Here is a 57,671-nt window from a genome sequence, read left to right as displayed (position 1 = left end):
TAATTCTTTTAATTTTTGGTTGAGCACTTCTAATTGGGTCTTATCCCAAGGTGAATTTCGACGATATGCACTATAGTCGATTTCTTTTTGATGTTGTGTAATTGTTTTTTCAGTTTTTTGGATTTGCTGATACAGTTCGCGTGCTGAAACCCTCAAAGCTCCCTGTGAAAAAACGACCCATTGTTCTGCTAAATCGCTTGTAGCCACTCGAACTTGGGTGATAACATTATTTTTTTCACCCGCGATACGTTCGATATAAGAATCAGCTGTCTCGCCTTCTTCTGTAAAAATCACTTCCAACTGATATTTTTGATAGCTTTGTGTTACGCCCGGAACGAGTTGAGCATCAAATACGACAATTACTTCTAGTCCTTCATATTTTGCCATATTTGATAAACGCTGTAGTAAATCTTCTCGAGCCTCTTCTAGTCGATCTTGATTTTTTAATGTGGCAAGTTCAGGCCATGCCCCGATCATATTATAACCATCTACAATCAACAATTCATTTTTCATGTATGATCCACTCGTCGTTGATAGTATGCTTCATACATCAATAAACCTGCTGCAACCCCCGCATTTAAACTTTGAACATGACCTGTCATTGGAATGGTTAATAATTCATCCGTTTGTTTTTTCAAACCTTCACTCATTCCACGACCCTCGTTGCCAACAATCAGCGCGATAGACCCTTTTGCATTCCAAGAACGATAATCTGTACCTTTCATATCCGTACCAAAAATCCAGAATCCTTGTTCTTTTAATTGTTGAACAGCTTGTGATAAGTTGGTGACACGTGCAGTTGGAACATGCTCTACGGCTCCAGTCGATGTTTTGACTACAACAGGAGTAATTCCTACAGCACGATGTTTTGGAATAATAATGCCATCGACGCCACTTGCATCTGCAGTTCTCAAAATCGAACCAAAATTATGTGGATCTTCCAAACTATCTAAAATTAGATAAAATGGTTGCTCCGGTGAACGTTCGATCAGTTCATCTAAACTTAAATACTCGTAAGGTGTAATGGCTAAAATCATCCCTTGATGAACGCCATTTTGGCTCATTGTATCAAGCTTTTGTTTTGGAACCCATTTGACTGGAACGGCTTGTTCACGGCTTAATTCTTTTAATTCATCGATTTTATCGCCATGTGCATCTTCTAGTAAAAATAGTTTATTTCCTCGGCCTTGCTTTAATGCTTCGACTACAGCATGATGCCCAAAAACAAAGTTTTCTGCTAGCTCTTCTTCTGTGCGTTCGACTTCACGTGATGTTTTTTCGACTCGTTTTGCTTTAGAACTTCTCTTTTTATCAAAGTTCTCTCGCTTTTGTTGTCGTGGATTATTTCTTACCATCTAAATCGCCTACTTTCTCAATACACCATTGAATCAATTCTTCTAATCGCGCGTGTTGCTTTGTCAAATGTAAATACCCCATCAAGGCCTCAAAGCCAGTTGAAATACGATACGTTGTGATATCGGCATTTTTAGCGCTTGTATAACTTTTACTATTACGTCCTCGACGGTAAAAATCTTGTTCTTCTTGAGTCAATACTTCTTCTTCTAACATTTGATGTATCAACGCTGCTTGTGCTTTAGCTGAAACGTAATGTGTCGCTGCTTTGTGCAATTGGTTTGGTCGTGTCAAACCAATCGATACTAAGTGATCCCGAACATAAATTTCATAGATTGCATCGCCAACATATGCCAAAGCCAAACCATTTAACTGTTTATAATCTCTCATTTATTCTCTTCTCCAACGTGTTCCTTGTGCCGTATCTTCTAAAATAATTCCTTGTGCTTTCAACAAATCGCGTATTTCATCACTACGTGCAAAATTGCGATTTGTACGTGCTTCGTTTCGCTCTTGAATCAATTGTTCTACTGTTTCATCAACCAGTTCCGTTGTAAATTCAACACCAAAAATACTTAACCATTGTGTTAGTAAGGAGACTGCTTGTTCTAAAATATTTCTTGAAACTTCAGTCTGTTCAATATAACGATTCAGCCATTTACTTAATTCATAAATAACTGTTAATCCATTTGCTGTATTGAAATCATCATCCATTTCTGTAATAAATTGCTCACGCAACATATCAAGTTCTTGTTTTAAAATCATATCCGCTTCTAAGTGGTCATGCGCGTGTTCTAAACGAAAATTAGCACTCTCGATAGTCGTCTTCAACCGTTGAAGATTCGTTCCCGCTTCTTCAATCCCTTTTATAGAATAACGTAAAGGACGTCGATACTGTGTACTTGCTAAAAAGAAGCGTAAAACTTGAGGATCAATCTCTTGTATCAATTCATGAACAGTCACAAAATTTCCTAAAGATTTACTCATTTTTTCGTCTTCATTTCCCATTGTCACAAATCCGTTATGCATCCAATAATTTGCAAATACATGCCCGGTTTTTGCTTCACTTTGCGCAATCTCATTTTCATGATGTGGAAAAGCTAGATCTTGCCCTCCGCCATGGATATCGATTGTTTCGCCTAATTCTTTTGTTGCCATCACGGAACATTCGATATGCCATCCTGGACGTCCAGATCCCCAAGGAGTTTCCCAAGAGATTTCATTTGATTTCGCATGTTTCCATAAAGCAAAATCTAAAGGATCTTCCTTGATTTGCTGTTCCTCACCCGTTCTTTGACTTGCACCGATCTCAAGCTCATCAATAGATTGTCCGCTTAATTTACCATAGCGATCAAATCTGCGCGTTCGATAATATACGTCACCGTTGATTTCATAAGCATATCCTTTATCAAGCAACACCTCGATAAAGGCAACAATATCTTCAATATAATCCATCACTCGAGGATTTTTATCCGCAGGTTGTACATTCAATGCGTGTGTGTCTTCATTAAATGCATCGATAAAGCGTTGCGCTACTTCAGGTGCGGTCTCACCTAATTCATTTGCAACGCGAATAATTTTATCATCTACGTCAGTAAAATTCGAAACATAGTGAACGTCATATCCTCGGTAAGTAAAATAGCGTCGAATCGTATCAAAAGCTACCGTACTACGGCCGTTTCCGACATGAATGTAATTGTAAACTGTTGGCCCGCAAACATACATCTTTACTTTATTTTCTTCTAAGGGCTTAAATAATTCTTTTTGCCTAGTCATTGTATTATAAATTTTAATCATCTAACTTTTGCTCCTTTCAAACGAACGATTTTTGCTGGAACACCTACTGCAGTCGCTTCAGCTGGTATATCTTGTATCACGACTGCTCCAGCACCGATCTTAGCATATTCTCCGATCGTCACAGGTCCTAATACTTGTGTATTACATGAAATAACTGCTCCTCTTTTAACAGTAGGATGACGCTTTCCGCGATCTTTTCCCGTTCCACCTAGCGTTACACCATGAAATAAAACGACATCTTCTTCAATTTCTGCAGTTTCTCCAATAACGATTCCCATACCATGATCAATAAAGACTCCTGGAGCAATCGTAGCCCCGGGATGAATCTCAATACCAGTAAAATTACGCCAAATTTGAGAATGTATTCTAGCTAGTAAGAAAAAATGATGTTTATATAAAAAATGCGATACTCGATGCCAAAATAAAGCATGTACACCTGGATAAGTCAGTATCACTTCTAAGGTAGTCCTTGCCGCAGGATCATTTTTTTTAGCGGCTGCAACTGCACGTTTCATCCAACTCATTCGTTTTATTTAATCCTTCCTCTGATTCATTTTCTAAAAAAATCGCGTCTTTTTACATACACAATGCATGTAAAAAGACGCGACGGCGTGGTTCCACTTTTCTTTACAGATTTCTCTGCCTTGAAAGAATAACGGTCTTCATCCGTTCTTGACGTTAGCCAAAACCACTCCCAGGTGCATTTCCTTATCCTTTTGATTGTTTTCACCAGCCACAATCTCTCTTAAAAAAGGAAGTCGTACTTCGTCTGTTCATTGTGTTTGTTTATAAAACTTGATTTAAATGTGCTAAAGCTTTTTCTTTACCTAGTAATTCTACTGTATCTGGTAATTCAGGACCATGAGTTTGTCCTGAAACAGCTACGCGGATCGGCATAAAGAGGTTTTTCCCTTTAATACCAGTCTCTTTTTGTACTTCTTTAATTGCTGCTTTGACCTCTGCAGCTTCTACAATTTCCATCGCTGCTAATTTTTCTTTAAAAGCTGCCAAAACAGTTGGTACTGTTTCACCTACTAAGACTTCCTCAGCCGCTTCATCTAATGTTGGATGTTCTTCAAAGAATAAACTAGAAAGTTCTACGATTTCTTGTGCATAGCTCATTTGTGGTTGGTATAACGCGACAATTTTTTTGATCCAAGCTTGTTTTGTTTCGTCCAATTCACCTAAATCATGTGCTTTTACTAGATATGGTGTACACATTGCAGCCAGTACATCTAGATCCATAGCTTTCATATACGCATTGTTTACCCATTCTAGTTTTTTAGCATCAAAGGCTGCTGGTGATTTACTTAAACGCTCATGATCGAATAATTTAATCAATTCTTCTTGACTAAACAATTCATCTTCGCCCACTGGTGACCAACCTAGAAGTGCAATAAAGTTGAACATTGCTTCTGGTAAGTAACCTAATTCACGGTATTGTTCAATAAATTGTAAAATCGTTTCGTCACGCTTGCTTAATTTTTTCCCTGTTTCTGAATTGATGATCAATGTCATATGTCCAAATTCAGGAGGTGTCCAACCGAATGCTTCGTAAATCATCAATTGTTTTGGTGTATTAGCAATATGGTCATCTCCACGTAGTACGTGTGTGATTTTCATCAAATGATCGTCAACAGCTACCGCAAAGTTATATGTCGGCATGCCATCACGTTTTTGAATAACAAAATCTCCACCAACGTTTTCAGCTTCAAAAGCGATCTCACCTTTTACCATATCGTCAAAGCGATACTCATTACCTTTTGGAACGCGGAATCGAATAACAGGAGTAACTCCCATTGATTCTTTTTCTGCTTGTTCTTCTGGAGATAGATTAGCACATTTTCCACCATAATGAGGCATCTCACCATGCGAGCGTTGTGCTTCACGTTCAGCTTCTAATTCTTCTTCCGTACAGTAACATTTGTATGCTAAGTTACTCGCTAATAGTTGATCAATCATTGGTTGATAGATTTCTTTACGCTCCGATTGACGATATGGTCCATATTCACCTGGTTTTTGTGGTGATTCATCCCATTCCATCCCTAACCATGCTAGGTTTTCTAATTGGCTTTTTTCACCATCTTCGATATTACGTTTTTGATCGGTATCTTCGATGCGGATAATAAATTCTCCATCATGATGGCGCGCATATAGGTAATTAAATAGTGCGGTTCTCGCATTTCCAATATGCAAATGTCCAGTTGGACTTGGTGCATAACGTACACGTACTTTTGTCATAATAATCCTCTTTTCTTAACTATCGATTTTATTCTAAAATAAAATGATTCTTCTCGCTTACAAAAAAAGCTGTTCAGTTGAATTGTACATTCAATAGCGCGAATAGTAAAGTCAACTGAACAACCTTGAGTCATTTTTTCAATTTTTTTATTTATTTTGATCCTCATGACGAATTCCTCTGGTACCATGTGCTGGTTTCGCAAAAATCATTCGCCCAGCGGCAGTTTGCAGCGCACTCGTCACCACAACTTCGATTCGTTCATTCATAAAATGCTGACCATCTTCAACGACCACCATTGTGCCATCATCAAGATACGCAACGCCTTGCTGTCTCTCTGTACCCGCTTTTACTACAAGCACATTCATCGTCTCACCTGGAATCACAACTGGTTTGACTGCATTGGCAAGCGCATTGATATTTAAGACAGGAACATTTTGAAATGAAGCGACTTTATTTAAGTTAAAATCATTAGTCACAACGACTCCATCGACTAATTTTGCTAATTTTAATAACTTAGTGTCTACTTCCGAAATATCTTCAAAATCACCTTCGTACATCTCAACTGCAATTTTTTCATCCTCTTGTAAGGCATTTAAAATGTCTAGCCCACGACGGCCACGTACTCGTTTCAAACTATCACTAGAGTCTGCGATATATTGCAATTCGAACAAGACAAAGTTAGGAATGAGTAATACACCTTCTAAAAATCCAGTTTGCGCGATGTCATAAATACGTCCGTCAATGATGACGCTAGTATCTAATATTTTATACTTGCGAAACGCCTCACTACTTTTTCGATCTAAAAGCTGACTATCAGCTGTTTCTTCATTTTTTTTCGTTTTCGGCGTAAACATCTTACGCCATTCATCCATGCGAGTTGTCCCTAAACGAAAACCTAAGTAACCTAGAATAAACATCATAATGACCGGTACGATACTATTTACAAAGGGTAATTTCCAGTTGAAAAATGGAATCGAAATAATTACACCCAATAGCAAGCCTATAATCGCTCCTATTGAGCCAAACAGAATATAGGGTATGCTGAATTCACTTAATTTTTCTTCTAAACGTTTGATCCCAGCTAAAATATACTTTACAAAAATTAAAGATAAAAGATAAAAAATAAGTGCACCTAAAATACTATTTGTAATCGTGTTATTTAGCCAATCATTTGTTTCTTGTCCAATCATTTCCCAACCAGCAGGCAGAATAGAAATTCCTAAACTGATTCCGGCCAGTATCATTAAAATGGTGACGACTCGTTGCTTCATTGACATCCCTCCTTATCTTTAACGAAACACTTTACGCAAAGCTTCTGATAACGTTGCGACTCCAATCACTTCGATTTCTTTTGGTGGCACCCAATTTGTCAGGTTATTCTTTGGCACATAGACTCGAGTAAAGCCTAACTTTTGAACTTCTTTTACACGTTGTTCAATAGCGGTTACTCGTCTGATTTCTCCAGTCAATCCGATCTCACCAATAAAGCACTCTTCCGGGCTTGTTCCTTTTTCTTTATAACTAGAAGCTAGACTAATCGCAATGGCTAAATCGATGGCTGGTTCATTTAATTTTACTCCACCGGCAGCTTTTAAATAGGCATCTTGATTTTGGAGCAGTAGACCTGTTCGTTTTTCTAAAACCGCCATAATCAAAGATACACGATTAAAATCTAAACCAGTTGTGGTTCGTTTGGCATTTCCAAACATTGTTGGCGTCACTAAAGCTTGGATTTCTACCAAAATAGGTCGGCTACCTTCCAATGCGACCACGATTGCTGATCCAGTTGCTCCGGCTAAACGTTCCTCCAAAAAGACTTGAGAAGGATTTTGTACTTCTTGTAATCCGCCCTCGACCATTTCAAAAATCCCAATCTCATTTGTTGATCCAAATCGATTTTTTACCGCACGCAAGATACGAAAGCTTTGATGTTGTTCTCCCTCAAAGTATAACACGGTATCTACCATATGCTCCAACATCCTAGGTCCAGCAATTGAGCCTTCTTTGGTGACATGACCTACGATAAAGATAGCGATCCCATTGCTTTTTGCAATCTTTAATAGCTCAGCGGTTGTTTCACGTACTTGACTCACACTTCCAGCAACACTACTGACATCTGGCTGTGTCATCGTTTGAATAGAGTCGATAATGACATAGTCGGGTTCTAGATCTTCGATTGCTTGACGAATATCTGACATATCAGTTTCCGCATACAAGTAAAATTCCTGATCAATCACACCTAAACGTTGGGCACGCATTTTAATTTGTTCTGCACTTTCTTCTCCAGAAACATACAATACTTTACCACCGGTTGCCGCTAATTGTTGTGATACTTGTAGCAATAACGTTGATTTTCCAATTCCTGGATCGCCTCCTAGTAGAACCATTGAACCTGGTACAACTCCACCGCCTAGTACTCGATTTAACTCTTCAAGATCCGTTTTGACTCTTGCTTGTTTTTTAGGAATCACGTCATTTAAACGTGTTGGTCGCATTTTTTCACCCGTAATCGTAGCTCGAGTTCGTCTATCTGTCTGATCTTGGATCTTGACTTCGACCATCGAATTCCAACTTTGACATTGTGGGCACTTCCCTAAAAATCGTGGCGAAATATAGCCACAATGTTGGCATTCAAATTGAATTTTTGCTTTTTTAGCCATATAGCGCCTCCTCTTTTATTTTCGACCTGAAGAACCAAATCCACCTGTTCGTGTTGCTTCTGCTTGATCATCATCTGCTTTTAAAAATGGCAAAAAGATTCCTTGGCCAATTCGCTCACCTTTTTTGATCACTTGATCCGTTAGTCCAAAGTTTACATACTGAAACATGATATGTCCTTCATTATTCGGATTTTCATAATAATCAGCATCGATGATTCCAACACCATTTCCCATCATTAAAAAGCGTTTTAACGGATTGCTCGAACGATTGGCTAACTGTAAGAACTCGTCTTCTTGCATATACGCTTTAATTCCTGTAGGTACTAATGTCGGTTTTAAAACATGAGTTAAATCGTGTTTATTTTGCATCCATTGTTTGATGACACTAGGTACAATAATATCTTCTGCTGCTTCAAAATCATATCCTGCAGCTTGCTTCGTTGCTCGTACTGGCAATTGAATTTCTTTATCTTGATACGATGTTACAATTTCAAATCCTCTTTTTTTCACTTTTCTGCCCCCTATTAAATTACAAAATCTATTCTATCATAGAATGAATTAAGTCATTAAAGAATCGATCACACTATTTATATTTTAACGATAATTTATGAGAAAAAAAACAAAAGCGAAAAACTTCCTGATAATTTACAGAATTTTTTAATAAAAGAAACATGACTTCTATACCATTTATAGGTAAAATAAGAACAATTATAAAAATTAGAAAAGTTGGAGTACCTATATGCGGTCTAAATTAAAACATTCAAAACGTATCGTCATCAAAATCGGAACAAGTTCCTTAATGTACGCTAATGGCGAAATCAATCTAGCTGGAATCGATGAATTAGCTTTCGTCCTAAGCGATTTAAGAAATCAAGATAAAGAAGTCATTTTAGTTTCTTCAGGAGCCGTTGGGGTAGGAATGAATCATCTAAACCTAACGACACGTCCTACAACGATTCCAAAACAACAAGCAGTAGCAGCTGTTGGACAAGCTGCTTTAATGAATATTTACAATCAACGCTTTGCGACTTATGGAAAGCAAACTGCGCAATTATTATTAACTCGTGATATTGTAGAATACCCAACAAGTCGTGAGAATGTGATCAACACTCTAGAACAGTTATTGACAATGGGAATCATCCCTATTATCAACGAAAATGACACTGTCGCCGTCGACGAGTTGGATCACCAAACCAAATTCGGGGATAACGATCAACTTTCAGCCATTGTGGCCGAATTGATCCATGCTGATCTTTTAATTATGTTATCGGACATCGATGGCTTTTATAGTAACAATCCTCTTAGTGATCCAAACGCAACATTATATCCACACATCTCTAAAATCACCGAAACTCTCCTTTCACAAGCAACAGGTAAAGGTAGTGCATATGGTACTGGTGGAATGACAAGTAAACTAAAAGCTGCTACACGTGTATTAAAGAGTCATAGCGCGATGGTTTTAGCTAACGGACAACAGCCTAAAATTATTTTTGATATTTTAGCAGGTAAAGAAATCGGAACTTTATTCAAGGAGGAATTCTAGATGGAACTATTAAAACAGCTTGGTTCGCAAGCACAAGCAAGCGCTCATGCGTTAAGTTTATTCAATACTACTGAAAAAAATAAGATTTTAGAACAAATTGCGCAAGCATTACTCGAACAAACACCAGCAATTTTATCTGCAAACCAAAAAGATTTAGAAAATGCAGATAAAAATGGGATCGCTCCTGTTATGCAAGATCGCTTGAGGTTATCCACAGAAAGAATTCAAGAAATGGCTGAAGGCATTCGCCAAGTTATTCAGTTACCTGATCCTGTGGGTAATGTGGATAACATGTGGAAAAACGAAGCAGGTTTACTTATTGGTAAAAAACGAGTTCCTTTAGGTGTTATTGGAATCATTTATGAATCTCGACCTAATGTGACTACCGATGCAGCCAGTCTATGTTTTAAATCAGGCAATGCAGTTATCCTACGTGGTGGAAAAGAAGCTTTTCATTCAAATAAAATGCTTGTAACGATCATGCAATCTGTTCTCGCTCATTACCCAAGTATTCAATACGCGATCCAATTTGTAACAGATACTTCTCATGAAACAGCTGCAGCACTCATGAAATTAACGGAATACCTTGATGTTCTAATTCCTCGTGGCGGTGCTGGATTGATCAAACGAGTAAAAGAAACAGCTACTGTTCCGGTAATTGAAACAGGAACTGGCAATAATCATGTGTATATCGATAAAGATGCACAATTAGATATGGCCATCAAAATCATTGTGAATGCTAAAGCTCAACGTCCATCTGTTTGTAATGCTGCAGAAACGCTCCTGATACATCGTGATGTGGCAAAAGAATATCTTCCTCACATCGAACGTGCGTTACTAGACGCTAATGTTGAATTACGTGCTGATGAAGAAGCATCTGCTTATTTAACATCTGCTTCCTTGGCTACCGATGAGGATTGGGAGACTGAGTATTCAGATTATATTTTGGCCATTAAACTAGTTGACTCAATCGAAAGTGCTATTGCACATATTAACTATTACAATACAAAACATTCCGAGGCGATTGTGACCGATAGTTACCAAGCTTCTCAAAAATTCTTAAATGAAGTAGATGCCGCAGCTGTATATGTCAACGCCTCCACTCGATTTACGGATGGATTTATGTTTGGCTACGGCGCTGAGATTGGAATCTCGACTCAAAAAATCCATGCACGTGGACCTATGGGATTACCAGAATTAACCTCTATTAAATATATCGTTTACGGTGATGGACAAATCAGGGAATAAAAAAAACCGAACTTTTTTCTAAAAGTTCGGTTTTTCTTTACTCTAAAAATGTAAGAGGTTACAATAGATGAAATGAATAAAATAAGGGGTGTTTTTATGTATCATGTATCTTTTGTCGATTTGTATAGCAAAAAAACGATAGAAAGCAAAATCGATGAAGTTCCACGTACTGGGGATACTGTGGAATTAAAAGAGGTCGACAAGTTTTATGCTGTACGAGGTGTGTCACGGACGATTAACGAAAGTGAAGGGAAAACACTTCAAATTATAATTTATGTCGAACATATCAATCACACATATTGGAAAAACAGTTTATCACAAGGATGACCTTAAAGTTTTCTTTGAATCTGTTGATTTTCTTGAAACTTTGCGCGTAGACCGCTATAATTTTAAGAAGACTTCGGTCAAATTCAAATAAAGTGAGGAAACGCGTTGATTACAGTAAGTGATGTTAGTTTGCACTTTTCGGATCGCAAACTTTTTGATGATGTTAATATTAAATTTACGCCCGGAAACTGTTATGGCTTGATTGGTGCAAATGGTGCAGGAAAATCGACTTTTTTAAAAATTTTGGCTGGTGATATCCAACCTTCTACAGGGAATGTGATTCTTGGTCCTAATGAACGTCTAGCTGTATTACGTCAAAATCATTATGATTTTGAAGAATACACTGTTTTAGAAACTGTTATTATGGGTCATGAACAATTGTACAAGGTTATGAAAGAAAAAGATGCCATTTATATGAAAGAAGATTTTAGCGATGAAGACGGTATTCGTGCGGCTGAACTCGAAGGCGAATTTGCTGAATTAAATGGATGGGAAGCTGAATCAGAGGCTTCTGTTTTACTACAAGGACTGAACATTCCTGAAGAATTACACGATTCACTAATGAGCGAATTAACTGGTGGACAAAAAGTCAAAGTGTTATTAGCACAAGCTCTTTTTGGTAAACCTGATGTATTACTTCTAGATGAGCCAACGAATGGATTAGATATCCAATCAATCAATTGGTTAGAAGAATTTTTAATCAACTTTGAAAATACCGTTATCGTAGTATCCCATGACCGTCATTTCTTGAATAAAGTATGTACACACATGGCCGATCTTGATTTTGGTAAAATCAAATTATATGTTGGAAACTATGATTTCTGGTTAGAATCTAGTCAATTGGCTGCAAAATTACAGTCACAATCGAATGCTAAAAAAGAAGAACAAATCAAAGAATTGCAAGATTTTATTGCTCGCTTTAGTGCAAATGCATCAAAATCAAAACAAGCAACTTCTCGTAAAAAAATGTTAGATAAAATTACCTTAGATGATATTCAACCTTCTTCAAGACGGTATCCGTTCGTTGGATTCAAACCCGAACGTGAAATCGGAAATGATTTACTACAAGTTGAGAATGTAAGTGTAACAATCGACGGTAAAAAAATCTTAGATAATATCAGTTTTACATTAAATAAAGATGATAAAGTCGCTTTTGTAGCAGACAATGATATTGCAACAACAACACTCTTCCGTGTGATCATGGGTGATTTAACACCTGATACTGGAAGTGTCCGTTGGGGTGTAACAACTACTCAAGCTTATCTAGCTAAAGATACCACGAAAGAATTTTCAAGCGATATTACGATTTTAGACTGGTTACGTCAATATGCAAGTAAAGAAGAAGATGATAATACCTTCTTACGTAGCTTCTTAGGCCGTATGCTCTTTTCTGGCGATGAAGTCTTAAAATCTGTTAATGTTCTATCTGGTGGTGAAAAAGTACGTTGTATGTTGTCTAAAATGATGCTTTCAAAAGCCAATGTGTTAGTTTTAGATGATCCAACAAACCATTTAGACTTAGAATCGATTACGGCATTAAATGATGGACTGATGTCTTTCACAGGCTCTTTACTATTTGCCTCACATGACCATCAATTTATCCAAACATTAGCGAACCGTATTATTGCATTAACGCCTAATGGTGTTGTCGATCGTGCCGAAACAACTTATGATGAATTTTTAGAAAATCCAGATGTTCAAGCCCGAATTGCTGAATTATCTGCATAAAAAAAACGCTTGGGAAGTTCCCAAGCGTTTTTACTATTTTGATTATTTGCGACCTACGAAGAATGCCACAACAGCAACGACGATAATTGCACCAATAATTGATGGTACTAATGCCATACCTGCTAAAGATGGTCCCCAAGTTCCAAACAATGCTTGTCCTACAAAAGATCCGACTAGACCTGCAACGATATTTGCAATCCAACCCATAGAAGATCCTTTATTTGTGATAGCACCTGCAATCGCACCGATGATAGCACCGACGATTAATGACCAGATTAATCCCATATAAAACACTCCCTTCAATATAATCCGAATAATTGCTTCACATATATTTTTGTTACCTTATGCGATAAAACAATCATACTATAACCTTACATATTCGTCACTTAATATGCTTAAATATTTTTTTAAATTAAGAAACTTACGTTATTTAATTAGTTAAATTCACAAAAAAAAAGAGAGTCCTAAGCTCTCTTTTTAATATTAGATTTGTGACCAAACACTCTCTAAAATATTCGTTTGATTACGATCAGGTCCTACCGAAAAAGTCGAAATACGAACTCCAACTAACTCAGAAATACGACGTACATAATTACGTGCATTTTCAGGAAGTTCAGCTAATGTTTTGCATCCAGTAATATCTTCAGACCATCCTGGTAATTCTTCATAAACTGGTTTACAGCGTTGTAGCTCTTTCAAGCTCGCTGGATAATGATAAATCAATTCTCCATCCAGATCATATGCTGTACAGATTTTAACTGTTTCTAATCCACTTAATACATCGATTGAATTCAATGAAAGATTTGTGATTCCAGATACGCGACGAGAATGACGCATCACGACTGAATCAAACCAGCCGATACGACGAGGACGTCCTGTTGTTGTTCCATATTCACGGCCGACTTCACGAATTTGATCACCTACTTCATCAAATAATTCAGTAGGAAAAGGACCATCTCCAACACGAGATGTATACGCCTTACATACACCTACTACTTTATCGATTTTAGAAGGACCGACACCACTTCCAATGGTCACACCACCAGCGACTGGATTAGATGAAGTTACAAATGGATATGTTCCTTGATCGATATCCAGCATTACACCTTGAGCTCCTTCGAATAAAACTCGTCGTCCTTCATCCAAAGCATCATTTAAAATCACTGAAGTATCTGTAACATATTGTTTAATTTCTTGTCCATATGCATAGTATTCTTCAAAAATATCATCAAAATCAATTGGTTCAGAATCAAACATTTTAACAAATTGACGATTTTTTTCTTCTAAATTAATCGCCAATCGTTCAGCAAAAATTTCTTTATCTAACAAATCAGCGATTCGAATTCCAACACGTGCTGCTTTATCCATATAAGCAGGTCCGATTCCTTTGATTGTCGTTCCAATTTTATTTTCACCTTTTGAATCTTCTTGTAATTGATCTAATTTAATATGATAAGGTAAAATCACATGTGCTCGATCAGAAATACGTAAGTTATCTGTTGAGACTTCATGGTCTTTTAAATACGCTAATTCTTTGACTAAAGATTTTGGATTGACAACGACGCCATTTCCAATCACGCTAATTTTTTCAGGGTAAAAGATCCCTGAAGGAATTAAATGTAATTTATATGTTGTTCCATCAAATTTAATGGTATGTCCTGCGTTATCGCCACCTTGATAGCGTGCAATAACTTCTGCATTTTCACTTAAAAAATCTGTAATCTTTCCTTTACCTTCGTCGCCCCATTGTGTTCCTACTACTACTACTGATGACATATGAATACCTCTTTCTTATTTTGTTGTATTCCCAAAACATTGTAGCAAGTTTTTCAGTATAATTCAAATAATTATCGAATGTTTTTTTTTATTTAAACTAAAATTAAAGCAAAAAACGAACATTATTGTAATTTATAACTAAATTTACAGAAAAAAAGAAACGATCTAGAAAATAAATCTAGATCGTTTCGCTTAACTAAATTCTTCACGTAAAGACAATGAAGAAAATTTATTGTATTCTTTGATAAATAACAATTCGACTGTTCCACGAGCTCCACTACGGTTTTTTTCAATAATTACTTCAACCTTATTGTCGATTTGCTCTTCTTTTTCTTCATTTTCTTCGCCTTCACGCTCGTAATAATCTTCGCGATATAAAAATGCTACGATATCGGCATCTTGCTCAATCGAACCAGATTCACGAATATCACTCAAAACGGGACGTTTGTCCTGACGTTGTTCTACACCACGTGAGAGCTGAGATAATGCAATAACAGGAACTTTTAATTCCTTAGCTAGTTTTTTCAACTGACGTGAGATCTCTGATACCTCTTGTTGACGACTTTCTCGTCCAGTTCCTTCGATCAACTGTAAATAGTCAATCAAAATCAAACCCAGACCGCCCTTTTCTTGAGCAAGTTTTCGACAACGTGCACGAATTTCTGATATTTTAATCCCTGGCGTATCATCAATATAAATATTCGCTTGCGACAAGCTTCCCATAGCTACGATCAGAGCACGCCACTCTTCCTCAGTCAACTGCCCCGTTCGAAGATTTGCAGCTTGGATTGAGCCCTCTGCACAAAGCATACGATTAACCAATGACTCAGCACCCATTTCTAAACTAAATATGGCTACCGATTCATCAGTTTTAGTTCCAATATTTTGAGCAATATTCAATGCAAAAGCAGTCTTTCCCACAGCAGGTCGGGCAGCAATGATAATTAACTCTTCTTTTTGTAAACCAGCTGTCATTTTATCTAATGCCTGATAGCCTGTAGGTAGTCCAGTGATTGCTTCACCTTGTTGAGCAAGTTGATCAATCGTTTCAATCGTTGTATTTAGTACATTTGCTATTGAACGAAATCCACTGCTATTACGTTTTTCTGTAACTTCTAAAATACTGCGTTCTGCATCATCAATAATCGTTTGAATGTCTTCACTTTGTTCAAATCCCATCGTGACAATTTGATTTGCCGTATGGATTAAATTGCGAAGCATTGCTTTATCACTAACGATTTTAGCATAATATGCAATACTCGAAGCTGATGGTGAAGCTTGGCTTAACTCAATTAAATAAGAAATACCTCCAACATCTTCCAGCCCATTTGCTTGCTCAAGTTCTGACTTTAATGTAATGACATCGATTGCTTCATTCCGATCATTTAACTGAATCATAGCTTGAAATATCAACTGATGTGCACGCCGATAAAAAGCTCGCGGTTCCAATACTTCCATAGCGTCTACAATCGTATCTGAGTCTAAAAAAATGGCACCTAAAACAGCTTGTTCTGCTTCAATATCTTGAGGCGGAATGCGATCTTGCAAAACTTCATTCATTGGTTGTTCCCCTCATTTGCTGCATATTTCTACTTTTATTTGACTTCTTGGACATGAACACGAATCGTTGCTGTGACTCCTTGATGTAATTTTACTGGAATCTCAGTAGTTCCTAATGTGCGGATAGGTTGTTTTAAATCAACTTTACGTTTGTCGACTTTGATTTTGTATTGTTTTTCTAGAGCATCTGTAATTTGTTTCGATGGAATTGAACCAAACAATCGTCCATCTTGGCCGGCTTTAGCCTGTAGTTTCACGACTGTTTCTTCAGCTTCTAACGTTGCTTTTAGTTGTTTTGCTTCTTCAACTAATTCTGCTTCATGTTTTTCTTGTGCTTTTTGTTTTCCTTTTAATTCAGAAATCGTTTCATTTGTTGCTTCTTTTGCCAATTTATTCTTAAATAAATAATTTTGTGCATAGCCTGCTGGTACTTCTTTTACATCACCTTTTTTACCTTTACCTTTAACGTCTGCTAAAAAAATTACTTTCATTTTGTTCACTCCTCATTAAAATTTCGTTGGTCCAATTCGACATATAACAGCTCTTGTACTTCTTCTAATGTTTTTCCTGAGAGTTGTGTAGCAGCATTCGTAAAATGTCCACCACCGTTCAATGCTTCCATAATAGCCTGTACATTAATTTTACCAGTACTCCGAGCACTAATTCCAATTTTATCATCTGCTTGCTTAGTGATCACAAAAGATGCATTGATACCATTTAGAGAAAGCAGTGTATCTGCTGTCTTTGCTACCGTAATACTATCATAGATTTCTTCGTCTTCCGCAACAGAAATTAAAATATCCTTACGATAGTATTTGCTTCGAGCTACCAAGCGACTGATTAATAAATAAGAATCTAGATCTGAGCTCAATAAATATTGAATCAATGGGTTATCTGCACCTTTTGATTTTAAAAAACTCGCCACATCAAACGTCTTACCAGTCGTTTTTACAATAAAATTTTTAGTATCCACATAAATGCCAGCTAATAGAAGCGTCGGAACCAATCTTGGTAACCGCTGCTTTCTCGTGGTGAGAAATTGGATAAATTCCGATACTAACTCAGAAGTAGAGGATGCCGATGTCTCAATATAGGTGAGCAAAGGACGTACAGGAAATTCTTCACTTCTTCTATGATGATCAATGATAATCACTTTCTCACTTGCCTGATAAACCAGTTCAGAGATTCCTAAAGAAGGTTTATTGTGATCGATCATCACAAGTAAGCTTTGCTTATCGATCGACGCTATTGCTTCTTCTTCTTCAATCAATAATTCATTTAATTCTGGATACTGTTTTAATTCCTCTAGGCATCGACTCATATCTGGATTCATTTGCTTATAGTTAATTAAAATATAAGGTTTAATCCCGACCATTTGAGCAATTGCAGCCATTCCAAAAGAGGCCCCGACTGCATCCATATCTGGAAAACGGTGTCCCATGATGAATACTTTTTTATTCTCACTAAATAATCGTTTTAGTGCTACACTCATTGCTCTTGAACGAGTTCGTGTTCTACGAATCGTTCCATCCGTATTCCCTCCATAAAACAAAGGTTTACTATCCGGATCTTCTCCGCGTACCACGACTTGATCGCCACCTCTAGCTTGTGCTAAATCTAGATTCATCTGTGCACGTTCACCGATCGACTCAATATCATCTTGACCATAAGAGATCCCTATACTAATAGTCAAAATAAACTCACTATGCATCTCTGCTTCTTTTACTTGATTTAAGATTGGAAATTTTTTTTCTTGCATCTCTTCTAAATTATATTCATTTGCTACAAAAAGATAGCGCTCAGAATTTAAACGTTTATAAAATATATGGTAGCTATTTGCCCAATCAGAAATAATTGTAGTCACTAAAGAATTTAGTGTAGAAATATATTTATCATCCATTTGATCAATCAGATCATCATAGTTATCCAAAGAAATAATTCCAATCACTGTCATGTTCTTACTCCTTAATATACCAACTTTTTCTAAAAGAGAAACATTCATGCATATCTTTTAGATTTTATTTCTTATTTTACCATAAATGATCCCTACTGTTCACCTGATGACCTACCATAATGTTTCACGTGAAACATTATGATACAAAAAAGGAACCTCATGATTATGAGATTCCTTTTATCATATGGTTTACTCTTCACCAACGAATGGTAATAAGCCCATAATACGTGCGCGTTTGATTGCAACTGTTAATTTACGTTGGTTTTTAGCACCAGTACCAGTTACACGACGTGGTAAAATTTTACCGCGTTCTGAAATAAATCTTTTTAATAGTTCAACATCTTTGTAGTCAACGTGTTCAATATGGTTAGCTGCAAGATAGTCTACTTTACGACGTTTACGTCCGCCTCTTCTTTGTTGTGCCATCCTTTTTCCCTCCTATCACTTTTTTCTAGAATGGTAAGTCATCATCTGAAATGTCAATTGATGAGCTTCCGAATGGATCAGAAGTATCACGATCAAAATTCGGCATTCCGTTTGATGGTTGAGATGTCTGGTTTTGATTGAAAGTATTGCCAAAGTTCGATGATTGATTTCCACCAAAGTTCGTGTCTCCACCTTGTCTTTTTTCAGACGCAGAACGAGATTCTAACAATTGGAAGTTTTCTGCCACTACTTCAGTAACATATACTCTTTGACCTTGTTGATTTTCGTAGTTTCGTGTTTGAATCCTACCGGTAACCCCAAGTAAAGTTCCTTTACGTGCATAATTTGCTAATGTTTCAGCAGGTTTGCGCCATAAGACACAATTAATAAAATCAGCCTCACGTTCACCACTTTGATTCGTAAAATTACGATTCACGGCTAAAGAAAAGGTTGCAACTGCTGCACCATTTGCTGTATAACGTAAATCTGGATCTTTAGTCAATCGTCCGACTAATACAACATTATTAATCAAGGTTCGTCATCTCCTCATCGCTTTTTTTGTTTCACGTGAAACAATTAGATTTCTTCTTTCACAATCATGTGACGGATAATATCGTCATTGATTTTAGCAAGACGATCAAATTCGTTCACTGCTGCTGCTGTTGATGGAGAAGAAATTTTTACGATGTGATAGATACCTTCACGGAATCCGTTCATTTCGTACGCTAGACGGCGTTTTTCCCAATCTTTTGATTCGATAACTTCTGCTCCGTTATCTTTTAAGATTGTATCGAAACGTTCGATTAAAGCTGATTTTGCTTCTTCATCAATGTTTGGACGGATAATATATAAGATTTCATATTTAGCGTTTTCCATTGATTTTTCACCTCCCTATGGACTTTGGCCCTTATTGCTCTAAGGGCAGAGAGAGTTGTCTGATTTGACTACTCACAAATAAAAATTATACATCTATTTTCATGAAAAAGCAAGATTTATCTTTTTTCTTCCCCATCATTAATAAATACGTAATAAAAAAAGAAACTGCATAATTTTAAGCAGTTTCTTTTTTTATTTATTATTCTTCAGAGGTGTTTTCTTCAGTTTCTTCTACTTCCTCTGGTTCAACCGTTGCCATTGTTACAACTTTTGCTCCATTTTCCATTTTCATTAAACGAACACCTAACGTTGAACGGCCAGTTTGCGAAACACTTGCTACATTAAAGCGGATAATTACACCTTTATTGGTAATCATCAATATATCCTCGTCACCATTGACTGTGGTTAATCCAGCTAATGGTCCATTTTTTTCAGTAATGTTCGCAGTCTTAATCCCTTTACCACCACGACCTTTAAGTGGATATTCTTGGCTCGCTGTACGTTTACCATACCCATTTTCAGTAATGACTAATACTTCGCTATCTTCACGTAAAATTGCCGATCCTACTACATAGTCTTCGTCACGTAAACGAATACCACGTACACCTGCTGCCATACGCCCCATATCACGGACAACTTCTTCTGTGAACGTTACAGAGTAACCTAAGTGCGTGCCGATGATCACTGTATTTTGACCTTTAGTTTGAAGAACATTGACTAATTCATCATTTTCTTTCAAACCGATAGCAATCAATCCATTGCTTCTAATATTTGAGAATGCTGCCACTGAAGTACGTTTTACGACACCTAAACGTGTTGTAAAGAATAGATACTCTTCTTCAGTATTTTCTTGCTTAGAAACAGGTACAATTGCTTGGATGCGTTCGCTTGAGTCTATTCCTAATAAATTGATCACAGGAATTCCTTTTGCTGTACGTCCATATTCAGGAATTTCATAGCCTTTTGATTTGTAAACTTTCCCAGCATTTGTGAAGTATAGTAATGTATCGTGGGTCGAACAAGATACCAAGTTTTTAACAAAATCTTCATCATGTACGCCCATCCCTTGTACACCTCGACCACCGCGTCTCTGTGATCTAAATTCACTATTGGCTAAGCGTTTGATATAGCCATTATTCGTTAATGTAATGACGATTTCTTCTTCTTCGATCAAATCTTCATCTTCTAGAGATAAGACTTCACCAACCAATAATTCAGTTCGACGTTTGTCACCAAAACGTGTTCCTAATTCATGCAATTCTTCTTTGATGATTTGAAGTACGCGCTCTGGACGTGCTAAGATATCGGTTAAATCCGCAATTAATTTCAACAATTCTTGGTACTCATTTTCGATTTTATCACGTTCTAAACCTGTCAAACGACGTAAACGCATATCCAAGATCGCTTGTGCTTGTCGATCTGAAAATTCAAATCGTTCAATCAAAGCTTGTTTAGCTTCATCATCTGCTTTGGCTGCTCGAATAATCGTGATAATTTCATCGATATGATCTAACGCAATACGTAGACCTTCTAAAATATGCGCACGAGCTTCTGCTTTGGCTTTGTCAAAACGTGTACGTCTAGTAATAACTTCTTTTTGGTGCTCTAAGTAATCTTCTAAAATACGTTTTAAACTCAATACTTTAGGCACGCCATTTTCAATTGCTAACATATTGAAACCAAATGAGGATTGCAAGGCGGTCATCTTGTAAATATTATTTAAAATAACAGATGCACTGACATCGCGACGAATTTCGATCACGATACGCATTCCTGCACGACTTGATTCATCACGCAAGGCAGTAATTCCCTCTATTCGTTTATCACGATGTAATTCAGAAATTCGTTCGATCAATTTTGCTTTATTGACCATATAGGGTAATTCCGTAATTAAAATACGTTCCTTCCCATTTTTCATCTCGTCGATTTCTACACGACCACGAACGATAATTGATCCCTTACCCGTTTCATACGCACGACGAATGCCGGATTTTCCCATTACGATACCACCGGTTGGGAAATCAGGTCCAGGAATAACTTCCATCAATTCACTTGTTGTTACTTCTGGATTTTCCATCACAAGGTCGATCGCAGCGATCACTTCATTTAAATTATGTGGTGGAATATTCGTGGCCATCCCAACTGCAATCCCTGTTGTTCCATTGACTAAAAGGTTAGGAAAACGTGCTGGCAAAACAGCTGGTTCACGTTCTGTATCGTCATAGTTACTTTGAAAATCCACAGTATCTTTATTGATATCGCGTAACATCTCAACAGCTAAACGACTCATACGTGCTTCTGTATACCGCATCGCTGCAGCTCCATCACCATCGACAGAACCAAAATTTCCATGACCATCAACTAACATATAACGATAGCTAAATGGTTGGGCCATACGTACCATCGATTCATAAATCGCACTATCTCCGTGAGGATGGTATTTCCCCATCACATCCCCTACGATACGTGCTGATTTTTTATGCGCACGATCTGGTGTAACACCCAATTCATTCATTCCATATAAAATACGACGATGAACAGGTTTTAATCCATCACGAACATCTGGTAGTGCACGAGCTACAATAACACTCATAGCATAATCGATAAAAGAATCTTTCATTTCACTAGTTAGATTTACGTGGTGAATATTTTGCTTGATTTCTTCACTCAATGGGTATTTCCTCCTTTAAAACTAGATATCTAAGTTTTTCACGTAATGTGCATTTTCTTCGATGAACGCACGGCGAGGTTCAACCCGATCACCCATTAACATCTCGAAAACTTGATCGGCTTCGATCGCGTCATCCACAGTTACTTGTAGCATCATGCGGTTTTCAGGATCCATCGTGGTTTCCCATAATTGATGATCATCCATTTCACCTAATCCTTTATAACGTTGTACGCTTGGTTTTGGCGATGCTGGTAATTCAGAAATGACACGTTGTAATTCTTCTTCAGCACGTTTACCTGGTTGAACATACGTAATATTTTTACCTTGTTTCACTCCATACAGTGGTGGTTGTGCAATATAGACATAACCAGCTTCTACAATTGGACGCATATAGCGATAAAATAGAGTCAACAATAACGTGCGAATATGTGCCCCATCGACATCGGCATCGGTCATGATAACTAATTTGTGATAACGTGCTTTCGAGACATCAAAATCGCCACCAAAACCAGTTCCCATTGCTGTAAATAAAGAACGAATTTCTTCGTTAGCTAAAATTTTATCCATTGTTGCTTTTTCCACATTTAAAATTTTACCTCGAATAGGTAAAATCGCTTGAAATTCACGGTCACGTCCTTGTTTGGCTGAACCACCAGCAGAATCTCCCTCTACGATGAATAGTTCACATTTTTCAGGCTCACGACTTGAACAATCCGCCAGTTTTCCTGGTAGACTACTGATTTCTAGAGCCCCTTTACGACGAGTCACTTCACGTGCGCGTTTTGCTGCAAGTCTCGCTTTAGAAGCTAACATTCCTTTTTCAACGATTTGGCGACCTACATTAGGATTTTCAAATAAAAATTTAGAAAAATGCTCAGAAAATAATCGATCTGTTACTGTACGTACTTCCGAATTTCCTAATTTGGTTTTTGTTTGTCCTTCAAATTGAGGATCTGGATGCTTGATTGAAATCACTGCTGTCAAGCCTTCACGAACATCTTCTCCGGTTAGATTGTCATCATTTTCTTTCATCAATTTTTGTTTACGTGCATAGTCATTGATCACACGAGTCAAAGCAGTTTTAAATCCTGATTCATGTGTTCCACCTTCATATGTGTGGATATTGTTAGCAAAACTCAATAGATTTGTATGGTACCCATCAGTATATTGCATAGAGACCTCAACACTGATATCTTGCTGATTTCCTTCTAAATAGATTGGCTCTGGGAACAATACCGTTTTTGTCGCATTCAAATGCTCGACGTAACTCTTGATCCCACCTTCATAATGGTATTCACGCAAAACAACTTCTTCTTCGACACGACGATCTTCAATTGAGATATGCAAACCACGATTTAAAAAGGCTAACTCTCGTACACGAGTAGCTAATTTGTCAAAATTGAATTCAGTTGTTTCTTGAAAAATCTCTGGATCTGGAACAAAATGAACTTCTGTTCCATGTAATTGAGTTTCACCAATAACTTTAAGATCTTCATTTACTGCCCCACGTTGGTATTGTTGGTGATAAATTTTCCCATCTTTGTATACTTTGACATCTAAAGTTGTGGATAGAGCATTTACAACAGATGAGCCTACACCGTGCAAACCACCAGAAACTTTATATCCACCTCCGCCAAATTTTCCACCTGCATGTAAAACAGTAAATACAGTTTCAACAGCAGGACGACCAGTTTTTGCTTGGATATCCACAGGAATTCCACGCCCATCATCAATTACCGTAATACTATTATCTTTTTCCACAATTACTTCGATTTTTGTAGCGAAACCCGCCAATGCCTCATCGATAGAATTATCCACAATTTCCCATACCAAGTGGTGAAGTCCTTCTGAACTTGTTGAACCAATATACATACCAGGTCTTTTACGAACAGCTTCCAAGCCTTCCAGAACTTGGATTTGGCTCGCATCATATTCTTTGGCACGTTCGACTAAATTTTTCTCTTCTTCCGTCATTTAGGCACTCTCTCCTTTTATCTTTCCTTGTTCCACATAATAAATCATCGGTTCGACCGTCATTTTTTCTTTTACATGATCCAATGTTGTTGTCGTTAAAAATGTTTGAACTTTCCCTTCGATCGCCTCTAGTAAGTGCAACTGTCTAGAATCATCAAGTTCGCTCATTACATCATCTAAAAGCAAAATCGGATATTCTCCCGTTTCTTCTTTCATTAAGTCGATTTCTGCAAGTTTCACGCTTAATGCAGTCGTTCTTTGTTGACCTTGTGAACCATATGTTTGCACATTGCGGCCATTAATAAAAAAAAGCAACTCATCTCGGTGAGGACCTACGAGCGTGACTTGCCTAAATCGTTCATTTTTTTGAGTTTTCCCCAAGGCCTGTTGATAACTCTCCACAATTGATTTCATTGTGGAATCTGTTGATAAGTCGATTGAAGAATCATAAGTGATCGTCAAAGTTTCTTTTTGTTGGCTAATCGATTGATGCAACGTATTCGCCCAATATTCTAACTTCTTAATAAATTGCAATCGTTCAAACAACACTTTACTTCCAAATTCAACTAATTGTTCCGTCAAAATGGTCAAATAAAGCTCATCTGCTTTTTTTGTTTCTGCTAATTGTTTTAAGTATAGGTTACGTTGCTTTAACACATGTTGATATTGAACAAGATTATGTAAATAAACAGGACTGATCTGTCCGATTTCCATATCTAGAAATTTGCGTCTTAATTGTGGCGTTCCCTTTACCAGTGCTAAATCTTCAGGCGCAAATAAAATGACATTCATTTGACCTACATATGAACTCAATTTTTTTTGCTCTAAATGATTGATTTTAGTTCGGCGTCCCTTTTTTGTAAAACAAACATCTAGGAGAACCTTATGACTTTTTTTTTCGATTGTTCCTCTCACGCTAGCTTCTTTTTTTTGCCATTCGATCAATTCTTGCTCATGTGTCGTTCGATGACTACGAGTCATCGCTAGTGCATAAATAGCTTCTAGAGCGTTAGTTTTTCCTTGGGCATTCTCACCTAAAAAAATAACCAAGTCTTTTTCAAAAACCAGTGAAAGGTTCTCATAGTTTCTAAAATTCAGTAATTCTAAATTACTCAGTCTCATGTTGTTGATCCTGTGAAGCCATGAAATATGTACCATATTCTGGAATCTCAATCATCATACCAGCATATAATTTGCGACCACGACGATTTTCAACCTCTCCATCTACAAAAACAGTGTTTTCGGCAAGAAACCATTTAGCCTGTCCACCACTACTAATAATCGTTACTTCTTTTAACATTTGTCCAAGTGTCATATATTCTGATGTTAAAAAGATTTTTTCTTTCATTTTTTCCCTCAATTCTTCCACAAGACATATGCTTCTATTATACTATTTTTTCCCCTATAAAACAAATTTCCCTATTTATTTATGCTTTTAAGACAAGTTATACCTATTTTGATAGATTTATCCCAAAATAAAAATCAAGGCTTAAAATGGAATTTAAACCTTGATTTAGCATAAGTATTGTTTTCTTTTCCTTTTCAGGACATTTTCTTAGAAAATTGAAAATTAGTTTGTACGAACTGGTGTAATTAATTGAATAAATGCACCGTTTCCTTCAGTAGGTTCTAAAGTGAACGGACGAATTGCAGAGATGAATCGTACCGAAATCGATGTATCTCCGAAAGCTTGCAAGGCTTTTTTCATGTAATCTGGATTGAATGAAATTTCTAGTGGATCACCACTTACTTTTTCGTAAGACAACACTTCTTCTACACGGCCAACTTCTGGAGAATTTCCATATAATACGACTTCACTTGCAGTAATCGATAATTTTACGATATTATTTCGTCCTTCATGTGACAGTAAAGATGCCCGTTCGATCGCAGCTTGTAATGAACGTACTGAAAATTCAATCTCCGTATTAAAACTATTTGGAATCAATCTATTGGTATCTGGATAAGTTCCTTCAAGTAGTCTTGAGTAAAATTTAGTTGTCGGAGTTTCAAATAAAACTTGGTTTTCCATAATACTGATTTCAACAGATTCATCAAGTTCGCCTAGAGAACGAGAGAGTTCTATTAAACTTTTTCCGGGAATAACAATATCAAATTGGTCATGCTCAGCACCTAAAGGAATCACTCTTTGGCTTAAGCGATGTGAATCTGTAGCAACTGCGAGTAATTGTTGTTCTTTTAAAACCATATGTACACCAGTTAGGATAGGACGACTTTCGTGTTGAGAAACCGCAAATACCGTTTCATTAATCAGTTGATTCAAAATTTGAATTGGAACAGCTAATTGATTAGTTGTTTCCACAACAGGAAGATGTGGATAATTATCAGCATCCAATCCATTCACAGTAAAACTTGCCTTACCAGAAGTAATTTCAACTTGATTGTTCTCAATAACATTCATAGTGAAAAAATCTTCAGGTAACCGTTTAATGATTTCACTAAAAAATCGTGCTTGCAATACAATAGCACCTGTTTGTTCAATCGTCATTTGCGCTTTTTCATTTTCTACACTTAAAAAAGTTTCGATTGAAATATCTGCGTTACTACCTGTTAAGGTAAGACCACTATGGTTTAGACTAAGTTTTACTCCTGTCAAAATAGGAATTGTCGTTTTACTTGAAATAGCACGTTGTACTTTTTGTAATTCTTGCATAAAGGTTGAACGATGTAGAGTTAATTTCATTGGGAGATCTCCTTTTTATATATTTATTATTAATAAAAGAATAGTAATAGTAATAGGGCTGTGAATATTGTGGATAACTAAGATAAATCTGTTGAACCACAAAGGATTGACGATTTTTTTCTTGTGGATAAGCTGTGAATAACTGTGTGGATAAAATCAGGTGTTATCCACATTATCCCATGACTAGTTGTTTAAGCTCCGCCACCTCACGTTCCAATATAGGATCGTTTTTGATCAATTGTTGAATTTTCTCATGAGCATGAATGACAGTTGTATGATCTTTTCCACCAAACTCAGCGCCAATCTTAGGAAGAGAGCTATCCGTAAGTTCTCGAGCTAGATACATCGCAATTTGTCTAGGAACGACGATACTTTTTACACGCTTTTTCCCCTTTAAATCCGCAATCGATATACTATAGTAATTAGATACTTTTTCTTGGATTTTTAAAACAGAAACTTGTCCAATCGGCTCTAAGCCTTTTAAAGCCTTTAAAGCTTCAGCAGCTAAACTTGTTGAAATATCAGCATTTTTCATAGTCGCAAACGCTTGAACTCGAACTAAAGCACCCTCTAGTTCACGTATATTTGAATCGATTTGACCTGCAATATAACTAAGTGTATCGTCCGGTATTTCTAAACGTTCAGCTTCGGCTTTTTTCCTTAAAATAGCAGTTCTAGTTTCCAGATCTGGAGGCGTAATATCCACAGATAATCCCCAAGCAAAACGAGAAACTAATCTTTCTGGTAAAGTTGGAATTTCGTTTGGTAAACGATCGCTTGTTAATACGATTTGCTTATTATTTAAATAAAGCTCCTCGAATGTATTAAAGAATTCTTCTTGTGTACCTTCTTTATTGACTAAAAATTGAATATCATCTACTAATAATAAATCGACTGTACGGTATTCTTCACGAAATGCTTCCATTTCTTTTCTTTTAATCGAATTGATGAAATCATTTGTAAAGTTCTCGCTACTGACGTATTTTATTTTTGCATCAGGTCTTCTTTGCAACATTTGGTGTCCGATTGCATGCATCAAGTGAGTCTTACCTAAACCAACTCCACCATAGAAAAAAAGTGGATTATAAATTGATCCAGGATCTTCAGCGACTACTAACGCTGCAGCATGTGCCATTTGATTTCCTTTTCCAATCACAAATGTATCAAAGGTATATTTAGGATTTAGTACAGATTGTGCGTCCAAATAGTCATCTTTTGGAAGTTCTTTTTCAGGAAGAGGTTCTGTATATTTTGTCGATTCATCTGGTGTGACAAATATAGGAAATAACTCTTCTCCATTCAAACGATAACCTGTTTCTAAAATCTGTCCAGCTAAATTTTTTTCCCAATAATTTTTATGTAGTTCACTTGGAACTTCAATCATTAATTGATTTTTTTGAAAGGAAAGAGGTTGTGCAGTGTCGACCCAAGTATTATAACTAACGAAATTCATCTCTTTTTTGTATCGTTCTTGAAGCTCTTTCCAAATTTCATCAAGAGATGTCATACTTGCGTGCCTCCTTATATAAATAAATAGATAGTCTAAATGTAGCATGAATAATAAAACTTTTCCACAGAATCAATTAAAAATAATGGAATTAAATTAGATTTATCCACAAATTAAAAAAACTGTGGAAAGACTTTTTCACACCTGTGTATAACAGTTATACACAGGAACTTGTTTTTTGGGGATAACTTTTTAGATAAACAGGTTATACACAGGTCTTTGTGTATAATCAAGATTGGTATTAATACTTTTAAAAGACTTTTCCACAGTTTTTAAATAGATGTGCAAAACTTTTCCACAAGCTGTGTATTTGTGGATAACTTGTGGAAAACCCCGGGGATAACTTTTTTAAAAGTTTTTTTCATTTTAGAGTTATCCATAGCTTTTTTCTAATATGTGGATAGAATTGTGGGTAACTTTTTGAAGAAAAAAAGGGAAAAGACGTCGGGAAGGAAATAATTTTTTTATTGACAAATACGTTGATCTTTCGGTATACTATCAAAGTATGTTTCTACATAATAGAACGAATAGAATTTCTATTTGGAGGTGAAATCATTGAAAAGAACGTATCAACCAAATAAACGTAAACGTCAAAAAGTTCACGGATTCCGTAAACGCATGAGCACAAAAAATGGACGTCGCGTCTTAACTAGCCGTCGTCGTAAAGGCAGAAAGGTTCTTTCTGCATAAGCCACTGAACCTCAGTGGTTTTTTTTATACCCTTTTTTAAAGAAACCTAATGAAGGAAGACTTTGAAATATGGTATGATGATCTCGTGAGTATAATCAAAAAGAATGGATGAATTGAGGATGAGAAAGGCATATCGAGTAAAGAAAGAAAAAGAATTTCAAAAAGTATTTCATACAGGAAAATCGTTTGCGAATCGTAAATTTATTGTATACATATTAGAAAAACCGGATCAAACGCATTTTCGTGTAGGATTATCAGTTGGAAAAAAAGTGGGGAATGCCGTACATCGAAATGCTGTGAAACGAAAAATAAGAGCAAGTATCACATCTTTACATGATGAGATCCGCTCAGATTTAGATTTTATAGTGATCGCACGTCCATCCACCGTTGACTTGGCCTCTCAAGAAGTATATTCGAATTTGAAACATGTATTCGCACTTGCAGGAATAATCAAGTAAGGGAGAGAGAACGTTTCGTGAAAAAAAGAAAGCGTCTACTATTAATGTTGAGTCTAGTAGTCATGGTCGTTTTATTATCGGCATGTGGAACTAGCGAGGTCTCGGTACAAAGCACCAATGTATGGGATCGATATATCGTTTATTATTTTGCCCAAGCGATTAAAGCATTGTCTTTTGGTAATGCCGGTATCGGTATTATCCTATTTACTATTATCATTCGAATTATTTTGTTACCGTTGATGCATTTTCAAACGAAGAGCATGCGTAAAACACAAGAGCTACAGCCTCGGTTAAAACAGTTGCAAAAAGAGTATTCTGCTAAAGATATGCAAACGCAACAAAAATTGCGTGAAGAAACACAACGTTTATACGCAGAAAATAATGTGAATCCTTATATCGGTTGTTTGCCTTTAGTTATCCAAATGCCGATTTTGATGGCATTATGGCAATCTATCTCACGTGTACCTGCGTTAACAGAAGGCCATTTTTTATGGCTACAACTAGGTTCTAAAGATCCTTACTATATTTTACCTATCTTAGCAGCAATCTTTACATTTGGTAGTACGTATTTATCAAGTATGAGTCAAGTAGAATCAAATGCTAGTTTAAAAATCATGAATGTTGTAATGCCAGCAATGATTTTATTCATGGGAGTTAATTTGGCCAGTGGATTATCTTTATATTGGGTAGTTTCAAATGGGTTCCAAGTAATCCAAACGTTAATGATAAACAATCCGTTTGTTTTGAAACGTGAACGTGAAGAAGCAGCAAGAGCAATTCGAGAAAAAGAACGTGCTATGCAACGGGCAAAAAACAATGCCTTAGGAAAGAAAAAGAAAAAATAACTTTTTGAGTTGTAGGAAGGAGTTTTGAATATGCCAATTTTTACAGCGAGTACTTCAACGATCGCAATTGAAGATGGTTTACGTTCATTAGGGATTTCAAAAGACGAGGCAACGATTACCATTCTACAAGAGGCTAAAAAAGGAATTTTTGGTCTTGGTAAAAAAGAGGCTAAAGTCCAAATTGAACGAAAACAATCTTTTGAGAGTCAAAAAGAAGTCGAACTAGTTGAACATGAGGTACTAGTGGAAAACTTGCTAGATGAAAATAGCGAGTTACCCACAGTTTTATCCACAGAACCAGTAACAGAAGAAAGTGCTTTGGAAGAACTGCGTGTATACTTAGAAACAATTGCAAGACAACTCATTTCAACTGAACTCGTCACTGTCGAATTAGTTCAAAAAAAAGAGATCGTGTTGTATCAAATCAATACGAGTAAGCAAGGCTTGCTGATTGGAAAGCATGGGAAAACGTTAAATGCGCTACAATATCTAGCACAAGTATTTTTACATCGTAAATGGAAAGAAAAACGTTCTATTGTAGTCAATGTGGGTGATTATCGTGAAAAACGTCAAGAAATACTAGAACGCTTAGCCGAAAAAACCGCACAAAAAGTTACACAAACCAAACGTCCGATTTTTTTAGAACCGATGCCTGCATTTGAACGTAAACAGATTCACGCAGTATTGAGTAAAAATGGTAATGTTCAAACTCATTCTGAAGGTGACGAGCCATATCGCTACTTAGTGATTGAACCAAAAGCATAAAAAAGTAAGCTTTCTGTAGATTGACAAATGATTTAATCCGTCGTATGATTGAAAACGAAATCATTCTTATCACTTCCATTCGAAAAAGTGATAGCAAAAAAGGATCCCTCATCATGAGGGATCCTTTTTTTATCCACAGAGTTATCCACCGATTGTGGATTGTGTATATTGAACGACAGTACCATAAGCGAAAATTTCTAAGAATGTTGTACCATCTGGATGAACAACATGATCATGTTCAAAATGACAATTGATTACTGCACTTGCACCATAAGAATAGGCTTTTTCACGCAAGCGATAAGAGATATTTTTTAATAGATCATTTGGATCAACGATAGGATCAAATAAATCGACTTCTAATTTTTCTGAAGCAAATACGATATCACGTACAACATAGGGTTTATTCACATTACCTGTGGATAACACAATTTCATCAATGCGGCGATTTTCTTCTTCTGAATAGTCATGACGATGACGTAGTGAAATACTCATAATAAATTCCTCCTAAAAGTAAATAAAAAGTCTTTTGTCTTATTTTACTCTTTTTTATCCACTTGTGCAAAACTGAATAAGTAAACTTTAAAAAGAAGTCCAACTTGTCAGAATAAAGAAAATATGCTAAGCTATCTCCAGAATTAATGGACAGAAGCAGTCAAAGTGCAACGTTCACCTCTTGGGGTGGAGTGTGCACTTTTTTTGTGCGATGGAATAATAGAAAGTGAGGAAGTAACATGGCAGAAATTACACAAGAATTTGATACAATCGCAGCCATATCCACACCGCCTGGAGAAGGGGCAATTAGTATTGTCCGTTTAAGTGGTGATCAGGCAGTTGAGATCGCTGATCGTGTATTTAAAGCTGGAAGTAAGCAGCTAGTGAATGTAGCAAGTCATACCATACATTATGGGCATATTGTGGATCCTAAAGACGATAAATTGATGGATGAAGTTATGGTCTCAGTTATGCGTGCACCAAAAACATTCACAAGAGAAGATGTAATCGAAATCAATTGTCACGGCGGTATCGTAGTAGTCAATCAATTATTGCAATTATTATTACGTCAAGGAGCTCGTTTAGCTGAGCCTGGTGAATTTACCAAACGAGCATTTTTAAACGGCCGTGTGGATCTATCACAAGCTGAAGCCGTGATGGACTTGATTCGTGCCAAAACAGATAAGGCAATGAACCTTGCATTGAATCAATTGGATGGGAATCTTTCTCATCTGATTCGTGCGTTACGTCAAGAAATTTTAGAAACGCTTGCTCAAGTCGAAGTAAACATCGATTATCCTGAATATGATGACGTAGAAGAGATGACGACGCGTTTATTATTAGAAAAAGCAACCCAAGTAAAAGCACAAATTGAATCCTTATTGCAAACCGCACAACAAGGAAAAATTTTACGAGAAGGATTGGATACGGCAATTATTGGACGTCCTAATGTAGGGAAATCCAGCTTATTGAACCATTTATTACGTGAAGAAAAAGCAATCGTAACTGATATTGCTGGAACAACGCGTGATGTGATTGAAGAATATGTCAATGTTCGTGGAGTTCCTTTAAAACTAGTTGATACAGCAGGTATTCGTGATACGGAGGATATTGTTGAACGCATCGGTGTGGAACGAAGTCGCCAAGCTTTAGCGAAAGCAGATTTGATTTTACTCGTGTTAAATCAAAGTGAACCTCTTTCTAAAGAAGACGAACAGTTGATCGAAGTCACCAAAGAGAGTAAACGAATTATTTTATTAAATAAAACAGATTTACCAAGTCAATTAGATCGAAGTAAAGTTCGAAAATTAGTCGGTGAGGCACCATTATTTGAAGTTTCAGTTTTAAATCAAGATGGTTTGGATCATTTGGAACATGCGATAGCCGATCTATTCTTTGGAGGTCAAACTGCAGATAAAGATGCTTCTTATGTATCCAATACACGCCACATTGCTTTATTGGACCAAGCTGCACATTCGTTAAGTGAGGTCATTCAAGGTATCGAATTAGGAATGCCGGTTGATTTAGTACAAATCGATATGACCCGTTGTTGGGATGCTTTAGGTGAAGTTGTTGGGGATAGCGTTCAAGACGAATTGATTACCCAATTGTTTAGCCAATTTTGTTTAGGAAAATAAAGGAGAATATAAATGCAAGAATATACAGCAGAATCTTTTGACGTTATTGTCGTCGGTGCAGGTCATGCGGGTTCAGAAGCAGCTTTAGCAGCTAGTCGTATGGGCAATAAGACGTTATTGATTACAATTAATCTAGATATGGTAGGCTTCATGCCATGTAATCCTTCAGTGGGGGGACCAGCGAAAGGTGTCGTAGTCCGTGAAATAGATGCTCTCGGTGGCGAAATGGGACGAAATATCGATAAAACATATATTCAGATGAGAATGCTCAATACTGGTAAAGGACCAGCAGTTCGCGCTTTACGTGCTCAAGCGGATAAGCATGAATATTCATCTGAAATGAAACATACTATCGAACGTGAAGAAAACCTAACTTTGCGTCAAGGAATCGTTGAACGTTTGATTGTTGAAGATGGAGTGTGTAAAGGTGTAGTCACATCTACTGGAGCACGTTATGGAGCTAAAGCTGTCGTGATTACAGCAGGAACCGCATTACGTGGTGAAATTATTATTGGTGAACTAAAATATTCATCAGGTCCAAATAATTCACAACCATCTGTTGGATTAGCGGATCATTTGCAAGAATTAGGTCTAGAAATCGCGCGTTTTAAAACGGGGACACCCCCTCGTGTAAAATCAAGTACGATCGATTACTCAGTAACAGAGATTCAACCCGGTGATGAAGAACCAAATCATTTTAGTTTTCAAACACCAGATAGTGCCTATAAAATTGAACAAGAACCTTGTTGGTTAACATATACAAACGAAGGAACTCATGAAATTATTCAAGAAAATCTTCATCGCGCGCCAATGTTTACGGGAATTGTTGAAGGTGTGGGGGCCCGCTATTGTCCTTCGATTGAAGATAAAATCGTACGTTTTTCAGATAAACCTCGTCATCAACTATTTTTAGAACCAGAAGGCTTAAATACTGAAGAAGTCTATGTCCAAGGATTATCAACATCTTTACCTGAAGATGTCCAAGTGAGCATGTTACGCTCGATTGCAGGACTAGAAAATGTTGAGATGATGCGTACAGGATATGCGATTGAGTATGATGTTGTTGTACCACATCAATTACGCCCAACCTTAGAGACGAAAGTGATTGAAAATCTATATACTGCAGGCCAAACCAATGGCACGAGTGGGTATGAAGAAGCCGCCGGTCAAGGGTTAATTGCAGGAATGAATGCGGCATTAAAAGTTCAAGGAAAAGATCCTCTTGTGTTAAAACGTAGCGATGGTTACATCGGAGTGATGATCGATGATTTAGTAACAAAAGGAACAAATGAACCCTATCGTTTATTGACATCTCGTGCAGAATATCGTTTGATTTTACGTCATGATAATGCAGATCTTCGTTTGACAGAAATGGGTCATGAAGCAGGACTTGTAAAAGAAGAGCAATATCAAACTTATTTAGCCAAAAAGGCTGCTGTTGAAGCAGAAATTGCTCGTTTAAAAACCATTCGTTTGAAACCAACCAAAGAACTTCAAGCTGCATTAGTAGCCGCTAACTCAGCCGAATTAAAAGATGGTATTTTAGCTTATGAATTATTAAAACGTCCTGAGATTACTTATAATGTGATTGTGCCCTTTATCGAAGTGAATGAAGCCTTAACAAAAAAAGAAATTGAACAAGTAGAAATTCAAATCAAATATGAAGGCTATATTAATAAAGCAATGGAAAAAGTTGAAAAATTGAAACGTATGGAAGCAAAACGAATTCCAGAACATATCGATTATGATGCAATCAACGGTTTAGCAACTGAAGCGAAACAAAAATTACAAAAAATTCAACCTGAAACACTTGCACAAGCTAGCCGAATCAGTGGTGTGAATCCAGCTGATTTAAGTATTTTGATGGTTTACATCGAACAAGGAAAAATTGCAAAAGTAGCTAATTAGAGTAAAAAGAGGCTGTGACAGATTTCTGTCATAGTTTTTTTTATTTTACTAGATTCACTAATTTTTTTATTTGAAATGTTTCATGTGAAACAAAAAAGTGTCTTGTCAAAAAATATAATCTATGTTATTCTCTTTCATGCAACGTTTGTTGCGAACGAGAGAGGCGAGTATTATCTTTGACTTTAGCCAAACTTATTGCTGTTAGATATTCTAACAGGTTTGAAGTAGTAAAGGGGCTTCCGCGCCCATTGAAGAGATAGCACTAAGTTATCGACTCAAATTTTTTGTGAATTTTTCGTTCACAAAGACGATCAGTGAGAATAGTAAAAGTCAAGATGTACTATAGAAAAGGCTCTAGCGTTCTACATACCCATAGATATGATGGTTGTATACAATTGATTTGTATAGACGGTCATGGGTTTATTTAGGTAGAATTTTTCAGCACACCACTATAGTTGATAGTGGTGTGCTTTTTTTGTAAAAAAACTTAGAGAAGGGCGGAGACAATGAAAGAGATAAACCAAAATCAAGCACCAATTGTGGAGGCATTGTATCAACTCCAAAAGCGTCGCGTTGTACCATTTGATGTGCCAGGACATAAACGTGGTAAAGGAAGTACCGAGTTAACTCAACTTTTTGGAGAAAAAGCAATTGCTATGGACGCTAATTCGATGCAACTATTAGATAATTTGAGCCATCCTGTATCAGTTATTCGTGAAGCTGAAGAACTAGCAGCACAAGCATTTTCTGCTGCACATGCTTTTTTTATGGTCAATGGGACGACGCAAGCAGTTCAAAACATGATCTATGCCACGATTAAAGAAGGCGATATGATTATTTTGCCGCGTAATGTGCATAAAAGTGTCATCAACGCGCTGATCATGTGTGGAGGGATTCCAGTTTATGTCGAGACACCATTACAAAAAGACTTAGAGATCTCAACAGGGATGCCTTTGGAACTTGTTAAAGAAGCAATTGATCTACATCCAGAAGCGAAAGCGATCTTGGTAAATAATCCAACTTACTATGGGATTTGTTCTGATCTGGTTCATATTACAGAATATGCACACCAAGCTGGATTGAGGGTACTAGTTGATGAAGCACATGGAACACATTTGTATTTTGGGAAAAACTTACCCATTGCTGCAATGCATGCAGGATGTGATATGGCCGCGGTTAGTATGCACAAATCAGGTGGATCATTAACGCAAAGTTCATTTTTATTGTGTAATGACGAATTAGATGGGGAATACGTACGTCAAATTATTAATTTAACACAAACCACAAGTGCGAGCTATTTATTAATGGCAAGTTTAGATCTTTCAAGACAGACATTAGCATTAAGAGGAAAAGAAATTTTTCAACGTGTTTTAGATTTAGCTCAATATGCACGTGATGAAATCAATGAAATCGGTGATTACTATGCCTATTCGACAGAAGTTATTGATCGTAGCGGTATTTATGACTTTGATCGGACTAAATTAGTCATTCAAACAACTGGTTTGGGTTTAACTGGTTCTGAGGTCTATGATCTTTTACGTGATGAATACAATATCCAAATTGAATTTGGAGATACGGCCAATATTTTAGCGTATATCTCTGTCGGTGATAGAATTGTTGATATTGAACGTTTAGTCGGTGCGCTTTTAGAAATTAGACGTCGCTTTAAAAAGCCTAAAAAAGACTTACTAGTATTTGATATTGCTAAAACCGAAGTCGTAATGACACCTAAGCAAGCTTTTTTTGCTACCAAAGAGTCTATGATATTGAGTGATAGTTTAAATCAAATAGCTGGAGAGATGGTGATGTGCTATCCGCCAGGTATTCCTATCGTAGCACCAGGTGAACGAATTACATCCGAAGTTATTGAACATATTTTGTATGCAAAAGAAAAAGGCTGTTTTTTAATGGGGACAGAGGATCCAGAATTAAATAGCATTCGCGTAGTAAGGGGATGAGTAAATGGATTTATGGTTATCTGATTACCACAATGAAGGAGTCAAATTATCTATTAAAGTAGAGTCTCAGTTGTATCAAGAACGATCGGAATACCAGCAAATTGATATTTTTGAGTCGAGTGAATTTGGTCGATTACTGACCCTTGATGGACAATTGATTACAACAGATAAAGATGAATTTTTCTATAGTGAAATGATGGTCCATGTCGCTATGGCTACTAACGTGGAAATCAAAAAGGTTTTAGTCTTAGGTGGATGTGATGGCGGTGTTTTAAAAGAATTAGAAAAATATGATATGGTTACACAAATCGATGTGGTTGAGCTAGATGAACGGGTGATTGAAGTAAGTAAACAATATCTAGCTTATTCAAAACAAAGTTTTGCTGATCCTAGAGTCCGCTTATTTATCCAAGATGGCTTACGATACGTTCGAGTAACGAAAGAAATTTATGATTTAATCATTGTTGATTCTGCAGATCCATTTGGTATCAATGAAAGCTTATTTACTAAAGAATTCTATGGAAATTGTTATAATGCTCTTTCCGAAAATGGAATATTAATTAGCCAACAAGCAAACGGATTTTATCAAGAAGATTTAGATGCACTTGCTCATATCAGACGAACAGTTGCCAGTGTTTTTCCTATCAACGAAGTTTATATGACAAGTGTCCCAAGCTATGCTGCTGGATATTTATTATTTGGATTTTCAAGTAAACAAATCGATCCTTTAGTCAATCTAAATATTGAAAAGTGGTCGGATAAACAGATTATGACACATTTTTATAATCCAATGATTCATCAAGGCGCATTTTACTTACCGACCTATATAAAGGAGTTTTTAGAAAATGAAACCAAACATTGAAACATTTCTTGCTTGTGATGCGTCGTTTGAAGACGCTACAACCGTACTATTTGGTGCACCTTTTGATTCAACAACTTCGTTTCGTCCAGGCACACGCTTTGCGAGTCGAGCGATTCGTGCTGATTCATTTGGCCTAGAAACGTATAGCCCTTACCAAGATAAAGATTTAGAAGATCTTGCGATTTTTGATGCTGGTGATTTGGAGTTATCTTTTGGACGTGTCGATTTGGCATTAAAAGATATTAAACAACAAACTGCTACGATTTTAGCCGCTAAAAAACGTCCGTTTATGATTGGTGGCGAACATTTGGTTACGTTAGGTGCATTTGAAGCGATTTTTGAACAGTATCCAGATATTCATGTTATTCAATTTGATGCACATACAGATCTGCGTGATACCTATTTAGATGCCAAATTATCACACGCAACAGTGATTCGTCGCGTACATGATTTGATTGGTGACGATAAAATCTATCAATTTGGGATTCGTTCAGGGGAGCGAGCAGAATTTAAGTTTGCTAAAGAACATACTTATTTACAAAAATTTGATTTTACTGGCTTAACAGAAGTTGTTGCAACATTAAAAGAGAAAAAGGTACCGGTTTATTTCACACTAGATTTGGATGTATTGGATCCAGCAGCATTTCCTGGTACAGGAACACCTGAAGCAGGTGGTGTCATGTTTCCAGAATTATTACAAGCAATTTTAGAAATTTCAGCACTTCCGATCGTGGGGATCGATGTCAATGAATTGTCACCACAATATGACCTAAGTGGAGCATCAACTGCTTTGGCAGGGAAAATTATTCGTGAGATATTATTAGCAACAAACTAAGAGGGGGAAAAATAATGGCAAAAGCATTAGTTATTGGCGCAGGTGGCGTCGCGGGAGTTACTGTTCATAAAATCGTACAAAATCATGAGGTGTTTGATGAATTATGTATTGCTTCACGGACCGTTTCAAAATGTGAAGCATTAAAAGCTGAATTAGACGGCAAAGGAACAACTATTACAACAGCTCAAGTAGATGCGGATAATGTTGATGAATTGATTGCACTAATTGAAAAAGTACAACCAGATATCGTGATCAATTTGGCATTACCTTATCAAGATTTAACGATTATGGATGCCTGTTTAGCAACAAAGACGCACTATTTAGATACAGCAAATTATGAACCAGAAGATACCGCAAAATTCGAATATAAATGGCAATGGGAGTACCGTGAAAAATTTGAACAAGCAGGAATCACAGCAATCTTAGGTTCTGGATTTGATCCAGGTGTCACAGGTGTATTTTCAGCTTATGCACAAAAACATTATTTTGATGAAATCAATTATATTGATATTTTAGATTGCAATGCTGGTGATCATGGGTATCCATTTGCAACTAATTTTAATCCTGAAATCAATATCCGTGAAGTTTCAGCTAATGGAAGTTACTGGGAAGAAGGACAATGGATTGAAACGAAACCGATGGAAATCAAAAAAGTATATGATTTTCCAGAAGTAGGGCCTAAAGATATGTATTTATTACACCATGAAGAATTAGAATCATTAGCATTAAATATCAAAGGAATCAAACGAATCCGTTTCTTTATGACATTTGGTGAAAGTTATTTGACGCATTTACGTAGCTTAGAAAACGTTGGAATGACCTCAATCGAACCAATCATGTATGAAGGTAAAGAAATTATTCCATTACAATTCTTAAAAGCTGTTTTACCAGATCCAGCTTCATTAGGTCCGCGTACTAAAGGAAAAACGAATATTGGGTGTATCTATCGTGGGAAAAAAGATGGGAAAGAAGTAAATTACTATGTTTACAATGTTTGTGATCATGAAGAGTGTTACCGTGAAGTAGGATCACAAGCAGTTTCTTATACTACTGGTGTGCCAGCGATGATTGGCGCGATGTTAGTGGTTCAAGGGTTATGGCAAAAACCTGGTGTTTATAACGTTGAAGAAATGAATCCAGATCCTTTTATGGATGCTTTGAATGTTTGGGGATTACCTTGGAAAGAAGATTTTGCACCTGTTTTGGTGAGTGAATAATGGAAATTTCTTGGCCTGTAGATCAAGTCATGACCCCAAGTTTTGTGATCGAAGAACGTCTTTTACGTAAAAATCTTGAGCAATTGCGTCACATCAAAGAAGTAACCGGTTGTAAAATCTTATTAGCTCAAAAAGCTTTTTCAATGTATGCTTACTATCCTCTAATGGCAGAGTATTTAGATGGAACTACTGCTAGCGGAATTTATGAAGCGCGTTTAGGTTCTGAAGAATTTGGTAAAGAAACACATGTTTATTCTCCAGCTTTTCGAGCACAAGAGGTTACAGAATTATTGGAAGTCGCCGATCACTTTGTTTTTAATTCGTTGACACAGTGGGAAACATATAAGAATCAAGTGTTACAAGCGAATAAAATTTGCGGATTAAGAGTGAATCCGCAAATTTCGACGCAAGATGGTCCTAGTATTTATGATCCTTGTGCACCCGGATCACGTCTTGGAATAACACTTGATGCGTTAAAAACAGCAGATTTAACAGGAATAAGTGGATTACATTTTCATACGTTGTGTGAACAAGATGCGGATGCTTTAGCAATTACACTAGAAAAAATCGAAGCAGATTTTGGAGAGTATCTCCATCAATTAGAGTGGATCAATTTTGGTGGAGGACATCATATTACTCGAAACGGTTACGATATGGATCTATTATGCCAATTGATTACTCATATTCAACGCACATATAACCTACAAGTTTATTTAGAACCAGGCGAAGCTGTAGCTTTAAATGCGGGGTATTTAGTCGCTTCAGTTTTAGATATTACGCATAATGGAACGATAAAAAATGCAATTTTGGATACTTCGGCAACTTGTCATATGCCGGATGTTTTAGAAATGCCTTATCGACCACATATTCTTGAAAGTTACTTGCCGAATGAAGCACCTTATACCTATCGTTTTGGTGGTCCGACTTGTTTAGCAGGTGACATTATTGGAGATTATGCATTTAAACAGCCATTGAAAATTGGAGATCGCGTTATTTTCTGTGATATGGCGATTTATTCAATGGTAAAAACCAATACATTTAACGGAATGCCACTTGCATCGATTTATACATGTGACTTAGAAAACAAACTGACTTGTATTAAAAAGTTTAGCTATGATACGTTTAAAGAAAGACTGTCTTAGCCTGTGGAACAACAAAAATCAATAAATATCTTCGTATGTAATTCTAGACTTCTAACAGAAGATAGATTCTATCGTATCGTTTTTCAAGTTTCAAAGTCCTCAACTAAGAACGTCATCTTATTAAAATGGTCGACTAAACTTCATCAACAAGTAGATGCTTTTTTTAAAACAGACGATACAGTTGAAGCTGCGATACAAAAAGCAATGGATCATTTAGAAACACGTTTTGCCTTTTTAATACAGAAGCTTTCGTTGGACGAGTATACTGAATTTATATCAACTTGTCAGTTAGCGATGAGGAACATACAGCAAACAAAATACATTGATACATTAGAGTATTTGTTTGGACCAGTTTTATTAGAATATTGTATAAAGACGAGTGTAGCACTAAAATTGAATGTATCTGATTTTCAACAAGAATCTGACTATACTTATCGTTTATCTACAAAAGGTGTGTATCGCTTTAATTACGCATTAAATCAGGCATCATTAGTCTTTGCAACTAAATCGATGTTAGGGCTATTCGTTCATAATCAAAAGCTATCGTTCGAATGTCGCTTTAAACAAATAATTAGTCAACAGTTAGCAAGAGAAACGACTTGCTATCAAGTAGATTTGGGCATTCCTATCATGATTGAAAAATATCAATTTACACGTCGGTTAGCAGAGCGATTGCGCTTGTTTACAATATTAGAAGCACAACAAATCGACTATCAAATCGACGCAAGTAGTGTCGATCAACTTCATTTAGTTGTAGATCCGGATGTAGATGTTGTAAAACTTGAACAACAAATTTATGAAACTGTCTCTGCAGAAATCGTTAAAAGTGGTTCGATATCTATACAACTCGGTATTTTAATAGAGGATTTTTCAGTAATAGAACATATTATAGCTAGAAGTTTAGTAAGAAAAAAACTGATGTATCTAGGTCCAACAGTTAAAAATTGGCATCAATTCCGTTATCACATATAGATTTTTTTATAAAGGATCTGTACTTCTATTGAGGGAGTATAGGTCTTTTATGTTTCACGTGAAACAATAAAAAAAACATTTAAGCTTTATTGAAAAAAACGTAGAGGTATTGTAAGCATGAACGAATTACGTTACACTTAGTTTTAGTCTGTGAAACAGATTTTTGTTTCACGAATATAATGAAATTATACATAATATGATGCCCTTTAGAGAGGAAAAGATATGTTACCTGAAGAATTTAAACAAGCATTACATCAAAAAAATATCGAATTATCTGAACTACAAATGAATCAATTTCAACAGTATTTTGAATTGTTAGTAGATTGGAATGAAAAAATCAATTTAACAGCTATCACTGAGGAAAAAGAAGTCTATTTAAAACATTTTTATGATTCGATTTTGTTGGCTTTCGCAATGGATTTTGATCCAAACACTAAATTATGCGATGTCGGATCAGGTGCTGGGTTTCCAAGTATCCCATTGAAAATCGTTTTTCCGGAATTACAAGTTACGATTGTTGACTCGTTAAATAAACGAATTAACTTTCTTCAAACACTCGTTTCTGAGCTAGGGCTTACAGGTGTCGAGTTGTATCATGACCGTGCCGAAACATTTGGTCAAAATAGCCAATTTCGTGAGCAGTTTGATTATGTTACCGCTCGTGCCGTTGCTCGATTAAACGTATTAGCTGAACTGTGTTTGCCATTGTTAAAAAAAGGTGGAATTTTTTGTGCATTGAAAGCAGCAAAAGCTGAAGAAGAGTTACTGGAAGCAAAACCGGCTATTGCCATTTTAGGTGGAAAATACAGTGAAGATAAAGAAATGGTATTGCCAATTAGTGGAGATCATCGTCATTTTCTGATTATTGAAAAGCGTAAAGAAACACCTAAGAAGTATCCAAGAAAACCTGGAACACCAAATAAACAACCGATTAAATAGGGAGGCGTCAAGATGGCACGAATTATTTCAGTCGCAAATCAAAAAGGTGGTGTTGGAAAAACAACTACCACTGTGAATTTAGGTTCTAGTTTAGCGTATATGGGACAAAAAGTATTATTGATCGATATGGATGCACAAGGAAACGCAACGAGTGGTTTGGGTGTGAGAAAGCCAGATGTTGAACAAGATATCTATGATGTTTTAGTCAATGAAGTTCCCATTGTGGATGCTATTTTACCAAGTTCACGTGAAAATTTAGATATTGTACCTGCAACGCTTCAGCTAGCAGGAGCAGAAATCGAATTGACCTCTATGATGGCACGTGAATCGCGTTTAAAAAGTGCCATTAGTGAATTGGAAGAAAACTATGATTTTATTTTAATTGATTGTCCACCATCGCTTGGTCATTTAACTATTAATGCTTTTACTGCAAGTGATTCTATTTTGATTCCTGTTCAATGTGAATACTATGCCTTAGAAGGATTAAGTCAGTTATTAAATACAGTTCGTCTCGTTCAAAAACATTTTAATCCAACTCTTGAGATCGAGGGCGTGTTGTTAACGATGTACGATGCGAGAACTAATTTAGGAGCAGAAGTCGTGGAAGAAGTTCGTCGTTATTTTCAAGAAAAAGTTTACGAAACGATTATCCCAAGAAATATTCGGCTCTCAGAAGCACCTAGCCATGGCTTATCTATTGTTGATTATGATATTCGTTCTAAAGGAGCAGAAGTGTATCAAGAATTAGCAAAGGAAGTGTTAGCAAGTGAAAAATAAAGGTAAAGGCTTAGGAAAAGGTATCGATGCATTATTTCAAGATATGGCAAGTATCGAAGAAGTGGACATAAAAAAAGATGAAGTGGTGGCGTTACCACTGAATGAATTACGACCAAATCCTTATCAGCCGAGAAAAACATTTGATGAAACTTCTTTGCAAGAATTAGCGCATTCAATTGAACAATCTGGAGTTTTTCAGCCAATTATTGTTCGCCGTTCGGCAATTAAAGGCTATGAAATTATAGCCGGTGAGCGCCGTTTTCGAGCATCTAAGTTAGCAAAAAAAGAAACAGTACCTGCTATTGTAAGGGAATTTGATGAAGAAGCGATGATGCAAGTCGCTGTTTTGGAAAATTTACAACGTGAAGATTTAAATCCTTTGGAAGAGGCTGAAGCCTACGATATGCTCATGAAGAATTTAAAGCTAACACAAGCAGAAGTTGCCGTTCGTTTGGGAAAAAGTCGTCCATATATTGCAAATTACTTGCGTCTGTTAACATTACCTAAACTTGTAAAAGAGATGGTACAAGATGAACGTTTATCAATGGGGCAAGCACGTACGTTATTAGGACTGAAAAAGAAAGACCAAATGTTAAAACTTGCCAATCGTTGTATTAAAGAAAACCTGACTGTTCGCCAACTAGAACAGATCGTGGCTACAATGAATGAAGCGACAAATACGAAAAAAATACCAAATATGATTAAAGAAAAACCGTATTATTTACGGGAAAGTGAAGATCGCTTGATGGATAAATTTGGTACTAGCGTCCAAATCAAAGAAAAAGCTGGAAAAGGAAAAATTGAAATCGAGTATTTATCACAAAGCGATTTAACTCGGATTTTAGATTTACTGGAAATTCAGTTTGATGACTAGTAATAGGAGGGATATGCATGTATGATCTTCATGATGTCGTCATGATGAAAAAGCCCCACGCATGTCAAACCAATCGTTGGGAAATTATTCGCATGGGCGCAGATATTAAGATAAAATGTATACATTGTGGGCATATTGTGATGATGCCACGACGTGAATTCGATAAAAAAATGAAAAAAATACTAGAAAAAGCAGAGAAAGAGTGAACTTATTATGGCATTAACAGCAGGAATCGTTGGATTACCCAACGTTGGAAAATCAACTTTATTTAACGCAATCACTAAAGCCGGAGCAGAGGCAGCAAACTACCCATTTGCAACCATCGATCCTAACGTAGGAATGGTTGAAGTACCTGATTGGCGTTTGCAACGATTGACAGAATTAGTCAATCCTAAAAAAACAGTCCCTACAACATTTGAATTTACAGATATTGCTGGAATTGTACGCGGAGCAAGTAAAGGTGAAGGATTAGGAAATCAATTTTTAAGTCATATCAGACAAGTAGATGCAATTTGTCACGTGGTACGTTGTTTTGATGATGATAATATCACTCACGTTGAAGGTCGAGTGAATCCTTTAGAAGATATCGATACGATCAATTTAGAATTAGTCCTTGCAGATTTAGATTCTGTTACAAAACGTCATGCAAGAGTAGCTAAAATCGCGAAGACTAAAGATAAAGATGCAGTAGCTGAACTTGCTGTTTTAGAAAAAATCAAACCTGTTTTAGAAGAAGGAATTTCAGCTCGTTCAATCGAATTTACCGAAGAAGAGCAAAAAATCGTAAAAGGATTATTTTTACTAACGACTAAGCCTGTGTTATACGTAGCAAACGTTGCAGAAGAAGATGTAGCAGATACAGAAGGCAATGATTATGTACAATCTGTTCGTAATTTTGCTGCAAGTGAGAATGCACAAGTTATTGTTGTAAGTGCTCGTGCTGAAGAAGAAATTGCTGAACTTGATGATGAAGATAAAGCTGAGTTTTTAGAAGCCTTAGGTATTGAAGAATCTGGCTTGGATCAATTGATTCGTACAGCTTATGATTTGCTAGGGTTAGCGACGTACTTCACAGCAGGAGAACAAGAAGTACGTGCTTGGACATTTAGAAAAGGAATCAAGGCACCACAAGCTGCTGGAATCATTCATACAGACTTTGAACGTGGCTTTATCCGTGCAGAAACCGTTTCTTTTGAAGATCTAGACAAATATGGCAATATGCAAGCTGCTAAAGAAGCAGGCCGTGTCCGTTTAGAAGGAAAAGATTATGTTGTTCAAGATGGCGATGTAATGTTGTTCCGTTTTAACGTTTAAAAATAAATACAAGTATCGTTTTACTAAGACTGGGAGGCAATGAAATGGAACCAGAAACACTACGCAACTATGTCACTGAAAATCGCGAATTAGAAACAAAACTAACGAAACGTAATGAACAATATATTTTTGACTTGAAAAAATCAATGCAAGCTGCAAATCTTTCAGAAGAAGAACAAACAAAAGTCTTGCACGAGATGTTACCAGTCATCGTGAAAGAACAAAAAAGTGGAATTACAGCGCGTCAACTATTTGGAACGGTTTCTGAACGTATGGAGCAACTCTTAACTGTGCCACCTGAAAAACCAAATACATCACCATGGATGATGTGGGTCGACAATACGCTATTGATTTTTGGATTGTTTGGTATCGTAACGGGATTAATGAGTTTATTTACAAAACCTGAACAAAATCAGTCATTTAGCTTTATCACACTATTAGTCACAGCTGCTGTAGGTGGATGGGTATTTTATCTATCGTATAAATATATTTACCAATATGAACAACCTGGTGCGGATCGTAGCAAGCGACCAAAACTATGGAAGACGGTTTTAGTCTTAATGGCTTCATTCTTTGTATGGTTTGCTTTACTATCTGCTACTCAATTATTACCTGCACCATTAAATTTCACATTAAATCCAATCGTAACCATCGTAATTGGAGCACTAGCTTTATTAGGGCGTTACTATTTAAAGAAAAAATACAATATTGTAGGAAGCCTTTCTGTTCCACGAGCACCACGTCAAAAATAAAAAAAGAGTCAAATGGATGGCCATTTGACTCTTTTTTTATAAAATCTTATCAGATTTTCGCAAGAACTTAATCTTAGCCAGAATTAATTGACTTCTTTTCAAATATTTGATATTTTCATTGATAAAAATAAAAACGAAATTCAAGGAGTGGTTACGAAAATGTCCAACTGGGAAACAAAATTTGCCAAAAAAGGCTTCACGTTCGATGATGTACTATTAATACCTGCAGAAAGTCATGTCTTACCAAATGATGTGGATATGAGTGTACAGCTTGCGAAAAATATTACATTAAACATTCCAATTATGAGTGCCAGTATGGATACGGTAACAGATAGTAAAATGGCAATTGCGATGGCACGTCAAGGTGGCTTGGGAGTTATTCACAAAAACATGAGCGTTGCAGCACAAGCTGATGAAGTACGTAAAGTAAAACGTTCAGAAAGTGGCGTTATCATTGATCCATTTTTCTTAACTCCAGAACATACCATTGCAGAAGCAGAAGAATTGATGGGACGTTATCGTATTAGTGGTGTACCGATTGTCGAAACATTAGAAAACCGTCGTTTAGTCGGTATCTTAACAAACCGTGATTTACGCTTTGTAACGGACTATGCACTAAAAATTGAAGAAGTAATGACTAAAGATCAATTAGTCACAGCGCCTGTGGGAACTTCTTTAAAAGATGCAGAAAATATTTTGCAAAAACATAAAATTGAAAAATTACCGTTAGTAGATGAAGCAGGTCGTTTAAGTGGATTGATTACTATCAAAGATATTGAAAAAGTAATTGAATTCCCAAATGCAGCGAAAGATGAGCATGGTCGTCTACTTGTAGCCGCAGCTGTTGGTGTGACAAGTGATACCTTTGAACGTGCTGAAGCTTTATTAGAAGCAGGAGCAGATGCTATTATTATCGATACTGCACATGGGCATAGTGCTGGTGTATTGCGTAAAATCACTGAGATTCGTGCCGAATTTCCAGAAGCTACGTTGATTGCCGGAAACGTTGCAACGGCTGAAGGAACAAGAGCATTATATGATGCAGGTGTAGATGTAGTAAAAGTGGGAATTGGACCAGGTTCTATTTGTACGACTCGTGTTGTAGCAGGTGTGGGTGTACCACAATTAACTGCGATTTACGATGCAGCATCTGTTGCGCGTGAGTATGGTAAAGCAATCATTGCAGATGGTGGAATCAAGTATTCAGGAGATATCGTAAAAGCTTTAGCTGCTGGTGGCCATGCAGTGATGTTAGGAAGTATGTTGGCTGGAACAGATGAATCACCAGGTGAATTCGAAATTTTCCAAGGCCGTCGATTTAAAACATATCGTGGTATGGGATCATTAGGTGCGATGGAAAAAGGATCAAGCGATCGTTACTTCCAATCTGGTGTTAATGAAGCGAATAAATTAGTTCCTGAAGGTATCGAAGGACGCGTTGCGTATAAAGGAAGTGTTTCAGATATCTTATTCCAAATGATCGGTGGTTTAAAGGCTGGTATGGGATACGTTGGTGCTGGAAACTTAAAACAACTACGTGACGATGCACAATTTATTCAGATGAGTGGGAATGGATTAAAAGAATCACATCCTCATGATGTTCAAATTACGAAAGAAGCACCAAACTATTCAGTAAATTCATAAAAAAAAATCTGCCTGTTGGCAGATTTTTTTTTATGAAATAACACGCTCATCATCTTGACTAAAATATTGATGTAAAGGTAAAGCATCGTAGTCAAGTAGCTGATCGACTGTGACAAGTTCATAACCTTGAGCTTGTAACCAATCAATGAGTTGTGGTAATACAGCAGCAGTACTTGGTTGAATATCATGCATCAAAATAATCCCATTATCTACAACAGAAGACTGGATTTGTTGTAAAGTTTTTGCTGAATTTTTCGTTTTCCAATCTAATGAATCAATGTCCCATTGAATAATAGGGCGTCCACTACATTCTGCTACTGTTTGATTTACAGCACCATAAGGCGGTCTGACAATAGTAGGTAAAATCCCACTTGCTTTAAAAATAGCTTTATCTGTATTCTGAATTTCTTCTTTGATAGTCTCTTCTGTTTGAGTCACTAAATTTAAATGATGATAGGTGTGACTACCAATTAAGTGACCTTGTTCGTGAACTTGTTTAGCCAGATCAGGATACATTTCTACTTGCTCACCGAGTTGGAAAAAGGTAGCATGTACATTTTTTTGCTTTAGCGTCTCTAAAATACTAGGTGTTGTTGCTGGATTTGGACCGTCATCAAAAGTTAACGCAATTTGTTTTTTACCAGCATGTTCATTTTTAGAAAACGTTGCTACAATCGATGGATCAATATAGGCTGGATTTACAGCACGAGCAATTTCAGGATAATCAAGCGTAACCTGTTTTTGTTCAATTTCACTATTTTCAGGTAGCGTAATAGTTAATTGAGTTGGGGTATAAATCATTTTCGTATCCCAAGTGAAATCAGGTAAGGCTAGAACTTGATCTAAAATAGCACTAGGCTCTTTAGCTTCATCCAAAAGTTTTTGTTGTACGGCAAGGTGAATTGCAGCTAGATGTGCATCATCTACAATTAGCTCTTGTGGTGTAATTGATTGTTGAGTTGTTAAGTCAACGTATGTAGGTTCGAGTGATTTTTCACTTTTTTTAGTAAAATCTTTTTTATCCGTGTCCCAAATATAATTAGTTACTAGTGTTTTTACCTCACCAACTTGATCTGTAACGGTTTGGATATGAGTCGAGGCTAAAGTAAGGTCAGTATCAGATGTTTCTTTTTCAATAAATGAAGTTGATAATTTTTTTACTGAATCTGATAGGGTGTTATCAGTAAATAAAATGAGGTTTCCTTTTTTTTCTTGTTCAAATTGTTGATTAGAGAATGTGCTTTTTTCTAGTTGTTTAACTAATTCTTGAGTGGCATGAAGTTGTTCTTTTTCAAGCGTTTCAGCTTGAACTTTATGGACGAAATAAAGGCTAATTGGTGTGATAACCCCCAGTAATAAAATGAGTAAGACTGCTATTGTCCATTTACTGTAGAGCCATCCTTTTTTTGATTCCGGTTGTACTGGTTCTGTTGAGTTTGACATGATAAAAAATCCTTTCTAGAAATAGTAACGAAATAATCGTAACATTTTTGTAACGAAAAAACAAAAAAATAATGGATGATTAAACAATCTATCCATTATTTTTTAAAAAGCTTCATTAAGCAATTAGGCTGGCGTAATTTGAGTCACTCCGCCCATATAAGGGACAAGTATTTCGGGAATTGTCACGCTACCATCAGCATTTTGGTAGTTTTCTAAAATTGCAGCTACGGTGCGGCCAACTGCTAATCCAGATCCATTTAAAGTATGAGCATATTGAATTTTTCCTTCTTCATCGCGATAGCGAATCATAGCTCGATGCGCTTGAAAATCTTCACAGTTTGAACAAGAGCTAATTTCACGGTACATTTCTTGAGCAGGAATCCATACTTCCAGATCGTAGGTTTTAGCAGCTGAAAATCCCATATCTCCAGTAGATAGGGCCATGACACGATAAGGTAAGTTTAATTTTTGTAATACTTCTTCTGCATTTTGTGTCATTTTTTCAAGTTCTTCATATGAATGCTCAGCATCACTAAATTTAACCATTTCAACTTTGTTGAATTGATGTAAGCGAATCAATCCACGTGTATCACGACCGGCACTGCCGGCTTCAGAACGAAATGAAGGACTTAGAGCTGTAAAGTAAACAGGTAAATCTTGAGCTTCGAGAATTTCATTATTGTAATAGTTCAATAGTGGGACTTCGGCTGTTGGAATTAAAGTTAAATCAGTATTTTCTAGTTGAAAAACATCTTCTTTGAACTTAGGAAACTGTCCGCTCCCAAACATTGAATTTTCATTTACTATATAAGGTGTGATCATCTCAGTGTAGCCGTGTTCGTAAACATGTAAATCAAGCATAAAATTATATAAAGCACGTTCTAAACGAGCACCTAGCCCTTTGTAATAGACGAAGCGACTACCAGAAACTTTTGCTCCACGTTCAAAATCTAAGATTCCAAGTGTTTCCGCAATTTCCCAATGCGGTTTCGGTGCAAAGTCGAATTCTTTTGGTGTACTCCAACGTCTCACTTCTACATTATCCTCTTCATCGCGTCCTACAGGTACACTATCATGTGGAATATTAGGGAGTGTAGTTGCAATTTCTTTTAGTTGGATATCTAAAGAAGCAATTTCTTCATCTAAAGTTTTGATATCTTGACCCACTTGTTTCATTTGTGCAATTTTATCGTCTGCTGATTGTTTTTCACGTTTTAATTGTGCGATTTCTCCAGAAACTTCATTTCGTAGTTTCTTTTGTTCCTCAACTTGTACCAAAAGAGATCGACGTTTTTCATCCAATGCAACAAATTCATCGATTTTTGCTCCGTCAACGCCACGATTTGCTAATTTTTCTTTTACTTCAGTTATATTTTGACGAATCATTTTAATATCTAACATAATTTCCTCCTATTAAATAAATAATTTATGTTTTATGATAAAAAAAGCTACTCCGCCCTTGCTTTATTAGCTTGGGACGAAGTAGCTGTATACTCGCGGTACCACCCAAGTTCAGCATATCTGCTGCCCTTGATTCTCGTAACCAGAGAAGAGGATCTTTTTTTCAAAAGATACATTTTAAGTGAACTGGATTCTAAACGAGTGGACTATTGATTTTCACCAACCATCAATTCTCTAAAAATACACTGTTTATACTAGGTTCAATGTCGAAAACATATTTAGTTTTTTATAGCATAGCGGAATTTTCGTTATTCGTCAACTTCTCTTTTAATAAAGGATTTGCTACAAGAGGGAGATGGATAATAAACGATGTCCATTCAGGATTAGATTTTGCATAAATATAACCTCCATGAGAAGCCACGATACTTTGCGCGATTGCTAATCCTAAACCAGTCCCACCAGTTTCTTGTGAACGAGATTCTTCAACTCGATAGAAGCGATCAAATAATAAATCCAATGAACGTTTTGGAATCATTTTTCCATTATTTTTCACAGTAATTACGGCTTCTGTACCAATTTTTTCCACTTCAATCACGATTTCAGTCGCATTTTTTCCATATTTCAATGCATTACTTAGTAGATTATTAAAAACACGTACTAATTTTTCAGTATCGCCTTCCATCATTAAATGTTCTGGATTAGCAGAAGTTACAATAACGATATTCTTTTTGCTAGCTTCTAATTCAAAGTCAGCAGCCAACTGTTCGACTAGTTGTACCATATCAAATGAGATGATATATAAGGGGTTCTTTGGTTGTCGAACCTTTGTATATTCAAATAGGTCATCAACTAACGATTTCATTTGTTTGGCTTTGACATAGGCAGTGTGGGTATATTTTAATAGTTCTTCTTCAGAATGATATTGACGATCCTCGATTAACCCTAAGTAACCTATAATAGAAGTCAGGGGTGTACGTATATCGTGACTGACATTCGTAATCAATTCATCTTTTGATTGCTCGATTCGTCGTTCGTCTTCGATTGCAGCTACAGTACTGTCGACCAATCCATTAACACTAGTTACGACTCGATCTAAATCACCACTAAGTTCGAAAGGAATACGATGATCATAATTTCCTTCAGCAATAAAATGCAATTCACTTATAATATGACGAAGTTGCATTTGGCGATAGCGTCTAATCAAGCGCCAATACAAGATGAGGAAATCAACAACTAAAAAAGCTGGAAAAAATAAATAACGACTATTTAAAAAAATATCAGATTGAAAATTCTCAGCAAAAACAGAACGAGATTGAAATACAGCATCTTTTAAAGAAGGAGCTGTGTTTACTAAACTTTGTAAAACGACTAAAACTGCTACATTTAATAGAAGTAATAAGACAATCGTCACAATCGCTTCAGCAAAAAGTTCGCTAATTTCTTTTGAAGTTAATACAATTCTTCTTCTCATTTGTACTGGTTTATTTTGCATCTATTTTATATCCAACTCCCCATACTGTTTGAATAATCTTTTCTCCACCAGTAGCTTCTTCGATTTTATCGCGCAGATGGCTAACATGAACCATTACGGTTTTGGCAGAAACAACACTTTCTTGTTTCCAAACACGTTCGAAGATTTCATCCGCACTGAATACGCGATTTGGATGTGAAGCTAATAGATATAAGATGCCAAATTCAAGGGCAGTAAGTTGAATTTCTTTGCCCTCAATCGTTTTGACCTCATGAGAGTCTCGATTAATAATTAGAGAATTAACTTCTAAAATATCAGGTTGAGAAGAGGGAGCTTGCATATGACTTCTTCTAAGTAAGGATTTAACACGCGCCATTACTTCCAAAGGGTTGAATGGTTTAGTAACATAGTCATCTGCACCAGCCACCAATCCTTTAATTTTATCCATATCTGTTGTTTTTGCAGTAAGCATGATAATTGGAATTTGTGATTCCTTGCGTAAGGCTTTGACAACTTGCATTCCATCTACTTCAGGCATCATAATATCTAAAATCAATAGCTCGATATCATTGATCGTACGTACTTTTGACAATGCATCACGACCATCATAAGCTTTAACGGGTTCGTAACCTTCGTTGTGTAAATAAATACTTAACAGTTCTACGATTTCTTTATCATCATCGGCCACTAAAATTTTCATAACTCTATTTCCTCCATTTAGTAGTACATATTTTTCTTTTAGTGTATCATCAAATGTCAAAATAGAAAAATTTGGTAAAAAAATTTAAGAGAATATAAGAGAATGATAGACTGAGAATTAGTAGAATTTGTAAAAAAACGAATTATTTTTGGTTATTGAGATCTTTTGTAATACTTTTTGCTAAAAAAACGTATAAAAAAATAGTTAGAATAGATAAATGTAAATATATAGCTAGAAAGCCTATAGAACGGGTTTTTAGTTGACTTTATACGATAGAATTGCTATATTATTACTTGTCCTTGGAAAACTAAACATAAGTTTTTCTGGAACTAATTATTTTTTTTAAAAATAGTTGACGATCAAATTTAAAAATGATATTATAACTGAGTCGTTAAAATATAACTTGAATTAAACGTTGATGTAACAATCAATTAAATAAAAAAAGTTGTTGACAAATAACAAATAACTTGTTATGATAATGAAGTCGTTAAAAACGAATTAAATTTTGTTTTAAAAAAACTTTTAAAAAAGTATTGACGCCGATTATACGGTGTGTTATGATTTAAAAGTTGCTACAGCGACAGAATAGACCTTTGAAAACTGAACAAAGCAAGCAAACGAACCAATAGTGTAAGGTGTTTCTATTTAATAGAAGCAAAACAAAACAGCAAGCAATTATTGCTAGCGAAGTCAATTTAGAGCTTAACGATCGTAGATCGTTTCAAATTTTTTTATGAGAGTTTGATCCTGGCTCAGGACGAACGCTGGCGGCGTGCCTAATACATGCAAGTCGAACGCTTCTTACTTATCGAACTTCGGTTCACCAAGTAAGAGGAGTGGCGAACGGGTGAGTAACACGTGGGTAACCTGCCCATCAGAGGGGGATAACACTTGGAAACAGGTGCTAATACCGCATAATTCAGTTTACCGCATGGTAGAGTGATGAAAGGCGCTTTTGCGTCACTGATGGATGGACCCGCGGTGCATTAGCTAGTTGGTAGGGTAATGGCCTACCAAGGCAACGATGCATAGCCGACCTGAGAGGGTGATCGGCCACACTGGGACTGAGACACGGCCCAGACTCCTACGGGAGGCAGCAGTAGGGAATCTTCGGCAATGGACGAAAGTCTGACCGAGCAACGCCGCGTGAGTGAAGAAGGTTTTCGGATCGTAAAACTCTGTTGTTAGAGAAGAACAAGGATGAGAGTAAAATGTTCATCCCTTGACGGTATCTAACCAGAAAGCCACGGCTAACTACGTGCCAGCAGCCGCGGTAATACGTAGGTGGCAAGCGTTGTCCGGATTTATTGGGCGTAAAGCGAGCGCAGGCGGTTCTTTAAGTCTGATGTGAAAGCCCCCGGCTCAACCGGGGAGGGTCATTGGAAACTGGAGAACTTGAGTGCAGAAGAGGAGAGTGGAATTCCATGTGTAGCGGTGAAATGCGTAGATATATGGAGGAACACCAGTGGCGAAGGCGACTCTCTGGTCTGTAACTGACGCTGAGGCTCGAAAGCGTGGGGAGCAAACAGGATTAGATACCCTGGTAGTCCACGCCGTAAACGATGAGTGCTAAGTGTTGGAGGGTTTCCGCCCTTCAGTGCTGCAGCTAACGCATTAAGCACTCCGCCTGGGGAGTACGACCGCAAGGTTGAAACTCAAAGGAATTGACGGGGGCCCGCACAAGCGGTGGAGCATGTGGTTTAATTCGAAGCAACGCGAAGAACCTTACCAGGTCTTGACATCCTTTGACCACTCTAGAGATAGAGCTTTCCCTTCGGGGACAAAGTGACAGGTGGTGCATGGTTGTCGTCAGCTCGTGTCGTGAGATGTTGGGTTAAGTCCCGCAACGAGCGCAACCCTTATTGTTAGTTGCCATCATTTAGTTGGGCACTCTAGCGAGACTGCCGGTGACAAACCGGAGGAAGGTGGGGATGACGTCAAATCATCATGCCCCTTATGACCTGGGCTACACACGTGCTACAATGGGAAATACAACGAGTTGCGAAGTCGCGAGGCTAAGCTAATCTCTTAAAGTTTCTCTCAGTTCGGATTGTAGGCTGCAACTCGCCTACATGAAGCCGGAATCGCTAGTAATCGCGGATCAGCACGCCGCGGTGAATACGTTCCCGGGCCTTGTACACACCGCCCGTCACACCACGAGAGTTTGTAACACCCGAAGTCGGTGAGGTAACCTTTTGGAGCCAGCCGCCTAAGGTGGGATAGATGATTGGGGTGAAGTCGTAACAAGGTAGCCGTATCGGAAGGTGCGGCTGGATCACCTCCTTTCTAAGGAATATTACGGAATACACACGTTCGTTTCCACTTTGTTCAGTTTTGAGAGGTCTACTCTTAATACTCGGGGCCTTAGCTCAGCTGGGAGAGCGCCTGCTTTGCACGCAGGAGGTCAGCGGTTCGATCCCGCTAGGCTCCATAACGACTTTAGTCGTTAAGTTGTTCATTGAAAACTGGATATTGAAGTAAAGAAATCAAAACAAACCGAGAACACCGCGTTGAATGAGTTTTTTAATACGTTCAATTGCTTATTTTTCTTAATCATCTTCTATCGCTAGAAGACAATGATTAAAACCCAACCGTAAGGTTGATAAGGTTAAGTGAATAAGGGCGCACGGTGGATGCCTTGGCACTAGGAGCCGATGAAGGACGGGACTAACACCGATATGCTTTGGGGAGCTGTAAGTAAGCTATGATCCAGAGATTTCCGAATGGGGGAACCCAGCATCTTTTATAGGATGTTACTTTTCAGTGAATACATAGCTGATTAGAGGTAGACGCAGAGAACTGAAACATCTAAGTACCTGCAGGAAGAGAAAGAAAATTCGATTCCCTGAGTAGCGGCGAGCGAAACGGGAAAAGCCCAAACCAAGATGCTTGCATCTTGGGGTTGTAGGACTCCAATATGGTAGTACGATCAGATAGTCGAATGACTTGGAAAAGTCAGTCAAAGAGGGTAAAAACCCCGTAGACGAAATTTGGTATGCACCTAGGAGGATCCTGAGTACGGCGGAACACGAGAAATTCCGTCGGAATCCGGGAGGACCATCTCCCAAGGCTAAATACTCCCTAGTGACCGATAGTGAACCAGTACCGTGAGGGAAAGGTGAAAAGCACCCCGGAAGGGGAGTGAAATAGATCCTGAAACCGTGTGCCTACAACAAGTCAAAGCCCGTTAATGGGTGATGGCGTGCCTTTTGTAGAATGAACCGGCGAGTTACGATTGCATGCGAGGTTAAGCTGAAGAGGCGGAGCCGTAGCGAAAGCGAGTCTGAATAGGGCGTTTTAGTATGTAGTCGTAGACCCGAAACCATGTGATCTACCCATGTCCAGGTTGAAGGTGCGGTAAAACGCACTGGAGGACCGAACCCACGTACGTTGAAAAGTGCGGGGATGAGGTGTGGGTAGCGGAGAAATTCCAATCGAACTTGGAGATAGCTGGTTCTCTCCGAAATAGCTTTAGGGCTAGCCTCGGATTTAAGAATGATGGAGGTAGAGCACTGTTTGGACTAGGGGCCCATCTCGGGTTACCGAATTCAGATAAACTCCGAATGCCATTCATTTATATCCGGGAGTCAGACTGTGAGTGATAAGATCCATAGTCGAAAGGGAAACAGCCCAGACCACTAGCTAAGGTCCCAAAATATATGTTAAGTGGAAAAGGATGTGGGGTTGCACAGACAACTAGGATGTTGGCTCAGAAGCAGCCACCATTTAAAGAGTGCGTAATAGCTCACTAGTCGAGTGACCCTGCGCCGAAAATGTACCGGGGCTAAACATATTACCGAAGCTGTGGAGTGTACCTTTGGTACACTGGTAGGAGAGCGTTCTAAGGGCGTTGAAGGTAGACCGTGAGGACTGCTGGAGCGCTTAGAAGTGAGAATGCCGGTATGAGTAGCGAAAGACAGGTGAGAATCCTGTCCACCGAATGACTAAGGTTTCCTGGGGAAGGCTCGTCCGCCCAGGGTTAGTCGGGACCTAAGCCGAGGCCGACAGGCGTAGGCGATGGACAACAGGTTGATATTCCTGTACTCGTTGTTTTTGTTTGAGCAATGGAGGGACGCAGGAGGCTAAGGAATGCAGACGATCGGAAATGTCTGTCCAAGCAACAAGTCTTAGTGAGAGTCAAATGCTTTCACTTTCAAGGACAAGTTGTGATGGGGAGGGAAATAATAGTACCGAAGTTCCTGATGTCACACTGCCAAGAAAAGCTTCTAGTG

At 37.2% G+C, this 57,671-nt stretch carries 51 protein-coding genes, 1 tRNA gene, 2 rRNA genes and 2 other annotated features (1 of these 56 running past the window's edge); of the genes, 26 read left to right on the top strand and 28 right to left on the bottom strand.

Annotated elements, in window-relative coordinates; genetic code table 11:
• From I573_RS04040 to I573_RS04000, 9 genes are all read right to left on the bottom strand, one after another.
• Window positions 1–513: the 5' portion of an NYN domain-containing protein gene (locus tag I573_RS04040; protein ID WP_016186217.1), read on the bottom strand. Its footprint begins 15 nt before the window's first position; only the first 513 of its 528 coding nucleotides appear in the window; its start codon is at window positions 511–513; its stop codon lies beyond the left edge, outside the window.
• Window positions 510–1,355 carry a 23S rRNA (guanosine(2251)-2'-O)-methyltransferase RlmB gene (gene rlmB / locus I573_RS04035; protein ID WP_016186218.1) on the bottom strand — a complete coding sequence of 282 codons (846 nt, stop codon included), beginning with the start codon at window positions 1,353–1,355 and terminating at the stop codon, window positions 510–512. Before rlmB ends, I573_RS04040 begins: the two co-directional genes overlap by 4 nt.
• The gene (locus I573_RS04030; RefSeq protein ID WP_016186219.1) at window positions 1,342–1,743 is read right to left on the bottom strand and encodes a Mini-ribonuclease 3; all 402 of its coding nucleotides are present in this window, start codon (window positions 1,741–1,743) and stop codon (window positions 1,342–1,344) included. Before I573_RS04030 ends, rlmB begins: the two co-directional genes overlap by 14 nt.
• Window positions 1,744–3,150, bottom strand: a complete 1,407-nt coding sequence (gene cysS / locus I573_RS04025) for a cysteine--tRNA ligase (protein WP_016186220.1) — start codon at window positions 3,148–3,150, stop codon at window positions 1,744–1,746. It abuts the gene before it with no gap.
• Window positions 3,147–3,674, bottom strand: coding sequence for a serine O-acetyltransferase EpsC (epsC, locus tag I573_RS04020; protein WP_016186221.1), 528 nt, complete (start codon window positions 3,672–3,674; stop codon window positions 3,147–3,149). Before epsC ends, cysS begins: the two co-directional genes overlap by 4 nt.
• A 70-nt stretch (window positions 3,675–3,744) precedes the next feature.
• Window positions 3,745–3,936: a binding site (T-box leader), on the bottom strand.
• The gene (gltX, locus tag I573_RS04015) at window positions 3,937–5,391 is read right to left on the bottom strand and encodes a glutamate--tRNA ligase (protein ID WP_016186222.1); all 1,455 of its coding nucleotides are present in this window, start codon (window positions 5,389–5,391) and stop codon (window positions 3,937–3,939) included.
• A gap of 147 nt (window positions 5,392–5,538) precedes the next feature.
• Window positions 5,539–6,663: a PIN/TRAM domain-containing protein gene (locus I573_RS04010; RefSeq protein WP_016186223.1), complete on the bottom strand. Its 1,125-nt coding sequence runs from the start codon at window positions 6,661–6,663 to the stop codon at window positions 5,539–5,541.
• Between the two features lie 18 nt (window positions 6,664–6,681).
• Window positions 6,682–8,052: a DNA repair protein RadA gene (radA, locus tag I573_RS04005; protein WP_016186224.1), complete on the bottom strand. Its 1,371-nt coding sequence runs from the start codon at window positions 8,050–8,052 to the stop codon at window positions 6,682–6,684.
• A 15-nt stretch (window positions 8,053–8,067) separates the two neighbouring features.
• A complete protein-coding gene (locus I573_RS04000; protein ID WP_016186225.1) occupies window positions 8,068–8,562 on the bottom strand; it encodes a dCTP deaminase/dUTPase family protein in 495 nt (164 codons plus the stop codon).
• Window positions 8,563–8,791: 229 nt separating this feature from the next.
• Between I573_RS04000 and proB the strand changes: the two genes are divergently transcribed.
• The 4 genes from proB to I573_RS03980 all read left to right on the top strand — a co-directional run bounded on the left by proB (window position 8,792) and on the right by I573_RS03980 (window position 12,898).
• Complete coding sequence (gene proB, locus I573_RS03995) at window positions 8,792–9,595, top strand: glutamate 5-kinase (protein ID WP_016186226.1); 804 nt, start codon at window positions 8,792–8,794, stop codon at window positions 9,593–9,595.
• Window positions 9,596–10,843, top strand: a complete 1,248-nt coding sequence (locus I573_RS03990) for a glutamate-5-semialdehyde dehydrogenase (protein WP_016186227.1) — start codon at window positions 9,596–9,598, stop codon at window positions 10,841–10,843. It begins immediately after the preceding gene.
• A gap of 96 nt (window positions 10,844–10,939) precedes the next feature.
• Entirely contained in the window at window positions 10,940–11,170 is a 231-nt protein-coding gene (locus I573_RS03985) for a hypothetical protein (protein WP_016186228.1), read from the top strand.
• 105 nt (window positions 11,171–11,275) lie between these two features.
• On the top strand, window positions 11,276–12,898 hold the full coding sequence (locus tag I573_RS03980) for an ABC-F family ATP-binding cassette domain-containing protein (protein WP_016186229.1): 1,623 nt from the start codon (window positions 11,276–11,278) through the stop codon (window positions 12,896–12,898).
• A gap of 42 nt (window positions 12,899–12,940) precedes the next feature.
• Here I573_RS03980 and I573_RS03975 read toward each other — a convergent pair whose 3' ends face one another.
• The 14 genes from I573_RS03975 to dnaA all read right to left on the bottom strand — a co-directional run bounded on the left by I573_RS03975 (window position 12,941) and on the right by dnaA (window position 28,343).
• The gene (locus tag I573_RS03975) at window positions 12,941–13,183 is read right to left on the bottom strand and encodes a GlsB/YeaQ/YmgE family stress response membrane protein (RefSeq protein ID WP_016186230.1); all 243 of its coding nucleotides are present in this window, start codon (window positions 13,181–13,183) and stop codon (window positions 12,941–12,943) included.
• Window positions 13,184–13,381: 198 nt separating this feature from the next.
• The gene (locus I573_RS03970; RefSeq protein WP_016186231.1) at window positions 13,382–14,674 is read right to left on the bottom strand and encodes an adenylosuccinate synthase; all 1,293 of its coding nucleotides are present in this window, start codon (window positions 14,672–14,674) and stop codon (window positions 13,382–13,384) included.
• A 192-nt stretch (window positions 14,675–14,866) separates the two neighbouring features.
• Window positions 14,867–16,234, bottom strand: a complete 1,368-nt coding sequence (dnaB, locus tag I573_RS03965) for a replicative DNA helicase (protein ID WP_016186232.1) — start codon at window positions 16,232–16,234, stop codon at window positions 14,867–14,869.
• Between the two features lie 35 nt (window positions 16,235–16,269).
• The gene (gene rplI, locus I573_RS03960; protein ID WP_016186233.1) at window positions 16,270–16,725 is read right to left on the bottom strand and encodes a 50S ribosomal protein L9; all 456 of its coding nucleotides are present in this window, start codon (window positions 16,723–16,725) and stop codon (window positions 16,270–16,272) included.
• Between the two features lie 5 nt (window positions 16,726–16,730).
• Window positions 16,731–18,188 (bottom strand): GGDEF domain-containing protein, encoded by a 1,458-nt coding sequence (locus tag I573_RS03955; RefSeq protein ID WP_016186234.1) that lies wholly within the window; start codon window positions 18,186–18,188, stop codon window positions 16,731–16,733.
• A 189-nt stretch (window positions 18,189–18,377) separates the two neighbouring features.
• Complete coding sequence (gene rpsR, locus I573_RS03950; RefSeq protein ID WP_016186235.1) at window positions 18,378–18,614, bottom strand: 30S ribosomal protein S18; 237 nt, start codon at window positions 18,612–18,614, stop codon at window positions 18,378–18,380.
• A 25-nt stretch (window positions 18,615–18,639) separates the two neighbouring features.
• Window positions 18,640–19,146 carry a single-stranded DNA-binding protein gene (gene ssb, locus I573_RS03945; RefSeq protein WP_016186236.1) on the bottom strand — a complete coding sequence of 169 codons (507 nt, stop codon included), beginning with the start codon at window positions 19,144–19,146 and terminating at the stop codon, window positions 18,640–18,642.
• Window positions 19,147–19,190: 44 nt separating this feature from the next.
• Complete coding sequence (gene rpsF, locus I573_RS03940) at window positions 19,191–19,490, bottom strand: 30S ribosomal protein S6 (RefSeq protein ID WP_016186237.1); 300 nt, start codon at window positions 19,488–19,490, stop codon at window positions 19,191–19,193.
• Window positions 19,491–19,689: 199 nt separating this feature from the next.
• Complete coding sequence (gene gyrA / locus I573_RS03935; RefSeq protein WP_016186238.1) at window positions 19,690–22,161, bottom strand: DNA gyrase subunit A; 2,472 nt, start codon at window positions 22,159–22,161, stop codon at window positions 19,690–19,692.
• Between the two features lie 21 nt (window positions 22,162–22,182).
• Window positions 22,183–24,135, bottom strand: coding sequence for a DNA topoisomerase (ATP-hydrolyzing) subunit B (gene gyrB, locus I573_RS03930; protein ID WP_016186239.1), 1,953 nt, complete (start codon window positions 24,133–24,135; stop codon window positions 22,183–22,185).
• Window positions 24,136–25,257 carry a DNA replication/repair protein RecF gene (recF, locus tag I573_RS03925; protein ID WP_016186240.1) on the bottom strand — a complete coding sequence of 374 codons (1,122 nt, stop codon included), beginning with the start codon at window positions 25,255–25,257 and terminating at the stop codon, window positions 24,136–24,138. It lies immediately after the preceding gene.
• On the bottom strand, window positions 25,244–25,483 hold the full coding sequence (gene yaaA / locus I573_RS03920; protein WP_016186241.1) for a S4 domain-containing protein YaaA: 240 nt from the start codon (window positions 25,481–25,483) through the stop codon (window positions 25,244–25,246). Before yaaA ends, recF begins: the two co-directional genes overlap by 14 nt.
• A gap of 222 nt (window positions 25,484–25,705) precedes the next feature.
• Window positions 25,706–26,836, bottom strand: coding sequence for a DNA polymerase III subunit beta (gene dnaN, locus I573_RS03915; RefSeq protein ID WP_016186242.1), 1,131 nt, complete (start codon window positions 26,834–26,836; stop codon window positions 25,706–25,708).
• Window positions 26,837–27,008: 172 nt separating this feature from the next.
• Window positions 27,009–28,343 (bottom strand): chromosomal replication initiator protein DnaA, encoded by a 1,335-nt coding sequence (gene dnaA, locus I573_RS03910; protein WP_016186243.1) that lies wholly within the window; start codon window positions 28,341–28,343, stop codon window positions 27,009–27,011.
• A 555-nt stretch (window positions 28,344–28,898) separates the two neighbouring features.
• Here dnaA and rpmH point away from each other — a divergent pair.
• The 4 genes from rpmH (at window position 28,899) to jag (ending at window position 31,101) form a co-directional block, all read left to right on the top strand.
• On the top strand, window positions 28,899–29,033 hold the full coding sequence (rpmH, locus tag I573_RS03905; RefSeq protein ID WP_035020523.1) for a 50S ribosomal protein L34: 135 nt from the start codon (window positions 28,899–28,901) through the stop codon (window positions 29,031–29,033).
• Window positions 29,034–29,152: 119 nt separating this feature from the next.
• Entirely contained in the window at window positions 29,153–29,491 is a 339-nt protein-coding gene (rnpA, locus tag I573_RS03900) for a ribonuclease P protein component (protein ID WP_016186244.1), read from the top strand.
• A 17-nt stretch (window positions 29,492–29,508) separates the two neighbouring features.
• Window positions 29,509–30,336, top strand: a complete 828-nt coding sequence (locus I573_RS03895; protein ID WP_035020521.1) for a YidC/Oxa1 family membrane protein insertase — start codon at window positions 29,509–29,511, stop codon at window positions 30,334–30,336.
• Window positions 30,337–30,366: 30 nt separating this feature from the next.
• Window positions 30,367–31,101, top strand: a complete 735-nt coding sequence (gene jag / locus I573_RS03890) for an RNA-binding cell elongation regulator Jag/EloR (protein ID WP_016186246.1) — start codon at window positions 30,367–30,369, stop codon at window positions 31,099–31,101.
• A 141-nt stretch (window positions 31,102–31,242) separates the two neighbouring features.
• Here the strand turns inward: jag and I573_RS03885 are convergent, their stop codons facing one another.
• On the bottom strand, window positions 31,243–31,593 hold the full coding sequence (locus tag I573_RS03885) for a heavy metal-binding domain-containing protein (RefSeq protein WP_016186247.1): 351 nt from the start codon (window positions 31,591–31,593) through the stop codon (window positions 31,243–31,245).
• 239 nt (window positions 31,594–31,832) lie between these two features.
• Here I573_RS03885 and mnmE point away from each other — a divergent pair, with 239 nt between their 5' ends.
• The 15 genes from mnmE to guaB all read left to right on the top strand — a co-directional run bounded on the left by mnmE (window position 31,833) and on the right by guaB (window position 48,424).
• A complete protein-coding gene (gene mnmE / locus I573_RS03880) occupies window positions 31,833–33,230 on the top strand; it encodes a tRNA uridine-5-carboxymethylaminomethyl(34) synthesis GTPase MnmE (protein WP_016186248.1) in 1,398 nt (465 codons plus the stop codon).
• A 12-nt stretch (window positions 33,231–33,242) separates the two neighbouring features.
• Complete coding sequence (gene mnmG, locus I573_RS03875; protein ID WP_016186249.1) at window positions 33,243–35,138, top strand: tRNA uridine-5-carboxymethylaminomethyl(34) synthesis enzyme MnmG; 1,896 nt, start codon at window positions 33,243–33,245, stop codon at window positions 35,136–35,138.
• A 506-nt stretch (window positions 35,139–35,644) separates the two neighbouring features.
• The gene (locus I573_RS03870) at window positions 35,645–37,096 is read left to right on the top strand and encodes an aminotransferase class I/II-fold pyridoxal phosphate-dependent enzyme (protein WP_016186250.1); all 1,452 of its coding nucleotides are present in this window, start codon (window positions 35,645–35,647) and stop codon (window positions 37,094–37,096) included.
• A 4-nt stretch (window positions 37,097–37,100) separates the two neighbouring features.
• The gene (speE, locus tag I573_RS03865) at window positions 37,101–37,958 is read left to right on the top strand and encodes a polyamine aminopropyltransferase (RefSeq protein WP_016186251.1); all 858 of its coding nucleotides are present in this window, start codon (window positions 37,101–37,103) and stop codon (window positions 37,956–37,958) included.
• Complete coding sequence (gene speB / locus I573_RS03860) at window positions 37,942–38,793, top strand: agmatinase (protein WP_016186252.1); 852 nt, start codon at window positions 37,942–37,944, stop codon at window positions 38,791–38,793. The genes speE and speB overlap by 17 nt, the downstream gene beginning before the upstream one ends.
• 14 nt (window positions 38,794–38,807) lie before the next feature.
• The gene (locus I573_RS03855) at window positions 38,808–40,010 is read left to right on the top strand and encodes a saccharopine dehydrogenase family protein (RefSeq protein ID WP_016186253.1); all 1,203 of its coding nucleotides are present in this window, start codon (window positions 38,808–38,810) and stop codon (window positions 40,008–40,010) included.
• Window positions 40,010–41,152, top strand: coding sequence for a carboxynorspermidine decarboxylase (gene nspC / locus I573_RS03850; protein WP_016186254.1), 1,143 nt, complete (start codon window positions 40,010–40,012; stop codon window positions 41,150–41,152). Before I573_RS03855 ends, nspC begins: the two co-directional genes overlap by 1 nt.
• A gap of 252 nt (window positions 41,153–41,404) precedes the next feature.
• The gene (locus I573_RS03845; RefSeq protein WP_245555063.1) at window positions 41,405–42,124 is read left to right on the top strand and encodes a hypothetical protein; all 720 of its coding nucleotides are present in this window, start codon (window positions 41,405–41,407) and stop codon (window positions 42,122–42,124) included.
• Between the two features lie 222 nt (window positions 42,125–42,346).
• Complete coding sequence (rsmG, locus tag I573_RS03840) at window positions 42,347–43,063, top strand: 16S rRNA (guanine(527)-N(7))-methyltransferase RsmG (RefSeq protein WP_016186256.1); 717 nt, start codon at window positions 42,347–42,349, stop codon at window positions 43,061–43,063.
• 12 nt (window positions 43,064–43,075) lie between these two features.
• Window positions 43,076–43,840, top strand: coding sequence for a ParA family protein (locus tag I573_RS03835; protein WP_016186257.1), 765 nt, complete (start codon window positions 43,076–43,078; stop codon window positions 43,838–43,840).
• 43 nt (window positions 43,841–43,883) lie between these two features.
• A complete protein-coding gene (locus I573_RS03830) occupies window positions 43,884–44,714 on the top strand; it encodes a ParB/RepB/Spo0J family partition protein (protein ID WP_211213398.1) in 831 nt (276 codons plus the stop codon).
• Window positions 44,715–44,731: 17 nt separating this feature from the next.
• The gene (locus I573_RS03825) at window positions 44,732–44,920 is read left to right on the top strand and encodes a DUF951 domain-containing protein (RefSeq protein WP_016186259.1); all 189 of its coding nucleotides are present in this window, start codon (window positions 44,732–44,734) and stop codon (window positions 44,918–44,920) included.
• Between the two features lie 7 nt (window positions 44,921–44,927).
• The gene (ychF, locus tag I573_RS03820) at window positions 44,928–46,028 is read left to right on the top strand and encodes a redox-regulated ATPase YchF (RefSeq protein ID WP_016186260.1); all 1,101 of its coding nucleotides are present in this window, start codon (window positions 44,928–44,930) and stop codon (window positions 46,026–46,028) included.
• Window positions 46,029–46,072: 44 nt separating this feature from the next.
• Complete coding sequence (locus tag I573_RS03815) at window positions 46,073–46,780, top strand: DUF1129 domain-containing protein (protein ID WP_016186261.1); 708 nt, start codon at window positions 46,073–46,075, stop codon at window positions 46,778–46,780.
• Window positions 46,781–46,939: 159 nt separating this feature from the next.
• Window positions 46,940–48,424, top strand: a complete 1,485-nt coding sequence (guaB, locus tag I573_RS03810) for an IMP dehydrogenase (protein ID WP_016186262.1) — start codon at window positions 46,940–46,942, stop codon at window positions 48,422–48,424.
• A gap of 30 nt (window positions 48,425–48,454) precedes the next feature.
• Here the strand turns inward: guaB and I573_RS03805 are convergent, their stop codons facing one another.
• From I573_RS03805 to croR, 4 genes are all read right to left on the bottom strand, one after another.
• Window positions 48,455–49,867 carry a polysaccharide deacetylase family protein gene (locus tag I573_RS03805; RefSeq protein ID WP_016186263.1) on the bottom strand — a complete coding sequence of 471 codons (1,413 nt, stop codon included), beginning with the start codon at window positions 49,865–49,867 and terminating at the stop codon, window positions 48,455–48,457.
• A gap of 123 nt (window positions 49,868–49,990) precedes the next feature.
• Window positions 49,991–51,268, bottom strand: coding sequence for a serine--tRNA ligase (serS, locus tag I573_RS03800; RefSeq protein ID WP_016186264.1), 1,278 nt, complete (start codon window positions 51,266–51,268; stop codon window positions 49,991–49,993).
• Between the two features lie 69 nt (window positions 51,269–51,337).
• Window positions 51,338–51,547 (bottom strand) — a binding site (T-box leader).
• A gap of 7 nt (window positions 51,548–51,554) precedes the next feature.
• A complete protein-coding gene (locus tag I573_RS03795) occupies window positions 51,555–52,760 on the bottom strand; it encodes a sensor histidine kinase (protein WP_016186265.1) in 1,206 nt (401 codons plus the stop codon).
• Entirely contained in the window at window positions 52,750–53,439 is a 690-nt protein-coding gene (gene croR, locus I573_RS03790; protein ID WP_016186266.1) for a response regulator transcription factor CroR, read from the bottom strand. Before croR ends, I573_RS03795 begins: the two co-directional genes overlap by 11 nt.
• Window positions 53,440–54,168: 729 nt before the next feature.
• Here croR and I573_RS03785 point away from each other — a divergent pair.
• The 3 genes from I573_RS03785 to I573_RS03775 form a co-directional block, all read left to right on the top strand.
• Window positions 54,169–55,725 (top strand): 16S ribosomal RNA (locus I573_RS03785).
• A gap of 72 nt (window positions 55,726–55,797) precedes the next feature.
• A tRNA-Ala gene (locus I573_RS03780) sits at window positions 55,798–55,870 on the top strand.
• 175 nt (window positions 55,871–56,045) lie between these two features.
• Window positions 56,046–57,671, top strand: a 23S ribosomal RNA gene (locus I573_RS03775); the annotation flags it as partial.

Origin of the sequence: Enterococcus sulfureus ATCC 49903 (genome assembly GCF_000407605.1) — a bacterium.
In the GTDB taxonomy this organism is placed as follows: domain Bacteria; phylum Bacillota; class Bacilli; order Lactobacillales; family Enterococcaceae; genus Enterococcus_G; species Enterococcus_G sulfureus.
The sequence above is the reverse complement of the archived record's forward strand: the minus strand, read 5'-3'. Positions and strand labels throughout refer to the sequence as shown.

What these genes read in the sequence shown, in the direction of transcription:
- epsC (WP_016186221.1), bottom strand. Translation starts at nt 3,674, where the DNA reads ATGAGTTGGATGAAACGTGCAGTTGCAGCCGCTAAAAAAAATGATCCT.
- rsmG (WP_016186256.1), top strand. Translation starts at nt 42,347, where the DNA reads ATGTTACCTGAAGAATTTAAACAAGCATTACATCAAAAAAATATCGAA.
- I573_RS03990 (WP_016186227.1), top strand. Translation starts at nt 9,596, where the DNA reads ATGGAACTATTAAAACAGCTTGGTTCGCAAGCACAAGCAAGCGCTCAT.
- I573_RS03815 (WP_016186261.1), top strand. Translation starts at nt 46,073, where the DNA reads ATGGAACCAGAAACACTACGCAACTATGTCACTGAAAATCGCGAATTA.
- I573_RS03795 (WP_016186265.1), bottom strand. Translation starts at nt 52,760, where the DNA reads ATGCAAAATAAACCAGTACAAATGAGAAGAAGAATTGTATTAACTTCA.
- ychF (WP_016186260.1), top strand. Translation starts at nt 44,928, where the DNA reads ATGGCATTAACAGCAGGAATCGTTGGATTACCCAACGTTGGAAAATCA.
- I573_RS04030 (WP_016186219.1), bottom strand. Translation starts at nt 1,743, where the DNA reads ATGAGAGATTATAAACAGTTAAATGGTTTGGCTTTGGCATATGTTGGC.
- gyrB (WP_016186239.1), bottom strand. Translation starts at nt 24,135, where the DNA reads ATGACGGAAGAAGAGAAAAATTTAGTCGAACGTGCCAAAGAATATGAT.
- yaaA (WP_016186241.1), bottom strand. Translation starts at nt 25,483, where the DNA reads ATGAAAGAAAAAATCTTTTTAACATCAGAATATATGACACTTGGACAA.
- I573_RS03805 (WP_016186263.1), bottom strand. Translation starts at nt 49,867, where the DNA reads ATGTCAAACTCAACAGAACCAGTACAACCGGAATCAAAAAAAGGATGG.
- I573_RS03985 (WP_016186228.1), top strand. Translation starts at nt 10,940, where the DNA reads ATGTATCATGTATCTTTTGTCGATTTGTATAGCAAAAAAACGATAGAA.
- cysS (WP_016186220.1), bottom strand. Translation starts at nt 3,150, where the DNA reads ATGATTAAAATTTATAATACAATGACTAGGCAAAAAGAATTATTTAAG.
- guaB (WP_016186262.1), top strand. Translation starts at nt 46,940, where the DNA reads ATGTCCAACTGGGAAACAAAATTTGCCAAAAAAGGCTTCACGTTCGAT.
- speE (WP_016186251.1), top strand. Translation starts at nt 37,101, where the DNA reads ATGGATTTATGGTTATCTGATTACCACAATGAAGGAGTCAAATTATCT.
- croR (WP_016186266.1), bottom strand. Translation starts at nt 53,439, where the DNA reads ATGAAAATTTTAGTGGCCGATGATGATAAAGAAATCGTAGAACTGTTA.
- serS (WP_016186264.1), bottom strand. Translation starts at nt 51,268, where the DNA reads ATGTTAGATATTAAAATGATTCGTCAAAATATAACTGAAGTAAAAGAA.
- mnmE (WP_016186248.1), top strand. Translation starts at nt 31,833, where the DNA reads ATGGCAGAAATTACACAAGAATTTGATACAATCGCAGCCATATCCACA.
- rnpA (WP_016186244.1), top strand. Translation starts at nt 29,153, where the DNA reads ATGAGAAAGGCATATCGAGTAAAGAAAGAAAAAGAATTTCAAAAAGTA.
- dnaA (WP_016186243.1), bottom strand. Translation starts at nt 28,343, where the DNA reads ATGACATCTCTTGATGAAATTTGGAAAGAGCTTCAAGAACGATACAAA.
- I573_RS04010 (WP_016186223.1), bottom strand. Translation starts at nt 6,663, where the DNA reads ATGAAGCAACGAGTCGTCACCATTTTAATGATACTGGCCGGAATCAGT.
- dnaN (WP_016186242.1), bottom strand. Translation starts at nt 26,836, where the DNA reads ATGAAATTAACTCTACATCGTTCAACCTTTATGCAAGAATTACAAAAA.
- mnmG (WP_016186249.1), top strand. Translation starts at nt 33,243, where the DNA reads ATGCAAGAATATACAGCAGAATCTTTTGACGTTATTGTCGTCGGTGCA.
- nspC (WP_016186254.1), top strand. Translation starts at nt 40,010, where the DNA reads ATGGAAATTTCTTGGCCTGTAGATCAAGTCATGACCCCAAGTTTTGTG.
- I573_RS03835 (WP_016186257.1), top strand. Translation starts at nt 43,076, where the DNA reads ATGGCACGAATTATTTCAGTCGCAAATCAAAAAGGTGGTGTTGGAAAA.
- rpsR (WP_016186235.1), bottom strand. Translation starts at nt 18,614, where the DNA reads ATGGCACAACAAAGAAGAGGCGGACGTAAACGTCGTAAAGTAGACTAT.
- speB (WP_016186252.1), top strand. Translation starts at nt 37,942, where the DNA reads ATGAAACCAAACATTGAAACATTTCTTGCTTGTGATGCGTCGTTTGAA.
- recF (WP_016186240.1), bottom strand. Translation starts at nt 25,257, where the DNA reads ATGAGACTGAGTAATTTAGAATTACTGAATTTTAGAAACTATGAGAAC.
- gltX (WP_016186222.1), bottom strand. Translation starts at nt 5,391, where the DNA reads ATGACAAAAGTACGTGTACGTTATGCACCAAGTCCAACTGGACATTTG.
- rlmB (WP_016186218.1), bottom strand. Translation starts at nt 1,355, where the DNA reads ATGGTAAGAAATAATCCACGACAACAAAAGCGAGAGAACTTTGATAAA.
- I573_RS03885 (WP_016186247.1), bottom strand. Translation starts at nt 31,593, where the DNA reads ATGAGTATTTCACTACGTCATCGTCATGACTATTCAGAAGAAGAAAAT.
- radA (WP_016186224.1), bottom strand. Translation starts at nt 8,052, where the DNA reads ATGGCTAAAAAAGCAAAAATTCAATTTGAATGCCAACATTGTGGCTAT.
- rpsF (WP_016186237.1), bottom strand. Translation starts at nt 19,490, where the DNA reads ATGGAAAACGCTAAATATGAAATCTTATATATTATCCGTCCAAACATT.
- I573_RS03855 (WP_016186253.1), top strand. Translation starts at nt 38,808, where the DNA reads ATGGCAAAAGCATTAGTTATTGGCGCAGGTGGCGTCGCGGGAGTTACT.
- I573_RS03975 (WP_016186230.1), bottom strand. Translation starts at nt 13,183, where the DNA reads ATGGGATTAATCTGGTCATTAATCGTCGGTGCTATCATCGGTGCGATT.
- rplI (WP_016186233.1), bottom strand. Translation starts at nt 16,725, where the DNA reads ATGAAAGTAATTTTTTTAGCAGACGTTAAAGGTAAAGGTAAAAAAGGT.
- dnaB (WP_016186232.1), bottom strand. Translation starts at nt 16,234, where the DNA reads ATGAATGAAGTTTTGCAAGATCGCATTCCGCCTCAAGATATTGAAGCA.
- I573_RS03870 (WP_016186250.1), top strand. Translation starts at nt 35,645, where the DNA reads ATGAAAGAGATAAACCAAAATCAAGCACCAATTGTGGAGGCATTGTAT.
- jag (WP_016186246.1), top strand. Translation starts at nt 30,367, where the DNA reads ATGCCAATTTTTACAGCGAGTACTTCAACGATCGCAATTGAAGATGGT.
- I573_RS03825 (WP_016186259.1), top strand. Translation starts at nt 44,732, where the DNA reads ATGTATGATCTTCATGATGTCGTCATGATGAAAAAGCCCCACGCATGT.
- I573_RS03955 (WP_016186234.1), bottom strand. Translation starts at nt 18,188, where the DNA reads ATGACAGTGATTGGAATTATTTCTTTGGATAACTATGATGATCTGATT.
- proB (WP_016186226.1), top strand. Translation starts at nt 8,792, where the DNA reads ATGCGGTCTAAATTAAAACATTCAAAACGTATCGTCATCAAAATCGGA.
- I573_RS03970 (WP_016186231.1), bottom strand. Translation starts at nt 14,674, where the DNA reads ATGTCATCAGTAGTAGTAGTAGGAACACAATGGGGCGACGAAGGTAAA.
- I573_RS03830 (WP_211213398.1), top strand. Translation starts at nt 43,884, where the DNA reads ATGGCAAGTATCGAAGAAGTGGACATAAAAAAAGATGAAGTGGTGGCG.